Below are 55,637 nucleotides of genomic sequence, written 5' to 3' on the forward strand. Positions count from 1 at the left end.
GCCGTCGGCCATGCGCACCAGCACAGCGCGCGCCTCGTCATCGAGCGGCAGCTTGCGGCCCTCGACCTCTTCGGCATGCGCGAACAGTTTTTCGATCGCGGCGGCATCGAGCGAGCGAAACACCAGCACGCGCGCACGAGAGAGCAACGCCGCGTTGAGCTCGAAGGACGGGTTTTCGGTGGTCGCGCCGACCATCACGACGGTGCCGTCCTCCATCACCGGCAGAAACGAATCCTGCTGGGCGCGATTGAAGCGATGCACCTCGTCGACGAACAGCAGCGTGCCCTTGCCCATCTCGCGGCGGGCGCGTGCGGCGTCAAACGCCTTCTTCAGATCGGCGACGCCGGAGAACACCGCGGAGATCTGCTCGAAATGCAGATCGGTCGCATCGGCCAGCAGCCGCGCCACCGTGGTCTTGCCGGTGCCGGGCGGGCCCCAGAACACCAGCGATCCGAGCGTGCGCGTCTCCAGCATGCGCGTCAGCGCACCATCGGGACCGAGGATATGGTCCTGGCCTACGACCTCCGACAGCGCGCGCGGGCGCAGCCGGTCCGGCAGCGGATGCGGAGCCTCGTGGTCGAGCCCCGCCGCGGCAAAGAGAGTTGGCGTCTCCTGTGGTCGCTTCGGGCTCATCCGCCCAGCGTGACGTTGATCTGCTGGCCACCGCGCACCAGCGTGATGCGCCAGATCCGCGGCCGTTCGCCCGCCGCCTTTTCGAGGTCGCCGGTCTTGCTGATCTTCTGGTTGTTGACGGCGAGGATGATGTCGCCCTTCTGGAAGCCGACACTCGCAGCCGCGCTGTCGCCGCCGAGATCGGTGATCACGACGCCTTCGGTGTCGGCGTCCAGATGCAGCTCGTCGGCAACCGCCGGCGTGATGGACGAGACCTTCGCGCCCTGGAACGGCGAGCGCGCGGTGACGACGAGTTCGTTGCGGCCGGAGTCGGGTGCGGTCTCGAGCGAGATCGTGACCTTGAGTGGCTTACCGCCGCGCTGCACGTCGATCTGCGCGGTGCCGCCGAGCGGACGCGTGGCGAAACGGTAGTCGAACGCGTTGGGATCATCCACCGTCTGGCCGTCGATCCCGGTGATGAGATCGGAGGATTTCAGGCCGGCCTTGGCCGCGGGGCCGGTCGAGACCACGCTTGCGACCAGCGCGCCGGTCGGCGAACGCAGGCCGAGGCTCTCGGCGATCTCGGGCGTCACCGCCTGCAATTTTGCCCCTAACCACGGCCGCTTCACCGCCTTGCCGCCGCTCTTGGCGGAGGCGACGACGACGCGCACCATGTTGGCGGGGATCGCAAAGCCGATGCCTTGCGAGCCGCCGGAGCGCGAATAGATCGCGGTATTGATGCCGGCGAGCTTTCCGCTCATGTCGACCAGCGCGCCGCCGGAATTGCCGGGATTGATGGCCGCATCGGTCTGGATGAAGAACTGGTAGTCGGTGATGCCGACCTGGGTGCGCGCGAGCGCCGAGATGATGCCGTGGGTCACGGTCTGGCCGACGCCGAAGGGATTGCCGATCGCGAGCACTACATCGCCAACCAGCAGTTCGTCGGAGTTGGTGAAGTCCAGGGTCGGAAACTTCTCCTTGGTGTCCTTCAGGCGCAGCACGGCGAGATCGGTGCGCGGATCCTTCAGCAGGATTTCGGCCTCGAATTCCCGCTTGTCCGACAGCGATACTTTCACCTGGTCCGCGCCCTCGATGACGTGGACGTTGGTGACGACGAGGCCGGAGGCATCGACGATGACACCGGAGCCGAGCGAGCGCTGCATCTGCTCGGGCTGCTGGCCCGGCACGCCGAAGAAGCGGCGGAAGATCGGGTCGTCCAGCAGCGGATTGCGGTTCTGCACCACCTTGGCGGCGTAGACGTTGACGACGGCCGGCTGCACCCGCTGCACGATCGGCGCATAGGACAGCCGCAGCTCGGCGGGCGAGGACGGGACACGACGGTCCTGCGCGGCGGCCGGATTGAGGTGGGCTGAAAACGCTATGCACAATGCCGTGATGACGGCGGTCCGGGTCGATCGAAACATTCCTACCTCTCGGAAAAGACGCCGGAATATAGGCGCGTTCGCCCGCCAATAGAAGGGCGCCAGGGGGCATCATTCTGCCGCCTTTCCGGTGTGTCCGCCTTGCAAGTCCCGCATGCGAAATGACAATTTACCTGGGCGGTGGATTGGCATGATGCGCGTCATCCAGCATTGTGGTGGCGAGCGGATTCGGTTGCGGCGAATTGGCATCAGTGGGAACCGCGCAACCGGGCGCAGCGTCGCGGGGCAGTCATCGTTCATACCTAGGCTCTCCCGTTACGACTTGGGGAAGTTCGTCAAACGATGGAGTCATGATGTGAGCAGGACAAGACTTGCAGCCACCGCGATTGGTCTCGCCGGTGCGCTGGCGGCCTCGCAGGCCCAGGCCCAAACGGCAAGCAGCAGCGATCAGGAGATCGCACTGCTGAAGCTGCAATTGAAGATGCTGGAGCAGAAGCTCGACAAGCTCCAGAGCCAGACCGCCGCCAACACGGCGGCCACGGCGAAGGCCAAAGTCGAAGCAAAGGCAGAGGCCAAGGCCGAAGCGCGCTCGGAGGCGAAGGCGGTCGTGGCCAATGCTAACGCGGCGATCCCGCTCAAGGGACCGGCGCCCGCGTCCGGCGCCGTCGTGACGATGCCGAACAACCGGCCGACCATCTGCACCGCCGATGGGGCAAACTGCGTCGCGATCACCGGTCGCGTGCACTACGATATGGGCGGCTATGACTATCGTCCCAACACGGCGGCAACTGTGCCGCAAAAACTGGACAGCGGCGAAAACGTGCGTCGCGCGCGCATCGGTGTCGTCGGCAAATTCCTCGAAGACTGGAATTTCGCGCTGATCTACGATTTCGGCGGCTCGTCCGACGGATTTGGCGGCACGGGCGCCGCCGGCGCGACCCCTGTCGGCTTCCTGCCGGGCGGAGGCACCTCCGGCATCGAGAATGCTTGGGTGAGCTACACGGGGCTGAAGCCGTTCGGCGGCAAGATGGCAATCGAAGCCGGCATCATGGACCTTGCCTGGACCCTGGATGAATCCACGAGTTCCAACGACATTGCCTTCATGGAACGCGCCTCGGTCGGCATCATCGCGCAAAATATCGCCGCCGGCGACTTCCGTTCCGCCGCCGGTGCCCGCTGGTACAATGACGTGTTCTGGGCCGGCGCTTACGTGACCGGCCCGACCTCGGGTGCCATTCACTCGGCCTCGAGCGTGTCACCTCCCGGGACCAGCGAGCAATACGGCGCGACCGCCCGCGTTGCGGGCCAGGTCGTGAGCGGCAACGACTACTCGGTGCATCTCGGCGCCGACGCGGAATGGCTGATCCAGCCGCCGCGCAATCTGATCGCGAACACGCAAACGCTCACGCTCAGCGATCGTCCCGAGTTGCGCATCGATCCCACGACGCTGATCTCGACCGGAGCGATTGCAAATGTGTCGGGCGCGCAGGTCTATGGCGTGGAAGCCGCGGCCACCTATGGACCGCTCTGGGTCCAGGGCGAATACTACTGGTTCAACATCGATCGCGGTGCGAACACCGCGGTGGCGCCCATCGGTACGTCGAGCCTGAAATTCCAGGGCGGCTACGCACAGGCGGCCTATGTCCTGACCGGTGAATCGCGCAAGTACAATCCGAGCAACGCGGCCTATGGCGGCGTCAAGCCGAACAATCCGTTCTCGATCAACGGCGGCGGCTGGGGTGCCTGGGAGATCGCCGGTCGCTACTCGACCATAGATCTGAACGATCAGTTGGCGACCGCCGCCGGCATCGCCGGCGGGCGGCAAACCGTCTACACGCTGGCGCTCAACTGGTACGTCAACGGCAATGTGCGCTTCATGCTCGACTATCTGCATGGCACGGTGTCGAAGCAGGCCTCGGCGGTGTCGGCGGCGGACACCGGCTCGAAGTTCGATGCGGTCGCGTTGCGCACGCAGTTTGCGTTCTGATGCAATCTCTTCCGGGAGCGGCACGGTCCGCTCCCGGAGAGTTACGCTGCGCGCTTCGGCTTCTTGACCGGCTCCGCTTCGGGCGGCGGCGCGCAGGACAGCCGTTGCTGATGGCTTTCGCCCCAGGCCTTCAGGATGTCGATCACCGGCCGCAGGCTCTCGCCGAGCTCGGAGAGGCAATACTCCACGCGCGGCGGCACCTCGGCATAGACCTTGCAGATGACGAGCTTGTCCTCCTCCAGCGCGCGAAGCTGCTTTGTCAGCATGCGCTGGGTGATGCCGGGCATCCGGCGGCGCAGTTCGCCGAAGCGCTGGGTGCCGTCCTGGAGGTGGTAGAGGATCACGCCCTTCCACTTGCCGTCGATCAGGTCCAGCGTCGCCTCGACCGAGCAGCCGGGACGCCGGGTAAAATCTCGCCGCTTCATGCGTGTTTTCCCAATAGTATCCAAACAGGGACTATATCCCCGAATTTACAGTACTTGCCAAATCGGGGCTAGCGGGACAGTTAGCGGGCCAGGCGCAGATCACAAGCTACGCGCCATTTGATGGAGACAAGCCATGAAGGCCGTCGGCTACAAAAAATCGCTTCCGATCGAGGATCAGGACGCGCTGATCGATTTCGAGACCGCAAAGCCCGAGCCCAAGGGGCGCGATATCCGCGTCGCCGTGAAGGCCATCTCGGCCAACCCGGTTGATTACAAGGTACGCAAGCGTGCCGCCCCGCCCGCGGGCGAGACGAAGATTCTTGGCTATGACGCGGCCGGCGTCGTCGATGCCGTGGGTCCGGACGTCACACTGTTCAAGCCGGGCGACGAGGTGTTTTACGCCGGCTCGATCCTGCGCCAGGGCACCAATTCCGAATTCCACCTGGTCGACGAGCGCATCGTCGGCGTCAAGCCGAAGTCGCTCTCGTTCGCGCAGGCCGCAGCCCTCCCCCTCACCTCCATCACCGCCTGGGAATTGCTGTTCGACCGGCTCGGCGCGGTGCCCGGCAAGAGCGTCGATCCACGCACGCTGCTGATCACGGGCGGCGCCGGCGGCGTCGGCTCGATCCTGATCCAGCTTGCGCGCCGCCTCACGGGCCTCACGGTGCTCGCGACGGCGACGCGGCCGGAATCGCAAAAATGGTGCCTCGATCTCGGCGCGCATGCGGTGATCGACCACGGCAAGCCGATGAAGGAGCAGATCGAGAGCTTGAGGCTGCCGCCGGTCGCGCTGGTGGCGAGCCTTACCTTCACCGACCAGCACTACAAGGCGATCGCCGAGTTCATGGCGCCGCAGGGCCGGTTCGGCCTGATCGACGATCCCCCGGAGTTCGCCGTGAGCACCTTCAAGGGCAAGGCGATCTCAGTACACTGGGAATCGATGTTCACGCGCTCCTCTTTCCAGACGCCCGACATGATCGCGCAGCATCATCTGCTCAACGACGTCTCCGACCTCATCGACAAGGGCGTGCTGCGCACCACGCTCGACCAGACCTTTGGCACGATCAACGCGGCCAACCTCAAGCGCGCGCATGCGCTGCTCGAAAGCGGCAAGTCGCGCGGGAAGATCGTGCTCGAGGGGTGGTAGGTGCTTACGGCTTCGTAGGGTGGGCAAAGGCGCACTTGCGCCGTGCCCACCATCTCGCAACGGGTGCGACAAAAGTGGTGGGCACGCTTCCGCCTTCGCTCTTCGAGCTACGGCGGACAAGTCGCTTTGCCCACCCTACGGTGCCACGCTTCCGGTGCCACGCCTTCGCGTAGTCTCAGGCGATCGTGTTAACGATGCCGCCTTCCGCGCGCAGCGCCGCACCGTTGGTCGCGGACGCTTCCTTCGACGCGACATAGACCACCATGTTGGCGATTTCGTCGACGCTGGCGAAGCGCTGGATCAGCGAGCTCGGGCGGTGCTGCTTGACGAAATTGGCCGCGGCCTCATCGACCGACTGGCCATTCTGCTTGGCGAGATCCTTCACGAAGGTCTCGACGCCCTCCGACATGGTCGGACCCGGCAGCACGGAATTGACGGTGACGCCGGTGCCGCGGGTGAGCTGCGCGAGGCCGCGGGCGACCGAGAGCTGGGCCGTCTTGCTCATGCCGTAATGGATCATCTCGACGGGAATGTTGAGCCCGGACTCCGATGAGATGAAGACGATGCGGCCCCAGTTGCGCTTGAGCATGCCCTTCATATAGGCGCGCGACAGCCGCACGCCGCTCATCACGTTGACCTCGAAGCCCCGTGGGTCGGTCAAAATCCCCCGGGTATGGTCACTTGAAACTCCCCCACCTGATGATCGCCGTCAGCGCCGCTGAACAGCAGTAGCCGGTCAGGCAGGACGTTTATGTTCGACCCCTTTAGCCAGCAAGGGGCCGGGGAGTTGAACGTCTTGAAGCGACATCTGCAAAGCACCGTACTTACATTACTTGATCGCAACACCAGCCAGCGCGAGATTCACCGGCTGACGGGTGTCGATCGCAAGACGATCCGGCGTTATCAGGCGCTGCGGGCCGGTGCGGAGGCAAATTCCCCCGGGGAAGTGACCACCGGCTCGGTGAGCGCGGACGGCCAAATTCCTCCACCCCGACCACCGGCTTTTGGGACATCGGAAGCGACGGTCACCAGCAGCCTGGCCCGTTCGGCTTGCGAAGCGCATCGGACGTGGATCGAAGAACAGGTCCGGCTGAAGCGGAACGCGCAGGCGATTTACCAGGACCTGGTTGATCAATTTGGCTTTCCGTCCAGCTACCAGAGTGTCAAGCGGTTTGTGCGCCGGTTGCGGCACGCTGATCCTGAGCAGTTTGATCGTCTTGAGTTCCTCCCCGGCGAGGAAGCTCAGGTCGACTATGGCGAGGGCGCGCCGACGGTTGATCCGAAGAGCGGGCGGTACCGTCGTCCCCGCCTGTTCGTGATGACGCTACGCTACTCGCGGCGCAGCTTCCGGCGGGTAGTCTGGAAGTCCAGCCAACAAGTCTGGGCGCAGCTCCACGAAGAGGCGTTCCGGTATTTTGGCGGGGTCCCCAGCTATGTCGTGCTCGACAACCTGAAGGAAGGCGTCCTCAAGCCGGATTTGTACGAGCCCCAGCTCAACCCGATTTACAGCGCGATGCTGGCTCATTACGCCGTGGTCGCCGATCCCGCGCGCGTGGCCGATCCAAATCGGAAAGGATGCGTCGAGAATGCGATTCAACATACCCAGGGCACTGCGCTGGCCGGACGGCGCTTCGAGACGCTGGAGGCGCAAAACGAGTTCTTGAGGCACTGGGAGGAGAACTGGGCTTCCAAACGCATCCACGGCAGCACGCGCCGTCAGGTCGAGGCGATGTTCCAGGAAGAGAAGCCGCACCTGCGGCCGCTGCCTGTCGCTCCCTTCCGCATCTTCACCGAAGTCGTCCGGACTGTCTGCGACGACACCACCGTACGCGTCGACAACAGCTATTACGCCGCGCGGCCCGCGCCGATCGGCAGCCAGGTCGTCGTGCGCATCTACACCACCACGATCGAGATCCGTGATCGCCACACCCGTGCGCTGCTGCGTGTTCATTCCCGGATGGCGCACCCCGGTTCTGTCGTCCTGCCGACCAGCGAACGGCCGTTCAACCCGTCGCGGCAAACCGCCGTGCTGCTGGCGAGCGCCGAGCGCATCGGACCGCAGACCAGGGCCTTGTGCCAGCAGGTGTTCGACACCGAAGGGCGCCCCGGACAGCGCGCGATGTGGGGCATTGTCGGGCTGGGCCGGAAGTATCCGGCGCGGCTGGTCGAGCAGGCCTGCGCGCACGCCATCGACAACCGCATCTACCGCTACAAGCACGTGCGTGCGACCGTCGAGCGGTTGTTCGAACAGGCGATCGAGCAGGTTGGAGTGACGCCACAGCCGGCATCGCCGCTCACCCAGGATCATCCGCTGATCCGTACCCCCGCGGAATACGGCGACCTCTTCAGCCGCGCTGTGCGGCGCGACGCCGACGACAATGGTCGGCAGGCCGAGGCTCACGACGATCACGCCACGGCAATCCGCGCTCGTGTCGCCTGCGCAACCCCGGCCAACTCCGGCGCCACGAGCGCTCCCGCTGCACCTTCTCACCTTAAACTGGAGACCTAGCCACATGATGACCATGCCGGAAATTGAGCGTTGCCTACGACAGCTGCGCCTGTCGGGTGTCCGCGACACGCTGCAGACGCGCGTGCTCCAGGCGCAGGGCGCCAACCAGCCCTTCCTCGAGACCTTCTCCCTTATCCTGCAGGATGAACTGGACCGTCGTCAGTCCCGTCTTATCGAGCGGCGATACCAGCAATCCGGGCTCGACGAAAAGCTGACGCTCGCCGAGTTCGACTGGTCCTTCAATCCCAAACTGCCACGTCAGACCTGCTTCCAGCTCCACACCCTGGCGTTCATTGCCGCTGGCGAGAACGCTCTGCTTGTTGGCAAACCTGGCACCGGGAAGTCGCACATCGCCAAGGCGATTGCCTATCAGGCGATCCTGCAAAGCCACAAGGTCCAGTATCTTGAGACCGACGACTTCTTCCACCGCTACGCCCTGAACTCTCCGGCACAACGCGAGGTCCGGCTGCGAACCATCATCGACTGCGATCTCCTCGTGCTGGACGATCTATTCCTCGCACGCGCCATCCCCGACGACGCCGGCACTTTGCTGCAGACCCTGATCCATCAGCGTTACAAACTGCGCCGCAGCGTCATCGTCACCTCCAATCGCGTCGTGCAGGATTGGGGGGCATACCTTGGGGACAACACTATGAGCACGACGATCCTCGATCGCCTTATGCATCATTGCCATCTGCTTGAGTTCGACGGACGCAGCTATCGGCTCAAAGAAGCCGCTGAAGCTCTTGCCCGGGAAACAAACTCAAACTAACAGTCCCTTGTCCTGCCTCGCGGGTGGAGGAATTTGACTGACCACACCCGGAGGAATTTGAAGTGACCCGCGGGGCTCGAAGAAGCGGCTCCAGTCCTCGTCAGGGATCTCGAAGAAGTCTTTTGGCTCGAAGATGCCGGCGTTGTTGATGAGGATGTCGACCTCCGGCAGCGCCGCCACAAGCGCCTTGCAGCCCGAAGCGGTCGAGACGTCGGCGGCGATGCCGCGGACCTTAAGGCCCGCCCCTTCCAGCTTGCGCACGGCGGCATCGACCTTGTCCTGGCCGCGACCGTTGATGACCACGCTCGCGCCGGACGCGGCGAGACCTTTTGCGATGGCGTGGCCGATGCCGGCGGTGGAGCCGGTCACGAGGGCGGTCTTTCCGGAAAGGTCGATCTTCATGAATCATCTCCATTGTTGCTGAAGCGGATATCGTGTCCAGCGCACGCCGCTTCAATCGCCACAAACGCGAAATCGTAGGGTGGGACAAAGCGATTTGTCCGCCGCAGCTCGAAGAACGAAGGCGGAAGCGTGCCCACCTTTTCGCCACGAGTTGAAAGCGAAATGGTGGGCACGGCGCGCGAAGAGCGCACCCTTGCCCACCCAACGGCACTATTGCCGCGGCGGTAGCGTCCTGAGAAACGCGACGATGGCATCGAGATCCTGGGCCGTCATGCTGGCGTAGGCAGCATAGGCCATCGGCGGCTTGAGCTTGTGGCCGTCGCGCGCGATGCCTTGCGTAATCGCACGTTTGATTTCGTCGTCGCTCCACTGCCCAATACCGACCGCGGGATCCGCGGTGATGTTGGGGGAGACGGATTCGCCCCACGGCCCCTTGAATGTCCGGCCACCCTTGCCGCTCGCACCCGCGAAATCATGCACGGCGGACGGGCCCTCCGGCGTGTGGCATTCCAGGCAATGGGCGATGGTCAGGAGATAGCGGCCGCGCGCGAGCTTGTCGGAGAGCTCGGCCTCGGTCGCCTGCTTGCCAGCATAGGTCGGCGTTTCCGGCTTCAGCGCGATCCTGTATTCTGGCGCCGGCGTTTCGTGGCGCACTGCGGGTACTGAGCGCAGGTAAGCCGCGAGCGCATCGAGATCCCGGGCCGTGAGCACCGTGTAGAACGCGGTCGGCATGATCGGCGCGACCTTGGTCCCGTTCGGCCTGTTGCCGCTGACCAGAAACCGCTTCAGCTCGGCATCGCTCCAGTTGCCGATGCCGGTGTCCTTGTCCGGCGTGATGTTGGAGCCGGTGACCTTGAAGGCAGGCTCATCGAAGACCTGGCTGCCGCCCGCGAGCGCGCGCGACAGATCGAGGCCCTGCGGCCCGCGCGGCGTGTGGCAGTTGTGGCAGACCATCACGCTGTTGACGAGATAGGCACCGCGTTCGACCAGCGTCTCGCTAGAGGCCGGCGACATCAACAGCGCCAGCGCGATCCCAAGCACAATCCTCATCGACAGCCCCCCGGCCGGAATCGCGTTCACCAGACGATGCGCGGCATGAGATATCGCCGCGCCATACAAAAAAGCGGCGCCCCAGAGGGCGCCGCTTTCTGAAAACTGAGGTACCGGCCGGCTTACGCCGCCTCGGCTTCCTTCTCCTGCACCGGACCGGAGTCCTGGCCCTTGGCATCGACGTCGCGATCGACGAACTCGATCACGGCCATCGCGGCGTTGTCGCCGTAGCGGAAGCCGGCCTTGATGATGCGGGTGTATCCGCCCTGACGATCCTTGTAACGGGGCGCGAGGGTGTCGAACAGCTTCTTGACCTGGTCCTTGTCGCGCATCTCGGAGATCGCCTGGCGGCGCATGGCAAGGCCACCCTTCTTGCCGAGGGTGACGAGCTTCTCGACGATCGGACGGAGTTCCTTGGCCTTGGGCAGCGTGGTGACGATCTGCTCGTGCTTGATCAGCGCGGCGCACATATTGGCGAACATCGCGCGGCGATGCTCGGCAGTGCGGTTGAGCTTCCGGTGAACCTTGCCGTGACGCATTGATCTATTCCTTGATTTGTCTTCGTCGCGACGGTTCGTCGGACTTGTTGCTCAGGTGGGCTGCCTGCGTTCGCCCGCGAAAGCGCGATGAAGTCGCGCTTTCGCCTGTTGTGAGTTCAGATCAGTAGTGATCCTCGAAGCGCTTGGCGAGCTCGTCGATGTTCTCCGGCGGCCAGCCCGGCACTTCCATGCCGAGATGCAGCCCCATCTGGGCCAGCACTTCCTTGATCTCGTTCAGCGACTTGCGGCCGAAGTTCGGGGTGCGGAGCATTTCCGCTTCGCTCTTCTGCACGAGGTCGCCGATGTAGACGATGTTGTCGTTCTTCAAGCAGTTGGCCGAACGCACCGACAGCTCGAGCTCGTCCACCTTCTTGAGGAAGGCCGGGTTGAAGGCGAGGTCCGGGATGATCTCCTGGGCGACTTCCTTGCGCGGCTCTTCGAAGTTGACGAACACGTTGAGCTGATCCTGCAGGATGCGGGCGGCATAAGCCACCGAGTCATCCGGCGTCAGCGCGCCGTTGGTCTCGATCGTCATGGTCAGCTTGTCGTAGTCGAGGATCTGGCCCTCACGGGTGTTCTCGACCTTGTAGGAGACCTTGCGGACCGGCGAGTACAGGCTGTCGACCGGGATCAGTCCGATCGGCGCGTCCTCGGGACGGTTGCGCTCGGCGGGCACGTAGCCCTTGCCGGTGGCGACCGTGAACTCCATGCGGATCTCGGCGCCCTCGTCGAGCGTGCAGATCTGGAGGTCCGGGTTGAGCACGACCACATCGCCCACGGTCTGGATGTCGCCGGCGGTGACGACGCCCGGGCCCTGCTTCTTCACGACCATGCGCTTGGGGCCTTCGCCCTGCATCTTGATCGAGATGTCCTTGATGTTGAGCACGATGTCGGTGACGTCTTCACGGACACCCGCGATCGAGGAGAACTCGTGCAGCACGCCGTCGATGTGCACCGACTGCACCGCCGCGCCCTGGAGCGAGGAGAGCAGGATACGGCGCAGCGCGTTGCCGAGTGTCTGGCCGAAGCCGCGCTCGAGCGGCTCGGCGACGATGGTCGCGAAACGGTTCGAATCGCTACCGGGCTGGATCTGGAGCTTGTTCGGCCGAATCAGTTCTTGCCAATTTTTCTGGATCGTCACTGTTTCACCCATACAGGCCAGTCAAACTGCTAGTGCAGACACTGGCGTTGGAGAAAGGCCGCGGATCATTCGCGCGGCTTTGCAAAAAGTCATTGCGGGCGACCAATGCGCCCGCAACTTGGTATCAAACGCGCCGACGCTTGCGGGGACGGCAACCGTTGTGCGGGATCGTGGTCACGTCGCGGATCGAGGTGACGGTGAAGCCCGCGGCCTGAAGCGCACGGAGCGCCGACTCGCGACCCGAACCGGGACCCGCGACTTCGACTTCGAGCGTGCGCATGCCGTGCTCCTGCGCCTTCTTCGACACGTCCTCGGCGGCAACCTGCGCAGCGTACGGGGTCGACTTGCGCGAACCCTTGAAGCCCATCGTGCCGGCGGAGGACCAGGCAATCGTGTTGCCCTGCGCGTCGGTGATGGTGATGGTCGTGTTGTTGAACGACGAGTTCACGTGCGCGACGCCGGAGGCGATGTTCTTGCGCTCACGACGGCGAACGCGGGTGGCTTCCTTGCCCATAGAGTACCTTTCCTGAAGATCTCAAACGCCGCCGTAATGCCAGCGGCTACACCTGTGGAACGAAAGGCGCGTGGCGAACGGGATGTCCCCTGTTCGCCACACGCCGCGATTGGATTCGAAAACTTACTTCTTCTTGCCGGCGATGGCCTTGGCCGGCCCCTTGCGCGTACGCGCATTGGTGTGGGTACGCTGACCGCGCACCGGCAGGCCACGACGATGACGCAGGCCGCGATAGCAGCCGAGGTCCATCAGACGCTTGATGTTGATGCCGACCTCACGACGCAGGTCGCCCTCGACGAGATAGTCGCGGTCGATCACTTCGCGGATCTGGAGCACTTCGGCATCGCTGAGCTGGTTGACGCGACGATCCTCGGGGATCTTCACCTTCTCCAGGATCTCACCAGCGATCTTCTGGCCGATGCCATGGATGTACTGGAGCGCGATCAGCACGCGCTTGTTGGTCGGAATGTTCACGCCGGCAATACGGGCCACGGCCTTCTCTCCTGTTGCCGATCCCTCGTCAGGAATCAGGCTTTAAGTGCTTGGTTTCTCGGGCAGGTGTTCACAAACGCGAACACGACGCCCACCCCTGGTCTTCCTGGGGCCCGGCATCGTTTGAAACTATCCGACTTGGATGCGGGGCTTATTAGGGGATTCAGGGGGCTTTCGTCAACCGCTGCTAGCGCTTAGCTCGCTTTTTCGTGACCTTTTTTGCGGCCTTTTTGGCACCTTTTTTGACAGCCTTCTTGGCGGTCGTTTTGGCTGCCTTTTTGACCGCTTTCTTGGCCGCCTTCTTGGCGCCCTTTACGGCCTTCTTGGCGGCCTTTTTAGCGGATTTGGCAGCCTTTTTGGCGGTTTTCGCCGGTTTTTTGGCTACCTTGGCCTTCTTGGCACCTTTCTTGGCGGGCGTCGACTTGGCCGCGCTGCGCGCTTGGGCCTTGCCGTGCGTCTTGGGTTCGACCGCCCCCAGCGCCAGAAGCTGGCGATGAATCGCGCGGGTGACCTCGTCGATGGCCATCATGCCGTCGATGGTCGAGAGCTTCCGCCGCTCGGAATAGTAGTGAATCAGCGGTTCCGTCTGGCTGCGGTAGCTGGCGAGTCGCTTGGTCAGGACCTCTGGGGTGTCGTCGACCCGGACCTCCTCCCCGCGCTCCCGCATCTGGGCGACGCGGGTCTCGACGCGACTCAGCAGCGCGCTCTCGTTGACGCGGAGCTCGACCACAGCGTCGAGCTTGAGATGCTTTTGCTTGAGCAGCTCATCCAGCGCCTCGGCCTGCGGCACGGTGCGCGGGAAGCCGTCGAGGATGAAACCGTTCTTGGCGTCCGGCTGGTCGATGCGGTCGGAGATGATTCCCACCACGATCTCGTCGGGCACGAGGCCGCCGCTGGCCATGATCTCCTTGGCCTTCAGCCCGACCGGCGTTCCCGCCGCAACGGCCGCGCGCAGCATCTCTCCGGTCGAGAGCTGGACGATGCCATAGCGCTGCACCAGCAGTTGCGCCTGGGTCCCCTTGCCCGACCCCGGCGGTCCCAGAAGTATAATTCTCATCGGCGTACGCCCCCCGGATTGGTGAGCGATACGTCGCGCACCTGTGTTTGAAGTCCAATGACAGTGCAAATCATAATCGGCGTCGCACCGCTACCCATATCATAGGGGAGCAAATGCCAGGACGCCAAGAAGGCCTTTGAAATCAGTGATTGCGTCGCAGGGAGAGCAGCTCTGCCGATGTCTTGGAATGGCTGACTGGTCGCCTCGGCGGGCGCCGCGCGTTGCTCGCGCGGCGAATCGGCGGCGCTGTCGCGCCGCCCTCGGAGAACACCCGCGCTTAGCGGCGGCGGCCGCGCAGCTTCGACTTCCGGATCAGGCCCTCATACTGATGCGCCAGCAGATAGCCCTGCACCTGCGCCACCGTGTCCATGGTGACGCTGACGACGATCAGCAGCGAGGTGCCGCCGAAGTAGAACGGCACCGAGGCATAGGAGATCAGGATTTCCGGGATCAAGCAGACGATCGCCAGATAAATCGCGCCGAGCACGGTGATGCGCGACAGCACGTAGTCGATATATTCCGCGGTGCGCTCGCCCGGACGGATGCCAGGAATGAAGCCGCCATGCTTCTTCAGATTGTCAGCGGTCTCCGTCGGGTTGAACACGATCGCGGTGTAGAAGAACGCGAAGAACACGATCAGCGCGAGATACATGATCAGGAACAGCGGACGGCCGTGGCCGAGCTGGGTCGTGATCCACTGGAACCATTCCGGCCCGCTGCCGGCGTTGAAGTTGGCAACCGTGGTCGGCAGCAGCAGCAGCGAGGACGCGAAGATCGGCGGGATCACGCCCGAGGTGTTGAGCTTGAGCGGCAGATGCGAGGACTGGCCCTCGAACATCTTGTTGCCGACCTGGCGCTTCGGATACTGGATCAGCAGCCGGCGCTGGGCGCGCTCCATGAACACGATGAAGGCGATCACGGCGACCGCCATGATGATGACGACCAGGATCAGGCCGGTCGACATCGCACCCTGACGGCCGAGCTCGAGCATGTTGGCGAGCGCCGCGGGCAGCTCGGCGACGATGCCGGCGAGAATGATCAACGAGATGCCGTTGCCGATGCCGCGCGAGGTGATCTGCTCACCCAGCCACATCAGGAACATGGTGCCACCGGTCAGCGTGATCGCCGTGGACAGGCGGAAGAACATGCCGGGGTCGCTGACGACGTTGCCGGCGCCTTCGAGGCCCACCGCGATGCCATAGGACTGGAACGCGGCCAAGATCACGGTGAGATAGCGGGTGTACTGGTTCAGCAGCTTGCGGCCGGACTCACCTTCCTTCTTCAGCGCCTCGAGCTGCGGCGAGACGGTGGTGAGGAGCTGGATGATGATCGAGGCCGAGATATACGGCATGATGTTCAGCGCGAAGATCGCCATGCGGTGGATACCGCCGCCGGCGAACATGTTGAACATGCCGAGGATGCCGCCCGCCTGGGAGCGGAACACCTGTTCCCAAATGTTGGGATCGATGCCGGGAAGCGGGATGTAGGTCCCGAGCCGATAAACGAGCAGCGCACCCAGGGTAAACCAGATGCGCTTCTTCAGTTCGTCAGCCTTGGCAAACGCACCGAAATTGAGATTGGCTGCCAGTTGTTCCGCTGCAGAGGCCATCTTGGACTTTCTCCCGCCGCCTATTGCGCCGTCATGCCCGCGGCCGGGCTACTCTAGCGGACGCCGGACATTATCTGGGGCTCGGCTTCGATAAGTCCACGTCCCACACGCGTAAAGGCCCGCGAGCCGCGGGCCAATGACGCAGTTGTTACGCCGCCTCGCCTTCTTCCTTGGCAGGGGCGAGGATCTTCACCGAGCCGCCGGCCTTCTCGACCGCGGCGATCGCGGTCTTCGTGGCGCCGTGCACTTCGATGTTGAGCTTCGACTTGAGCTCGCCGCGGCCGAGCAGTCGCACGCCGGCCTTGGCGCGGCGCAGCACGCCGCCCTTCACCAGGGCCTCGACGTTCACGACGCTGCCGGCGTCGATCTTCTTGGCATCGACCGCTTCCTGGAGCCGGTCGAGATTGATCTCGGCGAACTCGACGCGGAAGATGTTGTTGAAGCCGCGCTTGGGCAGACGGCGATGCATCGGCATCTGGCCGCCTTCGAAACCCTTGATGCGCACGCCCGAACGCGCGGTCTGGCCCTTGCCACCGCGGCCGGACTGCTTGCCTTTGCCCGAACCAATGCCACGGCCGACGCGCATACGCTTCTTGCGCGAGCCGGCGTTGTCGGCGATATCGCTGAGCTTCATCGCCCTGCTCCTTGTTTCTTGCGCATGATCTTCACCGAAAACGGGTGCCCGCTTTTCGGGATCCTGCGCCTTTGCTTACTTCTCGTCGACGATGCGAACGAGATGGTGAACCTTCTCGATCATGCCACGAACCGCCGGGGTGTCCGGCAGTTCGCTGGTGCGGCCGATCTTGTTGAGCTTGAGTCCGATCAGCGTCGAACGCTGCGAGTGATGGCGGCGGATCGCGCTGCCGGTCTGCTCGAGCTTGATCGTCTTTGCTGCCTTGGCCATGGGAGTCTACTCCGAAAAGCTTCCGTTAGTCGGCAGCCGCCTCGGCGTCACCGCCGATACGGCGGGACTGGAGGGTGGACACCTTGATATTGCGGCGGGCTGCGACCGAACGCGGCGAATCCTGATGCTTCAGCGCGTCGAAGGTTGCGCGAACCATGTTGTAGGGGTTCGACGAGCCGATCGACTTCGCGACCACGTCCTGGACGCCGAGCGTCTCGAACACGGCGCGCATCGGGCCGCCGGCGATGATGCCGGTACCGGCCGGAGCAGCACGCAGGTAGACACGGCCCGCGCCATGACGGCCGGCGATGTCGTGATGCAGCGTACGGCCCTCGCGCAGCGACACGCGAGTCAGGTTGCGCTTGGCGGATTCAGTCGCCTTGCGGATCGCCTCAGGCACTTCGCGCGCCTTGCCGTGACCGAAGCCGGCGCGGCCCTTCTGGTCGCCAATCACAACCAGCGCTGCGAAACCGAAGCGCTTGCCGCCCTTGACGACCTTTGCCACGCGATTGATGTGGACGAGCTTGTCGACGAACTCGCTGTCGCGCTCCTCCCGGCGTTCACGTCCGCCGCCGCCGCGTTGATCGCGTCCACCACGTTGTTCGCGTTCTGCCATTTTTCCAATCCTTCAGAGGCTTGCGCCTCAATCCTCAAATTCTGTTAGAAGCTCAGCCCGCTCTCACGCGCAGCGTCGGCCAGTGCCTTGACGCGCCCGTGGTAGAGGTAGCTGCCGCGATCGAACACGACTTCCTTGACGCCCTTCTCGGCGGCGCGCTCGGCCAGCAGCTTGCCGACCGCCTTCGCCGCATCGATGTCGGCGCCGGTCTTGCCGCCGTCGCGCATCGACTTCTCGAGCGACGAGGCAGAGGCCAGCGTCTCGCCCTTCAGGTCGTCGATGACCTGGGCGTAGATGTGCTTGGACGAGCGAAACACCGACAGACGCGGACGACCGCCACCGGAGCGGCGCAGCTTCAGCCGCACACTCCGCTTGCGCCGGGCATTGGTAACCTTGGCTTTGGACATGACCGGCTCCGTTACTTCTTCTTGCCTTCCTTGCGGAAGATGAATTCGCCAACATACTTCACGCCCTTGCCCTTGTAGGGCTCCGGCGGACGATAGGAGCGAATCTCGGCGGCGACCTGGCCGACACGCTGGATGTCGCTGCCGGTCACCGTGATCTCAGTCGGCTTCGGCACGGTGATCGTGATCCCTTCCGGGATCGCGTAGACCACGTCGTGGCTGTAACCGAGCGCGAGCTGCAGGTTCTTGCCCTGCATCGCGGCGCGGTAACCGACGCCGGTGATTTCGAGCTTCTTCTCAAAGCCCTTGGTGACGCCTTCGACCAGATTCGCGACCTGGGCGCTAGCGGTACCGTACAGCGCCCGCGCGCGGTTGGTCTCGACCCGCGGGTTCACCTTGACCTGGCCGTTCTCGAGCTTCACCTCGACGTCGTTATGGACGACGAACTGAAGCTGGCCCTTGGGCCCCTTCATCTTGACGGTCTGCCCGTCGACGGTCGCGGTCACACCCGACGGAACCGCCACAGGCCTTTTGCCAACACGTGACATGGATCAACAATCCTTCTCAGAACACCGTGAAGAGAACTTCGCCGCCCACATTCGCTTCGCGCGCGCTGTGGTCGGCCATGATCCCCTTCGGCGTCGACAACACCGAAATGCCGAGCCCGTTGTTGACCCGCGGCAGAGCCTTCACCGAGGCGTAAACACGACGCCCGGGCTTGGAGACTCGTTCGATCTCGCGGATGACGGGCTCGCCGTCGAAATACTTCAGCTCGATCTCGATCTCACTGCGGCCCGAGGAGTGCTCGAGCGTGGCGTAACCGCGGATGTAGCCCTCGGTCTTGAGCACTTCGAGCACATTCTCGCGCATCTTCGAACCAGGCGTCGAGACCTTGCTCTTGGAGCGCATCTGCGCGTTGCGGATACGGGTGATCAGATCGCTGATTGGATCGTGCGTAGACATCTAAACGACCCTCCTTACCAGCTGGACTTCACGAGGCCCGGGACCATGCCCTTGGAGCCAAGGTCGCGCATCGCGATGCGAGACAGTTTGGTCTTGCGGTAGTTCGAGCGCGAACGGCCCGACAGCTCGCAACGCAGACGGATGCGGGTCGCCGACGAGTTGCGCGGCATTTCCGCAAGCTTCAGGGTGGCGGCGAACCGCTCCTCCATCGGCAGCGTCTTGTCGGCGATGATCGCCTTCAACCGCTCGCGCTTCGGGGCGGCGTTCTTCGCCATCCGCTTGCGCCGGTTGTTCTTCTCGACTGAACTCTTCTTTGCCATGCTTGGCTCCTGGGTATCCGCGTTTGAGAGGCTTTAGGTCAGCGTCTCACTGCCGGAACGGGAAATTGAAAGCGGTCAACAAGGCCCTCGCCTCGTCGTCGGTCTTGGCCGTGGTGCAGACGGTGATGTCCATACCGCGGGCTTCCGTGACCTTGTCGAAGTCGATCTCGGGGAAAATGATGTGTTCCTTGAGGCCGAGCGAGTAGTTGCCGCGGCCGTCGAAGCTCTTCGGGTTCAGGCCGCGGAAGTCGCGGACGCGCGGCAGCGCGACCGTCACCAGGCGATCGATGAACTCGTACATGCGGGCCTTGCGCAGCGTGACCTTGCAGCCGATCGGCTGGTTCTCACGCAGCTTGAAGGTCGCGATCGCGATACGCGAATAGGTCACGATCGCCTTCTGGCCGGCGATCAGCGTCAACTCAGCGGCGGCGTTCTCGGCCTTCTTACGGTCGTTGACGGAGTCGCCAACGCCCATGTTCAGCACGACCTTGTCCAGACGCGGAACCTGCATGACGTTCTCATAACCGAACTTCTCGGTCATTTCCGTCCGGATCTTCGCGTCATATTCCGCGCGCAGGCGCGGCGTGTAAGCGACCTCAGCCATCGATCTCAGCTCCCGAGCTCTTGGCGATGCGGACCTTCTTGCCGTCCGCCAGAATCTTGAATCCGACGCGGGTCGGCTTTCCATCCTTGCCGACGAACGCGATGTTGGACAGTTGGATCGGCGACTCCTTCGAGATGATGCCGCCCTCCTGGGCCTGCGTCTGCTTCTGATGACGCTTGACCATGTTGATACCGCGCACCAGCGCCGTGCCGGCGTCCGGGCGAACCTCGAATACTTCGCCGGTGCGACCCTTGTCGCGACCGGTCAGCACGACGACCTTGTCGCCCTTGCGGATCTTCGCAGCCATCACAGCACCTCCGGCGCGAGCGAGATGATCTTCATGTGGTTCTTCGCGCGCAGCTCGCGCGGCACGGGCCCGAAGATACGGGTGCCGACCGGCTCGGACTGGTTGTTGATCAGAACGGCGGCGTTGCGGTCGAAGCGGATGACCGAACCGTCGGCGCGGCGGATGTCCTTGCGGACGCGCACCACGACGGCCTTCATCACGTCGCCCTTCTTCACCTTGCCACGCGGAATCGCTTCCTTGATCGAGACGACGATGATGTCGCCGATCGTGGCGTAGCGGCGCTTGGAGCCTCCGAGCACCTTGATACACATGACACGGCGTGCGCCAGAATTGTCGGCCACGTCGAGGTTGGTCTGCATCTGAATCATTGATGCACCTCGTCCTCTTCTCTCTTGCGCCAGCCCAGCCGGCGCTCAACATTTTCCTGAAGTCAGTCGGCTAAAGCCAACAGATCAGGCGCTTTTCTTGTGTTCGCCCCGGATCACGATCCAGCGCTTCAACTTCGAAATCGGCTTGGTTTCCTCGATCCACACCATGTCGCCCGGCTTGAACTGGTTGTCCTCGTCGTGCGCGTGGTAGTTCTTCGAACGGCGGATCGTCTTCTTGTAGATCGGGTGCGTGAAGCGGCGATCGACGCGCACCACAACGGTCTTGGCAGTCTTGTCGCTGACGACCACGCCTTGCAAAGTACGTTTCGGCATATTCGTAAGCCCCTTACTTCTCTTTCGCGCGCTTCTGCGCGGCGACGGTCTTGATGCGGGCGATGTCACGGCGAGCCTCGCGCAGGCGCGAGGTGTTCTCGAGCTGCCCGGTGGCGCGCTGGAAGCGCAGGTTGAAGCGCTCCTTCTTCAGATTCAGGATGGCGTCATCCTGCTGATCAGGGCTCAATGCACGGATGTCTTCGATCTTCATCTGGGCCATGGCCATTACTCCGCAATGCGCTCGACGAAGCGCGTCTTGATCGGCAGCTTGGCGGCCGCCAGGGTCAGCGCTTCACGCGCCGTCTGGGTGTTGACGCCGTCGATCTCGAACAGCACCCGGCCGGGCTTGACGCGCGCGACCCACAGTTCCGGAGCACCCTTGCCGGAGCCCATGCGGACTTCGGCCGGCTTCTTCGACACCGGAACGTCGGGGAACACGCGGATCCAGACGCGGCCGGCGCGCTTCATGTGGCGGGTCAGCGCGCGGCGAGCGGCTTCGATCTGGCGCGCGGTAACGCGCTCCGGCTCGGTCGCCTTCAGGCCGAACTGGCCGAAGGCCAACGTCGCACCCGAAGACGCAACGCCGTGGATACGGCCCTTATGCGCCTTCCGGAACTTCGTTTTCTTAGGTTGCATCATGGCTTCAAGCCCTCAAATTCTCTGTGCTGGCGTCAGGCCGCAGCGTTGTCACGGCGCCCACGGCCACCGCGATCACCACCGCCGCCGGTCTCGCCTTCGGCCATTCTCTTGTCCTGGGCCATCGGATCGTGCTCGAGGATCTCGCCTTTGAAGATCCAGACCTTGACACCGCAGGTGCCGAAGGTCGTGAACGCGGTCGCAACGCCGTAGTCGATGTCGGCGCGCAGCGTGTGCAGCGGCACGCGACCTTCGCGGTACCACTCCATGCGCGCGATTTCCGCGCCGCCCAGACGACCCGAGCAGTTGATGCGGATGCCTTCCGCGCCGAGACGCATCGCCGACTGCACGGCGCGCTTCATGGCACGGCGGAACGCCACGCGGCGCTCGAGCTGCTGCGCGATCGACTCGGCCACCAGCGTCGCATCGAGCTCCGGCTTGCGGATCTCGACGATGTTGATGACGACGTCGGACGAGGTGATGTCCGCGACCTTCTTGCGCAGCTTATCGATGTCGGCGCCCTTCTTGCCGATCACCACGCCCGGACGAGCCGAGTGGATGGTGACGCGGCACTTCTTGTGCGGACGCTCGATCACGATGCGGGCGACGGCCGCCTGCTTGAGCTCCTTGTGCAGGATCTCGCGGATCTTGACGTCCTCGTGCAGCAGCTTGCCGTATTCCTGCTTGCCGGCGAACCAGCGGGAATCCCAGGTCCGGTTGATGCCGAGACGCAGACCGATTGGATTGATCTTTTGACCCATCGTTTTCTCCTGCGACCCTTAAGCCGCTGCTGCTTCGGCTTCGACCTGACGAACAATGATCGTCAGCTGCGAAAATGGTTTGTAGACACGGCCCGAGCGGCCACGGCCGCGGGCGGCAAAGCGCTTCATCACGAGGCCGTTGCCGACGAACGCCTGCGCCACGACGAGATCGTCGACATCGAGGTCGTGGTTGTTCTCGGCATTGGCGATAGCCGATTCCAGGCACTTCTTCACGTCAACCGCGATCCGCTTGCGCGAAAACTGCAGGTCGGCGAGCGCAGCAGCCGCCTTCCGGCCGCGAATGAGCTGGGCGACCAGGTTGAGCTTCTGCGGGCTCACCCGCAGCATCCGGGCGACCGCCTTGGCCTCGTTCTCGGCGAGGCTCCGTTCGCGCTTAGGTTTGCTCATCGTTTAATCCTCAAGCCTTCTTGGCTTTCTTGTCCCCGGAGTGGCCATGGAAGGTCCGGGTCGGCGAGAACTCGCCGAACTTGTGACCGACCATTTCCTCGTTGACGGCCACCGGGACGTGCTTCTGACCGTTGTAGACACCGAAGGTCAGGCCGACGAACTGCGGCAGGATCGTCGAGCGACGGCTCCAGATCTTGATGACGTCGTGACGGCCGGACGCGCGGGCGGCATCTGCCTTCTTGAGCAGAGAACCCTCGACGAACGGGCCTTTCCAGACTGAACGAACCATGTCCGGCGTTCCTTACTTCTTCCGCTTGTGGCGGCTTAGGAGAATGAATTTGTTGGTCGACTTGTTGCTGCGGGTCTTCTTGCCCTTGGTCGGCTTGCCCCACGGGGTGACCGGGTGGCGACCGCCCGAGGTACGACCTTCACCACCGCCGTGCGGATGGTCGATCGGGTTCATCGAGACACCGCGGTTATGCGGCTTGCGGCCCAGCCAACGGTTGCGGCCGGCCTTGCCGATCGAGGTGTTCATGTGATCCGGGTTCGACACCGCGCCGATCGTGCCGCGGCAACGGCCATGCACCAGGCGCTGCTCGCCCGAGTTCAGGCGGATGATCACGTAGTCGTGGTCGCGGCCGACGAGCTGGGCATAGGTGCCGGCGGAACGAGCGAGCTGGCCGCCCTTCCCGATCTTGACCTCGATGTTGTGGATGATCGTGCCAACCGGCATGTTGCCGAGCGGCATGACGTTGCCCGGCTTCACGTCGACATAGTTGCCGGCAACCACGGAATCACCGACGGCAAGGCGCTGCGGCGCCAGGATATAGGCCTGGGTGCCGTCTTCGTACTTGACCAGCGCGATGAACGCGGTGCGGTTCGGATCGTATTCCAGCCGCTCGACCGTCGCGGGCGCATCGACCTTGTCGCGCTTGAAGTCGACGATGCGCAGCGTCTGCTTGTGACCGCCGCCGCGGAAGCGCACGGTGATGCGACCGGTGTTGTTGCGACCGCCCGAGGAGTGCTTGCCCTCGGTGAGCGCCTTGACCGGCTTGCCCTTGTAGAGGGCCGAACGATCGACCATGACCAGCTGGCGCTGGCCCGGCGTCGTGGGATTGAATTTTTTCAGTGCCATCGTCGTACGACCTTACAGACCGGTGGTCACGTCGATCCGGTGGCCCTCTTCGAGGGTCACGATCGCGCGCTTGCTGTTCGACTGCGAGCCGAGATTGCCGCGGAAGATCTTGGTCTTGCCCTTGCGGACCAGCGTGTTGACGCTCTTGACCTTGACGTCGAACAGCTTCTCGATCGCTTCCTTGATCTGCGGCTTGGTCGCCTTCGCTGCCACCTTGAACAGGACCTTGTTGTGCTCCGAGGCGATCGTCGCCTTTTCGGTCACGACCGGCGACAAGATCACGTCGTAGTGGCGAGGCTCGATGTTCTTCGTCATTTGAAGCGCGCCTCCAGCGCATCGATGGCGGCCTTGGTCAGAACGAGCTTCTGACGGCGCAGGATGTCATAGACGTTGATGCCCTGGATCGGCAGCACGTCCATGTTCGGGATGTTGCGGGCCGCAGCGGCAAAGCCGTTGTTGAGCTCGGCGCCGTCGATGATCAGCGCGTTGGTCAAGCCGAGGCCCGAGAAGTGGCCGAGCAGCGCCTTGGTCTTCGCGGCTTCCAGCGCGGCCTTGTCGATCACCAGCAGATCGCCGTCCTTGGCCTTGGCCGACAGCGCATGCTTGAGGGCAAGCGCGCGGACCTTCTTCGGCAGGTCGGTGGCGTGCGAACGCACCACCGGACCGAAGGCACGGCCACCGCCGCGGAACTGCGGCACGCGGGCCGAGCCGTGACGAGCACCGCCGGTGCCCTTCTGCTTGTACATCTTCTTGCCGGTGCGCCAGATCTCGGCGCGGCCCTTGGCCTTGTGAGTGCCGGCCTGACGCTTGTTGAGCTGCCACTGCACGCAACGCGCAATGATGTCCTGGCGCGGCTCGAGGCCGAAAATGGCGTCGGAAAGCTGGACCGAGCCGGCTTCCTTACCTTCGAGGGTCGTGACCTTCAATTCCATCTCACGCCTCCTGCGCAGCCGGAGCAGCGTCCGCTTCGCCAGCAACCTTGAACTTGCCGGGCTTCGGAGCATCCTTCGGCAGCGGCTTCTTGACAGCGTCGCGCACGCGGATCCAGCCGCCCTTGGAGCCGGGAACGGCGCCTTCGACGAGGATCAGGCCGCGCTCGACATCGAGCTGAACGACTCGAAGGTTGAGCGTGGTGATGCGGTCGACACCCATGTGGCCGGGCATCTTCTTGTTCTTCCAGGTCTTGCCGGGGTCCTGACGGCCACCGGTCGAACCGATCGAGCGGTGCGAGACCGACACACCGTGGGTGGCGCGCAGACCGCCGAAGTTCCAGCGCTTCATACCGCCGGCGAAGCCCTTACCGACCGAGGTGCCGGTGACGTCGACGAACTGGCCGACGACGAAGTGGTCGGCAAGGATCTCGGCGCCAACGGGGATCATGGCATCCGCGGAGACGCGGAATTCCTCAACCTGCCGCTTCGGCTCGACCTTGGCGACCGCGAACTGGCCGCGCTCTGCCTTGGGCATGTACACGGTCTTGCGGCTGCCAGAACCAAGCTGGAGCGCGACGTAACCGTTCTTCTCTTCAGTGCGGTGGCCTACGACCTGGCAATTGCCGAGCTTCAGCACGGTCACGGGGATATGTTCGCCGGCCTCTGTAAAGACCCGCGTCATCCCGACCTTTTGTGCGATCACTCCGGAGCGCATCGGCGTGCTTCCTGTTCTTTCTGTCCGCTAGTCGCGAACGTGATCCAAAAATCTTAGAGCTTGATCTCGACGTCGACACCGGCGGCCAGGTCGAGCTTCATCAAAGCATCGACGGTCTGCGGGGTCGGATCGACGATGTCGAGCAGGCGCTTGTGAGTGCGCATCTCGAACTGCTCGCGGCTCTTCTTGTCGACGTGAGGCGAACGGTTGACGGTGAACTTCTCGATGCGGGTGGGCAGCGGAATGGGTCCGCGGACCTGCGCGCCGGTGCGCTTCGCCGTGTTCACGATCTCGCGGGTCGACGTATCGAGGATACGATGGTCGAACGCCTTGAGACGGATACGAATGTTTTGGCCGTTCATTGCCGTGGTCTCTCTTTAGTGGCGGGTGGCGAATAGCGAATAGCGAATGTCACACTCGCTACGCGCCAATCCCTATTCTCGTAATTACTCGATGATCGAGGCGACGACGCCGGCGCCGACGGTGCGGCCACCTTCGCGGATCGCGAAGCGGAGCTTCTCTTCCATCGCGATCGGCACGATCAGGTGCACTTCCATCGCAATGTTGTCGCCCGGCATCACCATCTCGGTGCCTTCCGGCAGATGCACGACACCGGTCACGTCGGTGGTGCGGAAGTAGAACTGCGGACGGTAGTTGGTGAAGAACGGGGTGTGGCGACCGCCCTCTTCCTTGGTGAGGATGTAGGCCTCAGCCTTGAACTTGGTGTGCGGCTTGACCGAACCCGGCTTGCACAGCACCTGGCCGCGCTCGACGTCCTCGCGCTTGGTGCCGCGGAGCAGCGCACCGATGTTGTCGCCGGCCTGGCCCTGATCGAGCAGCTTGCGGAACATTTCGACGCCCGTGACCGTGGTCTTCTGCGTGGCGCGCAGACCGACGATCTCGATTTCCTCGCCGACCTTGACGATGCCGCGCTCGACACGGCCGGTCACGACGGTGCCGCGGCCCGAGATCGAGAACACGTCTTCAACCGGCATCAGGAAGGGCTGGTCGACCGGACGCTCCGGCTGCGGAATGTACTCGTCGACATTCTTCATCAGCTCGAGGATGGCGTCATGGCCGAGCTTCTTGTCGGAATCTTCGAGAGCGGCGAGCGCCGAACCCTTGATGATCGGGATCTTGTCGCCCGGGAAGTCGTACTTCGAGAGCAGCTCGCGGACTTCGAGCTCGACGAGCTCGAGGAGTTCCGGATCGTCGACCATGTCGCACTTGTTGAGGAACACGACGAGCGCGGGCACGCCGACCTGGCGGGCGAGCAGGATGTGCTCGCGGGTCTGCGGCATCGGGCCGTCAGCGGCCGACACGACCAGGATCGCACCGTCCATCTGGGCGGCGCCGGTGATCATGTTCTTCACGTAGTCGGCGTGGCCGGGGCAGTCGACGTGGGCATAGTGGCGGTTCTTGGTCTCGTACTCGACGTGCGCCGTCGAGATCGTGATGCCGCGCGCCTTCTCTTCCGGCGCCTTGTCGATCTGGTCGTACGCCGTGAACGTCGCACCGCCGGTCTCGGCGAGGATCTTGGTGATCGCAGCCGTCAACGACGTCTTGCCATGGTCGACGTGACCGATGGTGCCGATGTTACAGTGCGGTTTGTTACGTTCAAACTTTGCTTTGGCCATTTGACTCTCCGTTCAATCGTCAGTTCGAGACCGACGACAATCAGGCAAACTTCTTCTGGACTTCTGCCGACACATTGGCCGGCGCTTCTGCGTAGTGGTCGAACTGCATGGTGAAGGTCGCGCGACCCTGGCTCATCGAGCGCAGGTTGTTCACGTACCCGAACATGTTCATGAGCGGCACCATCGCGTTGATGACGTTGGCGTTGCCGCGCATGTCCTGACCCTGGATCTGACCGCGCCGGGAATTCAGGTCGCCGATGACCGAGCCGGTGTAGTCTTCCGGGGTCACCACTTCGACCTTCATGATCGGCTCGAGCAGGACGGACTTGCCCTTCTGCAGCGCTTCGCGGAATGCCGCGCGCGATGCGATTTCGAAGGCGAGCGCCGACGAGTCGACGTCGTGGTACTTGCCGTCGACGAGCTGAACCTTGACGTCAACCACGGGGAAGCCCGCGACGACACCAGAGCCCATCACGCTGTTGAGGCCCTTTTCGACGCCCGGGATGTATTCCTTCGGAACCGCACCGCCGACGATCTTGGACTCGAACTCGTAGCCCTTGCCGGGCTCGTTCGGCTCGACCACGATCGACACTTCCGCGAACTGACCGGTACCGCCGGTCTGCTTCTTGTGGGTGTACTTGACCTCGGCCTTCTTGGTGACGCGCTCACGGAACGCAACCTGCGGCGCGCCGATGTTGGCGTCGACCTTGTAGGTACGCCTGAGGATGTCGACCTTGATGTCGAGATGGAGTTCGCCCATGCCCTTGAGGATGGTCTGGCCGGACTCCTGGTCGGTCGACACGCGGAAGGACGGATCCTCCGCGGCGAGCTTCGCCAGTGCCACGCCCAGCTTTTCCTGGTCGGCCTTGGACTTCGGCTCGATCGCGATCTCGATGACCGGCTCGGGGAATTCCATCTTCTCCAGGATCACCTGCTTGTCGGGATCGCACAGCGTGTCACCGGTGCGCGCTTCCTTCAGGCCGGCCAGCGCGACGATGTCGCCGGCATAGGCTTCCTTGATGTCCTCGCGGTTGTTCGCATGCATCAGCAGCATGCGCCCGATGCGCTCTTTCTTCTCGCGCGTCGAGTTCACGACGCCGGTGCCGCTCTGCAGGATGCCCGAGTAGATGCGGCAGAAGGTGATGGTGCCGACGAACGGGTCGTCCATGATCTTGAACGCGAGCAGCGCGAGCGGCTCCTTGTCGTCGGCCTTGCGCACGACCTCGTTGCCGCGGTCGTCGGTGCCCTTGATCGCGGGCACGTCGACCGGCGACGGCAGATAGTCGACGACGGCGTCGAGCAGCGGCTGCACGCCCTTGTTCTTGAAGGCCGAGCCGCACAGCACGGGATAGAACGCGCCGGTCAGCACCGCCTTGCGGATCAGCCGCTTTAGCGTCGCTTCATCCGGTTCGTTGCCGTCGAGGAAGGCGGCCAATGCGTCATCGTCGAGCTCGACGGCGGCTTCCACCATCTTCTCGCGGTATTCCTTGGCCTGCTCGACCATATCTTCCGGGATGTCGACATAGTCGAACTTCGCGCCGAGCGATTCATCGTTCCAGATGATGCCCTGCATCTTCACGAGGTCGACGAGACCCTTGAAGTTGTTCTCGGCACCGATCGGAAGCTGGATCGCGATCGGCTTGGCGCCGAGGCGGTCAACGATGTCGGCCAGGCACTTGAAGAAGTCGGCACCCGTCTTGTCCATCTTGTTGGCGAAGACGATGCGCGGAACCTTGTACTTGTCACCCTGGCGCCAGACGGTCTCGGTCTGGGGCTCGACGCCCTGGTTCGAGTCGAGCACGCAGACGGCGCCGTCGAGCACGCGCAGCGAACGCTCGACTTCAATGGTGAAGTCGACGTGGCCGGGGGTGTCGATGATGTTCAGGCGCTTGCCGGCCCAGAATGCGGTGGTGGCAGCCGAGGTGATCGTGATGCCACGCTCCTGCTCCTGCTCCATCCAATCCATCGTCGCGGCACCTTCGTGCACTTCGCCGATCTTGTGGCTCTTGCCGGTGTAATAGAGGATGCGCTCGGTGGTCGTGGTCTTGCCGGCATCGATATGCGCCATGATACCGAAATTGCGGTAGTTCTCTATGGCATGAACGCGAGGCATGGGTTGATCCTTAGATTCCGTGTTTCGCCGTTACCAGCGATAGTGCGAGAAGGCGCGGTTGGCTTCCGCCATCCGGTGCACGTCTTCGCGCTTCTTGACGGCGTTGCCGCGGTTGTTCGAGGCGTCGAGCAGCTCAGCCGAGAGCCGCTCGGTCATCGTCTTCTCGTTGCGATCGCGCGCGGCCGAGATCAGCCAGCGAATGCCCAGCGCCTGACGGCGCACCGAACGAACTTCGACCGGCACCTGGTAGGTCGCGCCGCCGACGCGGCGGGAGCGCACTTCGATCGTCGGCATGACGTTCTCGAGTGCCTGCTCGAACACGCCGAGGGGGCTCTGCTTGGTCTTGGCTTCGATGATGCCGAACGCACCGTAGACGATGCCTTCGGCGACCGACTTCTTGCCGGCGTACATCACCGAGTTCATGAACTTCGTGACGATGACGTTCCCGAACTTCGGATCGGGAAGAACTTCGCGCTTTTCCGCTGAGTGGCGACGAGACATTGAGCTGGTTCCCGCTTACTTCGGACGCTTCGCGCCGTACTTCGAACGACGCTGCTTACGGTTCTTGACGCCCTGGGTATCCAGAACGCCGCGGAGGATGTGGTAGCGCACGCCGGGCAAGTCCTTGACGCGGCCGCCGCGGATCATGACCACCGAGTGCTCCTGGAGGTTATGACCTTCGCCGGGGATGTAGCCGATCACCTCGAAGCCGTTCGTCAGGCGCACCTTGGCAACCTTACGAAGCGCCGAGTTCGGCTTCTTCGGGGTCGTGGTGTAGACGCGGGTGCAAACACCACGCTTCTGCGGCGACTGCTGCAGCGCCGGCACCTTCTTGCGCGACTTCTGCACTTCACGCGGTTGAGCGATCAGCTGGTTGATCGTCGGCATCCTGGCCCTACCCTTTGTTCTGCCGCGGTCCCTTCCGGGTCCGCTGTCTTGGCGCGGCCCGTTGCCGGATCCGCAATTCTTTCGGGCCACCCGCCCGACGAGGTCGCCTCGCACGGAACAATCCGCACAAAGCGAAATTGCGCCAACCGCTCCATCACCGAGCGGAAAGCGTTACGACGCCACAGAGGACCGCAGTTTCAGGCCAATCAGCATAAAGCTGCGGCCCGCGCACCGAGGTCATGCACCCGAATTCGATCTCAAGAGAACGAGCTCAAAAGACCTAAAATCGCACTGGCATTGCCTAGCTATGATCGACAGCGTTTGAGCGGCATTCGTCGAGGTTGGTGCCCGTCTTAGCGATCCCTGAGGATCCGATCCTTGGGGATCTAATCCCTGCGGATCAACGGGTGGCCCGTTCCGACGCTGGCGATGCTCACCGCCTGTCGTTAAGTGAGGCGCTTTCTATAAGTGAGAGTCGGCCAAGTCAAGGTGAAACGACAGTCAGAAAACGCTTCTGCCACCTGACGAAATCGCTGTTTGCCCGCACTCACCGCGCCTGCCGGATATGGGGACCGGACGCCTGTTCCGCCAGCCCAAAAACGATTTATACCCGGGCAAAATGTACTTTTATAACTCTTGCTAAGGCTTTTTTTCCTGTTGATGCGTCAATCTGCCGCCTGCGGCAGAGATTTGCACCATGCGCTACACCGACATTGCCATTATCGGCGGGGGATTGTCCGGCTCAACCGCCGCCGCAATGCTCGGCAGCGCCGGCATTTCGACGCTGCTGATCGACCCGCATGAGAGCTATCCGGCGGACTTTTGAGTCGAAAAACTCAGTGGTCCCGTCCAGGTCGAGCGATTCCTGAAGACCGGAATCGGAGAATCGGTGCTGCGCCGAGCGACCTTTGCCGGCGAAAACTGGATCGCTCGATTCGGCCGTTTGCTCGACAAGGCACCGAGTCGGCAGTTCAACATCCTCTACGATTCGCTCGTCAACGCCGTCCGCGACGAGATCCCTGCCGGCGTCGAGCGCATCTGCGCCAAGGCGGTCTCGCTCGAGACGAGCCCGGAGCGGCAAAAGATCACGCTCTCCAATGAGGAGACGATCTCGGCCCGGCTGGTCGTGCTCGCCAACGGCCTGAACGTCGGCCTGCGCCACCAGCTCGGCATCGCGAGAAAAGTCATCAGCGCCTGCCATTCGATCTCGATCGGGTTCGACGTGGTGCCGGCGGGACGGAATTCGTTCGACTTCCCGGCACTGACCTATTTCTCGGAACGGCCGAGCGACCGAATCCCCTACATCACACTGTTTCCGACCGGTCCGCGGATGCGCGCCAATCTGTTCGTCTATCGCGGCGTCGACGACCCATGGCTGCGCGAATTGCGCCGCGCGCCAGCCGAGACGCTGAACGCCGCCCTGCCCCGGCTCAAGCGCATCACCGGCGCCTTCGACATCGCCGGCGAGATCAAGATCCGTCCGGTCGACCTCTATGTGAACGACGCAAGCGGCCAGCCCGGCCTCGTGCTGGTGGGCGATGCGTTCTCGACCTCCTGCCCCGCCGCCGGCACCGGCTGTGACAAGGTCTTCACCGACGTCGAGCGGCTCTGCAACGTCCATATCCCGGAGTGGCTCGCCTCCGACGGGATGGACGGGGCCAAGATCGCCACCTTCTACGCCGATCCGGTCAAGCGGGCCTGCGACGAATGGTCGGCGGCGAAGGCGTTCGAGTTCCGCTCCGTCTCGACCGCGACGAGTCCCTACTGGACCGCGCAGCGCTGGGCGCGCTTCATCGCTTGGTCAGTTCAAGGCTTGCTGCGGCCGCTCGGAGGAGCAATTCATCTGGAGCCGAACTTCCTCGGTCACGCCTCCTCGTCGTCCTCGTCCTCATCATCCTCGTCGTCATCGTCGCTGTCGTCATCGGCCTGAGCCACAGCGCCATGCGGCTGGTGGATCTGGTCGTTCCACAGCTTGCGATAGGTGCCGTTCCTGGCGAGCAGCTCGGCATGCGAGCCGCGCTCGATCGCCCTGCCCCCTGAGATCACGATGATCTCGTCCATCTCGACCACGGAGGTCAGGCGATGGGTCGACCAGATCATGGTGCGCCCCTTCGCGACCTTCAGCAGCGTGCGGTTGATCGCGGCCTCGGTGGTCTGGTCGAGCGCCGAGGTGGCTTCGTCCAGCAGCAGCACGGAAGGGTTACGGATGACCGCGCGCGCAATCGCGATGCGCTGGCGCTGGCCGCCCGACAGCGTATCGCCGCGCTCGCCGACCGGCGTGTCGTAGCGCTGCGGCAGGCTCATGATGTAGCGGTGGATCTCGGCCTTCTTGGCGGCGTCCTCCACCTCCTCGTCGGTCGCGCCTTCCTTGCCGAGCCGGATGTTCTCGCGAATCGACATGTTGAACAGCATGTTCTCCTGGAACACCACCGCCATGCTCCGGCGCAGCGAATCCAGCGTCACCTTGCGCACGTCGACGCCGTCGATGGCGACGCGCCCCTCGTTGGGCACGTACAGCCGCAGGATCAAATTGAGCAGCGTGCTCTTGCCGGAGCCCGAGGGGCCGACGATGGCGATGCGCTTGCCGGCGTTGAGCTTGAGGCTGAGATTGTCCAGCACCGGCGTCTGGCTGCCTTCGTACTGGAACGTCACGTGGTCGAAGGTGATGTCGTTGGTGATGCGCGGCAGATCGGGCGCGCCGGGACGATCGGCGCCGCGCGTCGGCTCATCCAGCAGCTCCTGCATGTGGCGGATCGCGGCCGCCGAGGAGATCGACACCGGGATGAAGTGCATCACGTGGGCGATGTTGTAGGAGACCTCCCAGAACGCGCTCTCGAAGGTGACGAAGGTGCCGATGGTGATCTGGCCCTTGGTCGCCAGATAGGCGCCGATCGCGAGCACGACGAGGTGCAGCAGCAGCACCGAAATGGTGACCGTCCGCTCCACCATGGTCGACAGGAACGCAGCCGAAGCGATCTTGCGGCGGGTCTCGTCGTTGCGGAAGCTGAAGAAGCCGAACATCTTGCGTTGCAGGCTGAACGCCTTGATCACGGCCTGCGCGGCCACGTTCTCCTGCACCATGCCGAGCAGCGCGCTCTCGTTCTGCTTCTGCTCGTAATTGGCCTGCACCGCCTTCGGGGTGAGGATGCGCGGCCCGATCAGCGTGATCGGGAACACCAGCAGCGCGACCGCGGCGAGCTGCCAGTTCAGGAACAACATCAGGATGATGCCGGCGATCAATTCCAGGAACGGCAGCGCCGCACTGTTGGCGAAGGTCTTGACCGAGCCCTCGAAGGCCGAAAGGTCGACGGAAAAGCGCGACAGGATCTCGCCGCGCTTGGTGCGGCCGAAATAGGCCGCCGGCAGGTCCTGGACGTGCTCGAACAGGCGCTTGCGGACATCGGAGATGATGCAGGCAGCCAGCCTGGCGTCCCAGCGCTCGTACCAGACCGCCACGATCGAGGTGAAGATGCCGGCGACCGCGAGCACGCCGAGGATCTTGTAGAGCGCCTGGAAATCCTCCTCGCCGAGCGCGTCGTCGATCAGGTACTTCAGGCTGAGCGGCATGATGACGTTGAACAGCGTCTCGACGCAGACGCCGAACGCCACGAATGACAGCATCCGCTTGTAGTTGGACAGGAACGGCTTGACGAAACCCAGGATGGTCGCGAGCGCGCCTGCGGCCTCGCGCGCGGTAAAGACGACGAGCTCCTCGTCCTCATCGTCGTCGTCGAGCTCCAGCTCGTCATCCTCCTCGTCTTCGTCGTCCTCGTCGTCTTCGAGGTCCGGCTTGACTGGGACAAGCTTGTCGTCGAGCTCGGCCGCCTCTTCCGTGGCGAGTTTCTGTTTGTCGGGCGGGAGGGGCTTGGACGCCATGAAACCAACCGATGCTGACGGCCGGCATGACCGCGGAGAAAGCAGGAAATAGCGGCAACCGCTATCGCACCGATTCTATGCGATCATGACGAATTCGGCAAAGCAATTGGCTACGCCGGTCCGATCCTGTCTCTAGTCGTCGTCCTCACCCTCGACCTTGTCGAAGAAGGAATAACGCAGGCTGTCGGCGTCGGCGTACCACTGGCCCGGGCCCTTGTTGGCGGCAAGCGTCGCCTCCCAGAGCGCATCGGTGCAGTCCTTGCGATGCATCGACAGGTCAAAGCCGTTGCCGAAGAATAGCTCGGACCATTCCCACCAGGTGCCGAGCTTCTTGACGCCGCGCAGCAGGTCGTAGCGGTCGATCACCACCGAAGCCATGTCCGAGGTGATCGAGCCGAACACGAGGCCGGTCTTGACCACGCGGTTCAGTTCGCGGATCGCGCGGACCACCTGCTTCGGGGAAACATGGCAGAGGCTGGTCTCGAACACGAAGTCGAAGGCGCCATCCTTGAACGGCATGTCGGTGATCGAGCCGAGCTTGTTGTACTTCTTCAGCGCCTTCGGCGTCCTGGCGTGGATGGCGCGGTTGTTCTCGATGCCGAAGGCATCGATGCCGCGATCGCGCAGCGCGCCCACCAGTTCGCCGCTGGCCGAGCCCGCGACCAGCAGCTTGGCGCCCCTGGCCTTGCCCCAGACGATGCCGATCAGCTTGGTGAGATAATCGGGATCGGTGAAGTGGCGCCAAGCTTCGCTGTAGGGACCGAGGCCGCGATAGTTCTCGAAATAGTCGCGGTCGATCTTGTCCGAGACCGGCTCGCCCTCCTCCTGTCCGCGCTCGCGGCGCAGGCGCATCATCTCGGTCAGGATGATGTCGGTCGCCGCGTCCGAGGAGTCGAGCAGACCGTTCAGCGTGGAGTCGAACAGATAATCGCCGACCACCACGATGCCGGGATGCTCCTTCGGCTCCGGCCGGTGATTGGTCATGACGTCGCGCACGGGCAGACCGCCGGGGATGGCGTTCACCGACGACAGCCAGCGGTGGATCTTGCCTTCCACGAAATGCGAACGCGCATCGCCGAGCGAGGCGGGCAGCGATTTCAGTGCGGCGTCGATCAGCTCCTGATCCGACAAATTGGCGAAGGCCAGCGCGTCGGAGCCGGGAATCAGCCAGTTCAGCACGCCGTGCTTGCCAACGTCATGGCGCGCGCCCTCGTTGTAGACGCAGCAGCCGCCGAAGGCTTCCGACATGAACCAGGCGCCGGAAATCTTCTCGCCCCAGAACGGCGTGTCGAACAGGATCGAGACGCGCAGATAGTGCGCGGGACGATCGAAATACGAGACGTGCTTGACCATCGACTTACGGAGCTGCTCGCCTTCCCAGCCCATCGTCGCGAGCCACGAATGCGGCAGGCAGACCAGCACGAGGTCGAAGTCGCGCGTCTCCGGCCCCTTGCCGTTCATCATCTTCAGCTGGTAGCGGCCGGTCGGCGCCTTGCCGACGGTGAGCACGCGGTGATTGAGCTGGACGTCGGCGTTGACCTCTGACTGCAGGCACTCGATCAGCTGCTCGTTGCCGTTCTGTATGGAATAGAGGCCGATATAGCCGTCGACATCCATCAGGTAGTTCTTGAGCGCGTTGAGCCCGTTGGTGTTGTGGCTTTCGGTCGCGATGTCGGAGCGCGCCATCACCTTGAAGAAACGCTTCGCGGTTTCGTCCTCGACCTCCTCGTCGAGCACCTGCTCGGCGGTCTTGTAGGCCCAGGGATTCTCGTTGTCGTGCGCGCCGACGCCCTCGTAATATTCGATCGGCGTCATCGCCTCGGCGCAGCGGTTCCGGAACGCCTCGATCGCCGCCGCAGTCTTGGCGCCGTATTTGCGGCGCATGCCCGCGACGTCGTTGAGGAGCTCGCCGCCGAACTGCACCTGCTCGGCGTCCATCGGAATGGTCTGAAGTCCGAAATGCTGGATCAGCTCGCGCAGCGGATCGGGACCGGTCATCGAGTAGTCGTAGATCTCGGCAACGCCGGCCTCGTACATCGCCGGCGCGGAATCGAATTTGCGCGTGACGATCTTGCCGCCGAGCCGGTCGGAGGCCTCGTAGATGGTGATGCGGCAGAGGTCGCCGAGCTTACGCTTCAAGTACCAGGCGCTCATCAGCCCGCCGGGGCCGCCGCCTACGATTGCGAGATCAAGCATATGAGTTCCGTGGTCTCCGGCCCTGCCCCCGTCACGGGACCACCGGTCTAACTTCCCTTAGCAGAAGCGCTTTTGCGCCTGAAGGAAAGATGAACAAAGGTTGATCCTGCACCGCAACAGGCAAACAAAGCAGCAAAAAGGCCGGCTTGCGCCGGCCTTTTCATTGTCCTCGGTATTCCTACGGATGAAGGATTATTCCGCAGGAGGCAGCGCAGGAAGCTCCGCTTCCGGCGCGGGCGACACGACGGCCGCCTGCTTCTCGCGCTCGTCCAGGATCAGCTTGTCGCGCTTCATCGCGACTTCGCGGATCTTGGCCATGGAGGCGCCGGTGCCCGCCGGGATCAGCCGGCCGACGATGACGTTCTCCTTGAGGCCTTCGAGCGGATCGACCTTGCCGTTGACCGCCGCTTCCGTGAGGACGCGGGTGGTCTCCTGGAACGAGGCCGCCGAGAAGAAGGAGCGGGTCTGAAGGCTCGCCTTGGTGATGCCGAGCAGAACCGGCGTTCCCGTAGCGATCTTCTTGCCCTCTTCCTTCGCCTTCTCGTTGAGCGCGTCGAACTCGATCTTGTCGACCTGCTCGCCGGAGATCATGTCCGTGTCGCCCTGGTCGGTGACTTCCACCTTCTGGAGCATCTGACGGACAATCACCTCGATGTGCTTGTCGTTGATGAGCACGCCCTGGAGCCGGTAGACCTCCTGGATCTCGTTGACCAGATAGGCCGCAAGCTCCTCGATGCCCTTGACCGCCAGGATGTCGTGCGGCGCCGGGTTGCCTTCGACGATGAAGTCGCCCTTTTCGACGACGTCGCCGTCCTGAAGGTGGATGTGCTTGCCCTTCGGGATCAGGTACTCGCGTGCCTCGTCGGTCTTGTCCATCGGCTCGATCGAGATGCGACGCTTGTTCTTGTAGTCGCGTCCGAACCGGATGGTGCCCGAGATTTCGGCGATGATCGCCGCATCCTTCGGACGCCGTGCCTCGAACAGTTCCGCCACCCGCGGCAGACCGCCGGTGATGTCACGCGTCTTGGCGCTTTCGGTCGAGACACGGGCGAGGATGTCGCCCGTATTGACCTTGGCTCCGACGTCGACCGAGAGAATGGCATCGACCGACAGCATGTAGCGGGCATCGCCGCCACGGGCGAGCTTGAGCACCTTGCCGTCCTTGCCCTTGACCACGATGGCCGGACGCAGGTCCGCGCCGCCGCGGGTCGAGCGCCAGTCGATGACCACGCGCTTGGCGATACCGGTGGCCTCGTCGAGCGTTTCCGAGATCGACTGCCCCTCGACCAGATCCTCGAAGCCGATGGTACCTTCGACTTCGGTGAGCAGCGGACGGGTGTAGGGATCCCACTCGACGATGCGCTGGCCGCGCTTGACGGTGTCGCCCTCGTCGACGTGCAGGCGCGAACCGTACTGGATACGGTGCGTCGCACGCTCGGTGCCGTCGGCATCGACGATCGCGATCACCATGTTGCGGACCATCGCGACCAGGTGACCTTCGCTGTTGCGGGCGATGGCCTTGTTCCGGATCACGATCTTGCCGTCGAAGTTGGATTCGACGAACGACTGCTCGTTGAGCTGCGCCGCACCACCGATGTGGAAGGTGCGCATGGTCAGCTGGGTGCCGGGCTCGCCGATCGACTGCGCCGCGATGACGCCGACGGCTTCACCGTGGTTGACCGGCGTGCCGCGGGCGAGGTCGCGGCCGTAGCACATGCCGCAGATGCCGTTGACGAGCTCGCAGGTCAGTGCCGAGCGGATCTTCACCTCCTGCACGCCACCCTGGTGGATGGCGTCCAGATGGCTCTCTTCCATCAGCGTACCGCGCTTGATGATCACCTTGCCCGAGCTGTCACGCACGTCTTCGCAGGCCGTACGGCCGAGGATGCGCGAGCCGAGCGAGGCGACCACGGTGCCGGCATCGACGATGGCGCGCATCTTGATGCCGAGCTTGGTGCCGCAGTCGTTCTGCGTGATGATGCAGTCCTGCGCCACGTCGACGAGACGACGGGTCAGGTAGCCCGAGTTCGCGGTCTTCAACGCGGTGTCCGCGAGGCCCTTACGGGCGCCGTGGGTCGAGTTGAAGTACTCGAGCACCGAGAGGCCTTCCTTGAAGTTCGAGATGATCGGCGTCTCGATGATCTCACCCGACGGCTTGGCCATCAGGCCGCGCATGCCGGCGAGCTGGCGCATCTGGGCCGGCGAACCGCGGGCACCGGAGTGAGCCATCATGTAGATCGAGTTGATGTCGGCATCCGCCCCGCTCGCCGTCTTCTTGGTCGAGGAGATCTCCTTCATCATCGCCTTGGCGATTTCTTCCGTGGCCTTCGACCAGGCGTCGACGACCTTGTTGTACTTCTCGCCATGGGTGATCAGACCGTCGTTGTACTGCTGCTCGAAATCCTTCGCCAGCGTACGGGTGGTGTCGACGATCTTCCACTTGGAGTGCGGCACGACCATGTCGTCCTTGCCGAACGAGATGCCGGCCTTGAACGCGTTGTAGAAGCCGAGCGCCATGATGCGGTCGCAGAAGATCACAGTCTCCTTCTGGCCGCAGTGACGGTAGACCTGGTCGATGACGCCCGAGATTTCGCGCTTGGTCATCAGCTTGTTGATGATCTCGTACGAAATCCGCGGGTTCTTCGGCAGCAGATTGCCGAGCATGACGCGACCCGCGGTGGTCTCGATCCAGCGCGTCGAGACCTTGCCGGTCTCGTCCATGCCCTGCCACCGATACTTGATCTTGGTGTGGAGGTGGATGACCTTCGCGTGCAGCGCGTGCTCGAGCTCGGCCATGTCGCCGAAGATCTTGCCCTCGCCGGGCAGGCCTTCGCGCATGATCGAGACGTAGTAGAGACCGAGCACGATGTCCTGCGACGGCACGATGATCGGCTGGCCGTTCGCCGGATGCAGGATGTTGTTGGTCGACATCATCAGGACGCGCGCTTCCAGCTGCGCTTCGAGCGACAGCGGAACGTGCACGGCCATCTGGTCGCCGTCGAAGTCGGCGTTGAACGCGGCGCAGACCAGCGGATGCAGCTGGATCGCCTTGCCCTCGATCAGCACGGGCTCGAACGCCTGGATGCCGAGACGATGCAGCGTCGGTGCGCGGTTGAGCAGCACCGGATGCTCGCGGATGACCTCGTCCAGGATGTCCCAGACCTCGGGCCGCTCCTTCTCGACCAGCTTCTTCGCCTGCTTCACGGTGGTGGACAGGCCCTTGGCGTCAAGCCGCGAGTAGATGAACGGCTTGAACAGCTCGAGCGCCATCTTCTTCGGCAGGCCGCACTGATGCAGGCGCAGCTCGGGACCGACCACGATCACCGAACGGCCCGAATAGTCGACGCGCTTGCCGAGCAGGTTCTGACGGAAGCGACCCTGCTTGCCCTTGAGCATGTCGGCGAGCGACTTCAGCGGACGCTTGTTGGCGCCCGTGATGACGCGGCCGCGGCGGCCGTTGTCGAACAGCGCATCGACCGCTTCCTGAAGCATGCGCTTCTCGTTGCGGATGATGATGTCCGGCGCGCGCAGCTCCATCAGCCGCTTCAAGCGGTTGTTGCGGTTGATGACGCGGCGGTAGAGGTCGTTGAGGTCCGAGGTCGCGAAGCGGCCGCCGTCCAGCGGCACCAGCGGACGCAGGTCCGGCGGAATCACCGGAACCACGGTCATGATCATCCATTCCGGCTTGTTGCCGGAGTGGCGGAACGCTTCCACGATCTTCAGGCGCTTGGCGAGCTTCTTGTGCTTGATGTCGGAGTCGGTCTCCTGCATCTCGAGGCGCAAGGTGGCTTCGAGCTTCTCGAGGTCCATGCCCTTGAGCAGCTCGCGGATCGCTTCCGCGCCGATCATGGCGGTGAAGGAATCCTGACCGTACTCGTCCTGCGCCTTCAGATACTCGTCTTCCGACAAGAGCTGACGGTCCTTGAGCGCGGTGAGGCCCGGCTCGAGCACGACGTAATATTCGAAGTAGAGGATCCGCTCGAGATCCTTCAGCGTCATGTCCAGCAGAAGGCCGATGCGCGAGGGCAGCGACTTCAGGAACCAGATGTGGGCGACGGGGGCTGCGAGCTCGATATGGCCCATGCGCTCGCGCCGGACGCGCGACAGCGTGACCTCGACCGAGCACTTCTCGCAGATGATGCCCTTGTACTTCATGCGCTTGTACTTGCCGCACAAGCACTCGTAGTCCTTGATCGGCCCGAAGATGCGGGCGCAGAACAGGCCGTCGCGCTCGGGCTTGAAGGTACGGTAGTTGATGGTCTCCGGCTTCTTGATCTCGCCGTAGGACCAGGACAGAATCTTCTCAGGAGACGCGATCGAAATCCGGATCTGGTCGAAGACCTGAGCCGGAGTCGTCGGGTTGAAGAGATTCATAATTTCTTGGTTCATCGTCTTCTCCTCGCGTGCCGGTCGCCTACGGCCGCAAATTCGAAAATCACTCAATCGGGGCGCCCTGCCCTCAAGGCCTCGGGAGGGGCGCCGATGCCCGGCCGTGAAGGCCGGGCATGAAAGGTCGTATTACTCGGCTGCTTCCGACGTCGGCGCCGGTCCCACCTTGGAGTTGTGCAGGTCGACGTTGAGGCCGAGCGAGCGCATTTCCTTGACCAGCACGTTGAACGATTCCGGAATACCGGCCTCGAACGTGTCGTCGCCGCGGACGATCGCCTCGTACACCTTGGTACGGCCGGCGACGTCGTCCGACTTCACCGTCAGCATCTCCTGGAGCGTGTACGCCGCGCCGTAAGCCTCGAGCGCCCACACCTCCATTTCGCCGAAGCGCTGGCCACCGAACTGCGCCTTGCCGCCCAGCGGCTGCTGGGTAACGAGCGAGTACGGACCGATCGAACGCGCGTGGATCTTGTCGTCCACGAGATGGTGCAGCTTGAGCATGTAGATGTAGCCCACCGTCACCTTGCGATCGAAGGCATCGCCGGTACGGCCGTCATAGACGGTCGACTGACCCGAAGCGTCGAGACCGGCAAGCTTCAGCATCTCCTCGATGTCGGCTTCCTTGGCGCCATCGAACACCGGCGTCGCGATCGGCACGCCGCGGCTCAGATTGTGGCCAAGCTCGATCAACTCGTTGTCGTTGAGCGACTTGATCGTCTCGTCCTCGCCGTAGACCTTCTTCAAGGTTTCCTTCAGCGGCTTGATGTCCTGCTTCGACAGATAGGCATCGACCGTCTGGCCGATACGCTTGCCGAGGCCGGCGCAAGCCCAGCCGAGATGGGTCTCGAGGATCTGTCCGACGTTCATGCGCGAGGGCACGCCAAGCGGATTGAGCACGATGTCGGCATGCGTACCGTCTTCGAGGAACGGCATGTCCTCGATCGGCACGATCTTCGACACCACGCCCTTGTTGCCGTGGCGGCCGGCCATCTTGTCGCCGGGCTGGATCTTGCGCTTCACCGCGACGAAGACCTTGACCATCTTCATCACGCCGGGCGGCAATTCGTCACCGCGCTGAAGCTTCTCGACCTTGTCGAGGAAGCGCTGTTCCAGCCCCTTCTTCGACTCGTCGTACTGCTTCCGCATGGCCTCGATCTCGGCCATCAGCTTGTCGTTCGGCGAAGCGAACAGCCACCACTGCGACTTCGGGTACTCCTCGAGCACCGCACGGGTGATCTTGGTGTCCTTCTTGAAGCCCTTCGGGCCCGCAATGCCCTGCCGTCCCTCGAGGAGCTCGGCAAGACGGTTGTAGACGTTGCGGTCCAGGATCGCCTGCTCGTCGTCGCGGTCCTTGGCCAGACGCTCGATCTCTTCCCGCTCGATCGCCAGCGCACGCTCGTCCTTGTCGACGCCGTGACGGTTGAACACGCGCACTTCCACGATCGTGCCCTGCACTCCCGGAGGAACGCGCAGCGAGGTGTCACGAACGTCGGAGGCCTTTTCGCCGAAGATGGCGCGCAGAAGCTTTTCTTCCGGCGTCATCGGGCTTTCGCCCTTCGGCGTGATCTTGCCGACCAGGATGTCGCCGGCGCGCACTTCCGCGCCGATGTAGACGATACCGGCTTCGTCGAGGTTCTTCAGCGCTTCTTCCGAGACGTTCGGAATGTCGCGGGTGATTTCCTCAGGCCCGAGCTTGGTGTCGCGGGCCATCACCTCGAACTCCTCGATGTGGATCGAGGTGAAGACGTCTTCCTTCACGATCCGCTCGGAGAGCAGGATCGAATCTTCGAAGTTGTAGCCGTTCCACGGCATGAACGCGACCAGCACGTTCCGCCCCAGCGCGAGCTCACCGAGATCGGTCGACGGACCGTCGGCGATGATGTCGCCCTTCTTGACGATGTCGCCGACCTTCACCAGCGGACGCTGGTTAATGCAGGTCGACTGGTTGGAGCGCTGGTACTTCATCAGACGGTAGATATCGACGCCCGACTTGGTCGGATCGAGATCTTCCGTGGCGCGGATGACGACGCGGGTCGCGTCGATCTGGTCGATCACGCCCGAACGGCGTGCCGCGATCGCGGCGCCCGAGTCACGCGCAACCACGCCTTCCATGCCGGTGCCGACGAACGGCGCCTCGGCGCGAACCAGCGGCACCGCCTGGCGCTGCATGTTCGAGCCCATCAGCGCGCGGTTGGCGTCGTCGTTCTCGAGGAACGGGATCAGCGCCGCGGCAACCGAAACGAGCTGCTTCGGCGACACGTCCATGTAGTCGACCTTGTCCGGCGTCACCGGCAAGACTTCGCCGGCGTGACGGCAGACCACGAGATCTTCGGTGAAGCGGCCCTTCGGGTCGAGCGGCACGTTGGCCTGCGCGACCGTGTAGCGGCCCTCTTCCATCGCCGAGAGGTACACGACCTCGTCGGTGACGCGACCGTCCTTGACCTTGCGGTACGGCGTCTCGACGAAGCCGTATTTGTTCACGCGCGCGAAGGTCGCGAGCGAGTTGATCAGGCCGATGTTCGGACCTTCCGGCGTCTCGATCGGGCAGATGCGGCCGTAATGCGTCGGATGCACGTCGCGCACCTCGAAGCCGGCGCGCTCGCGGGTCAGACCGCCCGGTCCAAGCGCCGACAGGCGGCGCTTGTGGGTGATCTCCGACAGCGGGTTGGTCTGGTCCATGAACTGCGAGAGCTGCGAGGAGCCGAAGAACTCGCGCACGGCGGCAGCCGCCGGCTTCGCGTTGATCAGGTCCTGCGGCATGACCGTGTCGATATCGACCGAGGACATGCGCTCCTTGATCGCACGCTCCATGCGCAGCAGGCCGATGCGGTACTGGTTCTCCATGAGCTCGCCGACCGAGCGCACACGGCGGTTGCCGAGATGGTCGATGTCGTCGATCTCGCCCTTGCCGTCGCGCAAATCCACCAGCGTCTTGATGACGGAGAGGATGTCTTCCTTGCGCAGCGTACGCTGGGTGTCGGGCGCATCGAGGTCGAGGCGCATGTTCATCTTGACGCGGCCGACCGCGGACAGGTCGTAGCGCTCGGCGTCGAAGAACAGCGACTGGAACATCGCCTGCGCCGAATCCAGCGTCGGCGGCTCGCCCGGACGCATCACGCGGTAGATGTCGAACAGCGCGTCCTCACGCGTCATGTTCTTGTCGGCCGAGAGCGTGTTGCGGATGTAGGCGCCGACATTGACGTGGTCGATGTCGAGCAGCGGCAGTTCCTTGTAGCCCTGCTCGTTGAGGGCCTTCATCGACTTGTCGGTGATCTCTTCACCGGCTTCCGCGTGGATCTCGCCGGTCTTCGGGTTGACGAGGTCCTCGGCGAGATAGTTGCCGACGAGCTCTTCATCGGACAGCCGCAGCGCCTTCAGCCCCTTCTCCTGCATCTGACGCGCACCGCGCACGGTGAGCTTCTTGCCGGCCTCGAGCACGACCTTGCCGGTGTCGGCGTCGATCAGGTCGTTGATGGTCGAGTAGCCGCGGAAACGGTTGGCGTCGAACGGAACGCGCCAGCCTTCCTTGGTCCGCTTGTAGAGAATCTTCTTGTAGAACGTGGACAGGATCGCCTCGCCGTCGAGGCCGAGCGCGAACATCAGCGACGTCACCGGAATCTTGCGGCGACGGTCGATACGCGCATAGACGATGTCCTTGGCGTCGAACTCGATGTCGAGCCAGGAGCCGCGATACGGGATGACGCGGGCGGCGAACAGCAGCTTGCCCGAGGAATGGGTCTTGCCCTTGTCGTGGTCGAAGAACACGCCGGGCGAACGGTGCATCTGCGAGACGATAACGCGCTCGGTGCCGTTGACGATGAAGGTGCCGTTCATCGTCATGAGCGGAATGTCGCCCATGTAGACGTCCTGCTCCTTGATGTCCTTCACCGACTTCGCGCCGGTTTCCTCGTCGATATCGAACACGATGAGGCGCAGCGTCACCTTGAGGGGTGCCGCGAAGGTCATGCCGCGCTGGCGGCACTCGTCGACGTCGTATTTCGGCTGCTCGAACTCGTAGCGGACGAATTCCAGCATCGAGGTGCCCGAGAAGTCGGAGATCGGGAACACCGAGCGGAACACAGCCTGCAGGCCCTCGTCGAGACGCCCGCCCGCGGGTTCGTCGACCATCAGGAACTGGTCATAGGACGCCTTCTGAACCTCGATGAGGTTCGGCATCTCGGCGACTTCCTTGATGTGTCCGAAGAACTTGCGAACGCGTTTGCGACCGGTGAATGTCTGCTGCGCCATCGTGGCCTCTCATTTCGTCGCCCGCTCGGGGCGCGCCGTCCAGGACGCGGTTGCCACCGCTCCCCGGGTTGAATTTTTCGAACCCGTTTCGGGGACTAAAAATCCAGTTTCAGGCCATCATGTCCTGAATCTGTTCTTCAGACCTTCAAAACGCAAAACGACGCGCGGGGCGCATAGGCACGCCCGCCCGTCACAACGATTGTCTTCACGGACTGCAAAAGCCCGAAATAGCCTGCTCTCCCAACGGCTTACAGGGAATCCGGCATCCCTGCCCACCGCGCTTCTGTCGAACCGATATGGGGCGACAATAGTCGAGATTCGAGGGGTTAACCTTCAAATCCCAACACTTTTTCGTGTTCGGCCTACGTCGGAGCGTTCCGTCGCACGCCTTTTGCATCTGGCCCGCCCCTTTTGGGGATGGACCAGGATCCCGGGCCTCGCATGATGCGCGCCCCGGGATCCGGCCAGTAAGCGTTGCTTACTTGAGCTCGACCTTTGCGCCAGCCTTCTCGAGCTGGACCTTGATCTTCTCGGCTTCGTCCTTGTTCACGCCTTCCTTGACAGGCTTCGGCGCGCCCTCGACGAGGTCCTTTGCTTCCTTCAGGCCCAGGCCGGTGATGGCGCGGACTTCCTTGATGACCTCGATCTTCTTGTCGCCGGCGGCGGCAAGAACGACCGTGAACTCGGTCTTCTCTTCGGCCGGAGCGGCGGCAGCGCCACCACCAGCCGGGCCGGCCACGGCGACAGCCGCGGCAGCCGAAACGCCCCACTTCTCTTCGAGGAGCTTCGCGAGTTCGGCAGCTTCGAGCACGGTGAGGCTCGAGAGGTCGTCAACGATCTTCTGCAAGTCAGCCATTGTTCAGTTTCCTTGAGTGTAAGTCTGGTTCGGGTTTGAGTTTTGCGAAGGGCGTCAGGCCGCTTCGCCCTTTGAGGCATGAGCCTGGATGACGCGCGCGAGCTTGCCCGCGGGCGCATTGGCGAGCTGAGCGATCTTGGTCGCCGGGGCCACAAGAAGGCCGACGATCTTGGCGCGCAGTTCATCAAGCGACGGCAGCGAGGCAAGTGCCTTCACGCTGTCGACATTCAGGACGGTCTTTCCCATCGAGCCGCCAATGATGACGAACTTTTCGTTCGTCTTGGCGAATTCGACGGCGACCTTCGGCGCCGCTACCGGATCGTTCGAAGTGGCGATCACGGTCGGTCCCTTCAGCATGGGGCCGATGGCAACGACGTCAGTGCCTTCAAGAGCAATTTTGGCGAGACGGTTCTTCGAGACCTTTACCGAGGCGCCAGCCTGCTTCATCTGCATACGCAGCTTCTGCATCTGGGCAACGGTCAGGCCGGAATATTGAGCAACGACCGCGACGCTCGTGGTCTTGAAGACCCCATTGAGCTGTTCGACCGCTTCCTTTTTTGCCGCTCGTTCCACAGCAAGCTCTTTCCGGTTGGCGGTCATCGCGAGAAGCGGGACCGCCGGGTTGCACCCATCGCCCCACCCAAAACCTGAACCTCGGGGCCAAAACCCCTGGGACACGCGCCGGGCGAGACGACAATTCAAAGCCTGCCCTCCGGGAGCCCTTAAGGCCCACGGCGTGTCGAGGTCCGAACCAGACCCGTTTCGCAAGCCAGCCGTTAAAGCTGGGCGCGAAGTGAAATCCGGTCTTCACCCGTCTATGCAGGCCATGCGATTAAGCCGTTGAGAAATCGAAATTTCCCGCGGGCGCCTGCAGTCTTGGACAGGACAAGGTCAGCCGGCGAACCGCCCGACCCCTGCCCGCACTCCACCAACCGACGGGTTTTCCTTCCTTTTCGGGCAAATCCTCACGGACGTCCTGAAAAGGAATGATCTCCTGTCTTGTCGGGTTTTCGGAATGCGTGCACGAACGCGCCAGCCGAGGCCGGCACGTCCGGAAGCGGTTCTTTAACCGCTCGGAGCCCGCTTGCCAAGAGCAAAATTCACACCAGTTCCAATCGACTGGCGGCAGGGCTTGAGACGGCCCGACAAGGGCCGATTCAGGCCGATTTGACCCCGTATGGCAGCGGCTTGCCCGCGAAGAATGCCGTCAGGTTCGCCAGCACGCAGTTCTGCATGGCGACGTGTGATTCGAGGGTGTGGCCGCCGATATGCGGGGCGAATACGACATTGGGGAGCGCCGTCAGCGCGTCGGGGGCGTGCGGTTCCTTCTCGAAGACGTCGAGGCCGGCGCCGGCGATGGTCCTGTCGGTCAGGGCCGCGACCAGGGCCTTCTCGTCGATCACTGAGCCGCGAGAGATGTTGACGACATAGCCGTGCTCCCCGAGTCGCCCCAGGATATCGGCGTTGACGACGTGCTGGGTCTCGGCCCCTGCCCGGACCGCGATCATCAGCACGCTGCACCAGTCGGCGAGCGCCTCCAGCGTCGGGAAATATTGATAGGGCAGATCGTATTTGGTGCGGCTGAAATAGCCGACCTCGCTCTCGAAGGCGGCGCAGCGGGCCGCAATCTTGCGGCCGATCTCGCCCATGCCGTAGACGCCGATGCGGCGGCCGGGCATGCCCGCCTGCGGGCGCATCATCGGCGACTGCTTTGAGCCGGCCCAATCGCCGCTGCGGACATATTGGTCGGCGACCAGGATCCGCCGCGTCGTCGCCAGCATCAGGGTCATCGCGATGTCAGCGACGGAAGCCGCATTGGCACCGGGGCTGTGGCCGACCGCAATGTTGCGCGCGGCGGCCGCCTGCAGGTCGACGCCGTCATAGCCGGTGCCGTAGCAGACGATGGCGCCGAGTTTTGGGAACAGGTCCATTGCGTCTGCGCCGAGCGGCGAGCCGCCGGCGGTGAGCATCGCGCGGATGCCGCCGAGCTCATCGGCCGAAAACACCTCGCGCGCCGGCTTGCCGCCGGTGTCGAGCAGTTCGAACCGCTCGGCGAAGCGCGCCATCATCGTCTTCGGGAAGCGCGAGTAGATCAGGACCTTGTCAGCCATTTTTTCTTGTTTCCCGGTTCTTGCTTCCGATGAACGCCGCCACAAACGACGAGGGGCGGAATCGGTTGCCCAATTCCGCCCCTCGCCTCATGCAATTTCCAAACCTCAGCCGAGGCAAGCCTTAACCGAGAATGGTGCCCGGCTCGACCTTCACGCCGGGGCCCATCGTCGAGGACACCGCAACGCGCTGGATGTAGGTGCCCTTGGAGCCAGCCGGCTTCGCCTTCGAGACAGCATCGGCCAGGGCCTTGATGTTCTCGACCAGCTTCTCCTCGGAGAACGAGGCCTTGCCGACGCCGGCCTGCAAAATGCCGGCCTTCTCGACGCGGAACTCGACCGAGCCGCCCTTGGCACCCTTCACCGCACCGGTGACGTCCATGGTCACGGTGCCGATCTTCGGGTTCGGCATCAGGCCGCGCGGGCCGAGCACCTTACCGAGACGGCCGACCAGCGGCATCATGTCGGGGGTGGCGATGCAGCGGTCGAAATCGATCGAGCCGTTCTGCACCTTCTCGACCAGGTCCTCGGCACCGACGACGTCGGCGCCAGCAGCCTTGGCTTCGTCAGCCTTGGCGCCGCGGGCGAACACGCCGACGCGGAGCGTACGGCCGGTGCCGTTCGGCAGGGTCACGACGCCGCGGACCATCTGGTCGGCGTGACGCGGATCGACGCCGAGATTGATCGCGACCTCGATGGTCTCGTCGAACTTCGCCTTGGCGCGTTCCTTGACCATCTTGATGGCGTCCGCGAGCGGGTAAAGCTTTTCGCGGTCAACACCTTCGCGGGCTTTGTTCAAACGCTTTCCGATTGCCATGACCGCTTACCCCGCCACTTCCAGACCCATCGAACGGGCAGAGCCCTCGACCATCTTCATGGCCGACTCGATGGAATCGCAATTGAGATCCTTCATCTTCTTCTCGGCGATCTCGCGCACCTGCGCCTTGGTCACCTTGCCGGCCTTGTCGCGGCCCGGCGCCTTCGAGCCGGACTGGATCTTGGCGGCCTGCTTGAGGAAGAAGGACATCGGGGGCGTCTTCATCTCGAACGTGAACGAACGATCGGCGTAGATCGTGATCACGACGGGAATCGGGGTGTTCTTCTCTTCCTTCTGGGTCTGGGCGTTGAACGCCTTGCAGAACTCCATGATGTTGAGACCGCGCTGACCAAGCGCGGGACCGATCGGGGGCGAAGGATTCGCCGCACCGGCCGGGACCTGAAGCTTCAGGTATCCGGTCACTTTCTTTGCCATGTATCACTCCTGTTGTGCCGGCAGGGCCAGCGGTTTCAGGTTCGTGGTCTGGGTCGGATGCGGCTGGCAACCGCCCTCTCCCTCCCACGGCCTCTTGCTAGCGTGAGGCCGAAGCCTCACGCCTCGTCCGATCAGACCTTCTCGACCTGACCGAATTCCAGTTCGACCGGCGTGGCGCGGCCGAAGATCGACACCGCGACCTTCACGCGCGAGCGCGCCTCGTCGATTTCCTCGACCACCCCCGAGAACGAGGCGAACGGGCCATCGGCCACGCGCACGTTCTCGCCGATCTCGAACGACACCGACGCCTTCGGCCGTTCCACACCCTCCTGCACCTGGTGCAGGATGCGCATGGCCTCGGCTTCCGAGATCGGCATCGGCTTGTTCTCGGCGCCGAGGAAGCCCGTGACCTTCGGGGTGTTCTTGATCAGATGAAACGCCTCGTCGGTCAGCTTCATCTTCACCAGCACGTAGCCCGGGAAGAACTTGCGCTCGGCGTCGATCTTGCGGCCGCGGCGCACTTCCGTGACCTTCTCGGTCGGAACCAGCACCAGCTCGAACAGCTCCTCGAGCCCGCGCTGCTTGGCCTGCTCGCGGATCGATTCGGCGACCTTCTTTTCGAAGTTCGAGTAGGCGTGGACGATGTACCAGCGCTTGTCGGTCGATTGGGTTGCAGCGGCTGTTGCCATCAGTGAATGCCCAAAAGGAAGGTGATGAGGTAACGGATGATCTGGTCGGCGGCGAAGAAGAAGATCGAGGCCACGGCGACCATCACGAACACCATGATGGTGGTGATCGTGGTCTCACGACGGGTCGGCCAGGTGACCTTGGCGGTCTCCGAGCGCACTTCCTGCAAAAACTTGAACGGGCTGACTGCCATCGTTTGATGTCCAACGTCCGTCGACAGACGCGAATGAATTTCAGGGATCCGAACAGCCGCCGTTGGCCCAGCCCTCTGTCTCGAAGGATGAGCCGGGAAACCGGGCTCGATTGTTCGGGGATTTCAAAGCCGCGCCGGAAATCCGCGTTTAACGGGCCGGCTGCGAGTGCGGGGTAGATACTGCGGATGGGGCCAAAGGTCAAGGTGTGGGCTGGCCGGGACACGCGCGGCCGAGGCCAGCGGACCCGATCCGGATCAAGGGCTTACCCGGTCCGCATGATCCACGGTCCGAGCTTGTCGGCCCGCCGCCGTCCTGCCTGTCGATCCTGATTGTCTGGGATTAGCTGGCAGGAGTGGCAGGGCTCGAACCTGCGACCCCCGGTTTTGGAGACCGGTGCTCTACCAATTGAGCTACACTCCTACGGACCCTCGCGTCGCCACGCGGATCAGGGGCGCTTTCAAGCACAGGGGACGGCTGGTTTGCAAGGGTGAAGCGCGCTGGCTTCGCTTGTTTGTGCCGCGCCTTCTGGGCCAGAGTTCATTCCCGATAATAATGTGCCCCCGGGAGTGAACATGACTGCCACAGCCGCCGCCCAAGCTGCCACCGCGCCGAAAACCCCGCCTTTGCCCGAGGCCAGGCCAGAAACGCTGGGCCTGTCGCGCCCTCGCCTGCAGGCGATGTCGGACGCTTTCAAGCGCGAGATCGACAAGGGAACCATTCCCGGGGTGACCGTGCTGGTGGCCCGGCGCGGCCAGGTCGGCTGGTTCGAGGCGCTCGGCAAGCAGAGCCCGGCGGGACCTGCGCCGATGGCGCTTGATTCGATCTTCCGGATCTTCTCGATGACCAAGCCGATCGTGTCGGTCGGCATCATGGCGCTGGTCGAGGATGGACATTTGCTGCTCGCCGATCCCGTCGCCAAGTTCATTCCGGAGTTCGCCAACCAGAAGGTCGGCGTGGTCAGCGGCGGCAAGCTGGAACTGGTTCCGCCCCGGCGGCCGATGACGGTGCAGGACCTGCTCCGCCACACCTCTGGTCTCACTTATGAGCACCAGGGCGACGGCCCCGTGCACAAGCTCTACCAGGAGTCCCGCGTCCGCAGCCGCAAGATCACCAATGCCGAGCATGCCGCGCTGGTGGCAAGCTTCCCGCTGGCCTGCCATCCCGGCGACGAGTTCAACTACAGCCGCTCCACCGACATCCTCGGCCGCATCATCGAGGTCGTCAGCGGCAAGTCGCTCGGCGCGTTCCTCACCGAGCGCATCCTCGCGCCGCTGCAGATGACTGAAACCGCCTTCTCCACCAGCGAAGCCAATGCCGGCCGGCTCGCTCAGCCGTTCGAAGCCGATCCCTGGACCGGCGACAAGGTCGCGCTGTTCAACATGCTCGAGCAGCCGGTGATGGAGTCCGGCGGCGGCGGCCTGGTCTCGACTACGATGGACTATGCCCGCTTCGCGCTGATGCTGCGCAACGGCGGCACGCTCGACGGCAACAGGATCATCGGCCGCAAGACGCTGGAGCTGATGGCATCCGATCACCTCGGACCGCACGTTGTGACCAACGGCACACTGCTGTCACCGGGCCACGGCTTCGGCCTCGGCTTCGCCGTGCGCCGCGAGGCCGGCATCGCGCCGTTCCCCGGCAGCGTCGGCCAGTATTTCTGGAGCGGCATTGCGGGGACGTTCTTCTGGATCGACCCGAAGGAAGATCTGTTCGTCGTGTTTATGTCGCAGGGACCGGGGCAGCGCGACCACACGCGGACGCTGGTGCGGGATCTGGTTTACGCGGCGGTGGATTGAGGAGACGCCAGTTAGACGCGGCGTTGCATCTCCGCACTCACTGTCATGCCCCGCGACCCGGCTACGCCAAGGCTTCGCCGGGGCTCAGGTCCAGGGCCGCCGAAGCTTTAGCGTAGGCGGCAAGCGGGGCATCCAGTACGCCGCGGCGGATGTGGTGAAAGGGCGCTCTCTAGCGCCGGCCTCTGGGATACTGGATCGCCCGCCCCAGTGCGCAATTGCGCACAAGGCGGGCGATGACAGCTGTCTGTGGGCGGGCTGGGTGCCCCTTCCCTCCCACGCAACGCCTCAACTAATCGTCGCGCCGCCGTCGATCACCATGGTCTGGCCGGTCATGAAGTCGCCGGCCTTCGATCCCAGGAACACTGCGGCGCCAGCGATCTCGTCGGGGATGCCGATGCGGAGCAGCGGCGAGCGCGAGGTCGAGGCCTTCAGATTCTCCGGATTGTCCCACAGTGCCTTGGCAAAATCGGTCTTGATCAGGCCGGGCGCGATGCAGTTCACGCGGATGTTGTGCTTGCCGTATTCGCAGGCGAGGTTGCGCGCGAGCTGCATGTCGGCGGCCTTGGAGATCGCGTAGGCGCCGAGGATGGTCGAGCCCTTGAGGCCGCCAATCGAGGACACGATGATGACCGAGCCGTCCTTGCGCTCGATCATCTGCGGCACCACCATCGAGATCAGCCAGTTGTTGGCGACGATGTTGTTGTCGAGAATCTTCCTGAACTGATCGTCGGAGATGCCGGCGAGCGGACCGTAATACGGGTTCGACGCGGCGTTGCAGACCAGCACGTCGATCTTGCCGAAGGCGCGGTTGCTCTCGTCGATGAGGTTTTGCAGATTTTCCTTCGACGAGATGTTGGCGGCGATCGCAACCGCCGTGCCGTTGCCGAACTTGTCGTTGATGCCCTTCGCGACCTGGTCGCAGACATCAGCCTTGCGCGAGGAGATCACGACCTTGGCGCCGTGCTCGGCCATGCGCTCGGCGATCGCAAGCCCGATGCCGCGCGTCGAGCCGGTGATGACGGCAACTTTCCCCTTCATATCGAACAAGGTCATGTTTCTCTCCCAGAGTACGTTTTGATTGGCTTGAAGCCTACGCCGCGTCCGCACGAGCGGACAATGGCGTCAGGCGAGCTTCTTGACTTCCGGCCCCGCCAGCTGATGCATCTCGGCGTGCGCGTCATCAGCGATCCACGGCTGCTGGTTGACCATCGGCAGTCGCCAGACCGAGCGTTCGGGGCTTGAGAAATAATCGAGCCGCGTGATCGAGCAGTTGTCGATGTCGAACGACAGTGCCCGCTCTACCTGGCCGTCGAGTGCGAGGCCGATCGCCGCCTTGATGGTGCCGCCATGCGCAACCGCAATCACATCCTGCCCGGCCGCCTCGTTGTTGATCCGCTCGACGGTGCGGCGCGTGCGGTTGTAGAGATCCATGAAGCTTTCACCGCCGGGCGCCGGCTCGTTGATATCGGCGAACCAGCTCGAGCCGACGGGGCGGCTGGCGATGAACTGGGCGCGGTTCATGCCCTGCCAGCGGCCGAGATTCTGTTCGGCCAGGTCGGCTTCCCATTTCATCGATGCGGGCCTTGGGAAGCCGGCCGCCCAGATCGCTTCCGCGGTCTGGTGGGTGCGCATCAGATTGCTCGAATACCAGACCGCCTTGCGTGGCAGCACCTTGGCAACAGCGTTGAACACGTAGGTGTCGCTGGTGTCGCAGGCGAGATCGCTCTGGCCGTAAATGTTGCCGCCGTCATTGCGCACCGGCGCATGACGGACCCACCACCACCGCGTCGTGACCACTTTGGGCTTGTCTGCGCCTGTCATCGAAACTCTTCCATCCCGTTTGATGTCGCTGTACGTCAGGTGGGAACGTGTCTCAAGACACTTTACCGTTTGAAATCTTGTTTGAAATTCCGTCGCGCGGCAAGCGTCGCGCGGCATACCAAAGGGAGAAACGCATGGGCCGTCTGCAAGGCAAATCCGTCATCATCACCGGCGCCGGCAGCGGCATCGGCCGCGCCGCCGCACTCCTCTTCACCAGGGAAGGCGCCAAGCTGATCGCGGTCGACCGCACCGAGGCGGTGAAGGAGACCGTCGACGAGGTGAAGAAGGCCGGCGGTGTCGCGGAAGCCATGGTGGCCGACGCGGGCTCCGAAAAGGACGTCATGGCCGTCATCGACAAGGCGGTGAAGACGCACGGCCGGCTCGACGTGATCTGGGCCAATGCCGGCGTTTCCGGCGGGCTCGTGCCGCTCGGCGAGCAGACCGTGGAACAGTGGCAGGAGGTGCTGCGCATCAACCTGATCGGCCCGTTCCTCGCAGTGAAACATGCGATGCCGCACATGGTGAAGCAGCAGTCCGGCGCGATCGTGCTCACGGCGTCCGTCGCGGGCCTCAAGGCCGGCGCCAGCGGGCATCCCTATGCGGCGAGCAAGGCCGGCGTGATCAGCCTGGTGCAGACCACGGCGTATTCGCTCACCGGCACCGGCGTGCGCATCAACGCGGTGTGTCCGGGCCTGATCGAGACCGGCATGACCAAACCGATCTTCGACCGCGCCAAGGAGCGCGGCACCCAAGACAAGATCGGCCAGCTCAATCCTTTGAAGCGCCCCGGCCAGCCGCACGAGCTCGCGGCGATGGGGCTGTTCCTGGCCAGCGACGAAGCATCGTATGTCAACGGCCAGGCGTTCCCGGTTGACGGTGGTTTGACGGCGTCGATGCCGTATACGGGCAAGCCGGTTTAGCACGCGCTTTCTCGTGTCCCGGACGCGCTGCGTCCGGGATGCGAGACCGGAGTTTTGGCGCGCAACTGCCTCAACATCGTCATTGCGAGCGCAGCGAAGCAATCCAGAATCCCTCCGCGGAGGCAGTCTGGATTGCTTCGTCGCAAGAGCTCCTCGCAATGACGGAGTGTGGGGTGACACGGCCGCTTCATCATACGCATCTTCATTGCGGACACACCTTCGCATCCTCGCGGCTTGTTTCGCCCGAGCTTTGCCTCGATGCCTCACCCCCAATTGAAAGAGGGCGCAGGGAAGACGGGGAGCCGGTTGGCTCCCGTGGACCGCTATGCCATGAGTAGTTTGCGCTACAATGCACAGCGGGTAACAGGGCAACCGGAGCATCCCGGCCTTCCCTGCGCAGTGGTTGGAACGGCTTATGTCGTGCTCTCCCCGGGGAGCGTTGCACTATTGCCCCCGTCGCCGTTGCGGATGGCTGATGCGCATGCCCGGTCGGGCTGCCACATCACCGCAAGACTTGGCGCACAGACCCCGGGCGCCAGGACGACACGATTTGGCCGTACGCCGATCACATCTGTCGTTGGCGCGAGGTCTTCGCTCACGGTCGCCCGCCCTGCGAAGCTTTCGTGCCGATGTGACCTGCGTCCACCGCCGCCCGGCCCGCGTTCGTGACGATCGCGATACGCCCCTCTTCCTTGGGCCGGGTTGCGGCGACAGATACGCCGTTTCCGAATTTCGGTAAAGTGGAATATTTTCGCGAGTACACATTGACCGAGAGTTTGAGTGTTTTGCCCGACGGGCAACGCAAGGTCTTGTAGACTGGAGATCTTGTAGCCCGGATGGAGCGAAGCGTAATCCGGGGTTTGCGCCCCCGGACATAGTGGCCCCGGATTTCGCTTCGCTGCATCCGGGCTACGATGCCGATTTGGCCTACGAAGCCAGCGCTGCGACAAACAACCCGCTCGCGACCACCGACGCAACCATCCGCACGTGGTTCCAGAACGTCCAGTCCTTGAGATACGCCGCCCACACCGCGCCAGCCTCCGGCGCGGACGGCTGCAACGCGGCGAGCGCGTTGTTGAGCGGGACGTTGAACACCATCGTCACCACGAACATGCCGATGACGTAGAGGCCGCCGCCGGCGATCATGCTCACTGCCCCCGGCCCGCTGACGCGCAACGTCCCCATCACCACCAGCGCCGCACCCACCACCGTCGTGCCGAGAAACAGCGGCATGAACAGCGAGCGCACGATGTCGACATTGATCGCGTTCATCACGGCGATGCCGGCCGCCTGGTCGAGCCGGCCGAGCGCGGCCGTGATGAAGGTCGAGAAGGCGAAATAGATTCCGGCCATGAGGCCGCAGCCGATCGCCGAAAACCAGAGCAGTCCGGTCGTGAAACCCTGCCACATGCCGCAGCTCCCTATAATACGATAAACTCTCGCATTTGATAAATGCGATAAACTCTCTTATTTCTGACGTCAAGCGCGGATGGCGGGAATCGGGATGCCGGAACGGAAAAGCAGGACGGACAAGACGACGCACGCGGCCGCGCGACGCACGCCGCTGGTGCCCACGCAGGAGCGAAGCCGGGAACGCTTCGACCGCATCCTG

The 55,637-nt window shown here is 63.5% G+C and carries 56 protein-coding genes, 1 tRNA gene and 3 pseudogenes (2 of these 60 cut by a window edge); 8 read left to right on the forward strand and 52 right to left on the reverse strand.

From position 1 onward, the window contains the following. A protein-coding gene (locus J4G43_RS32140; protein WP_208087422.1) for a replication-associated recombination protein A crosses the window boundary here: on the reverse strand, positions 1–633 show its 5' end (the start). Its footprint begins 705 nt before the window's first position; the window shows 633 of its 1,338 coding nt (coding positions 1–633); the start codon lies at positions 631–633; its stop codon lies off the left edge, out of view. Continuing rightward, the gene (locus J4G43_RS32145) at positions 630–2,036 is read right to left on the reverse strand and encodes a DegQ family serine endoprotease (RefSeq protein WP_208087423.1); all 1,407 of its coding nucleotides are present in this window, start codon (positions 2,034–2,036) and stop codon (positions 630–632) included. The genes J4G43_RS32140 and J4G43_RS32145 overlap by 4 nt, the downstream gene beginning before the upstream one ends. A 313-nt stretch (positions 2,037–2,349) precedes the next feature. On the opposite strand from J4G43_RS32145, the gene J4G43_RS32150 reads away from it, so the two are divergent. Next, positions 2,350–3,981 (forward strand): OprO/OprP family phosphate-selective porin, encoded by a 1,632-nt coding sequence (locus tag J4G43_RS32150; protein ID WP_208087424.1) that lies wholly within the window; start codon positions 2,350–2,352, stop codon positions 3,979–3,981. Between the two features lie 41 nt (positions 3,982–4,022). Here the strand turns inward: J4G43_RS32150 and J4G43_RS32155 are convergent, their stop codons facing one another. Next, on the reverse strand, positions 4,023–4,406 hold the full coding sequence (locus J4G43_RS32155) for a winged helix-turn-helix transcriptional regulator (RefSeq protein WP_208087425.1): 384 nt from the start codon (positions 4,404–4,406) through the stop codon (positions 4,023–4,025). Between the two features lie 133 nt (positions 4,407–4,539). Between J4G43_RS32155 and J4G43_RS32160 the strand changes: the two genes are divergently transcribed. After that, on the forward strand, positions 4,540–5,553 hold the full coding sequence (locus J4G43_RS32160; RefSeq protein ID WP_208087426.1) for a zinc-binding alcohol dehydrogenase family protein: 1,014 nt from the start codon (positions 4,540–4,542) through the stop codon (positions 5,551–5,553). A 175-nt stretch (positions 5,554–5,728) separates the two neighbouring features. On the opposite strand, the pseudogene J4G43_RS32165 reads toward J4G43_RS32160, so the two are convergent. Beyond that, positions 5,729–6,202: pseudogene (locus J4G43_RS32165) on the reverse strand (SDR family NAD(P)-dependent oxidoreductase); the annotation flags it as partial. 102 nt (positions 6,203–6,304) lie between these two features. Between J4G43_RS32165 and istA the strand changes: the two are divergent. Both istA and istB read left to right on the forward strand, forming a co-directional pair. Continuing rightward, complete coding sequence (istA, locus tag J4G43_RS32170) at positions 6,305–8,062, forward strand: IS21-like element IS1631 family transposase (RefSeq protein ID WP_100214066.1); 1,758 nt, start codon at positions 6,305–6,307, stop codon at positions 8,060–8,062. A gap of 4 nt (positions 8,063–8,066) precedes the next feature. After that, positions 8,067–8,834: an IS21-like element IS1631 family helper ATPase IstB gene (gene istB, locus J4G43_RS32175; protein WP_038952109.1), complete on the forward strand. Its 768-nt coding sequence runs from the start codon at positions 8,067–8,069 to the stop codon at positions 8,832–8,834. Between the two features lie 75 nt (positions 8,835–8,909). Here the strand turns inward: istB and J4G43_RS32180 are convergent. The 33 genes and pseudogenes from J4G43_RS32180 to rpsL all read right to left on the reverse strand — a co-directional run. Continuing rightward, positions 8,910–9,236 (reverse strand): annotated as a pseudogene (locus J4G43_RS32180) (SDR family NAD(P)-dependent oxidoreductase); the annotation flags it as partial. 210 nt (positions 9,237–9,446) lie between these two features. After that, positions 9,447–10,286, reverse strand: coding sequence for a c-type cytochrome (locus J4G43_RS32185; protein WP_208087427.1), 840 nt, complete (start codon positions 10,284–10,286; stop codon positions 9,447–9,449). A gap of 122 nt (positions 10,287–10,408) precedes the next feature. After that, positions 10,409–10,825: a 50S ribosomal protein L17 gene (rplQ, locus tag J4G43_RS32190; RefSeq protein WP_015685415.1), complete on the reverse strand. Its 417-nt coding sequence runs from the start codon at positions 10,823–10,825 to the stop codon at positions 10,409–10,411. Positions 10,826–10,946: 121 nt separating this feature from the next. After that, the gene (locus tag J4G43_RS32195; protein WP_085405459.1) at positions 10,947–11,978 is read right to left on the reverse strand and encodes a DNA-directed RNA polymerase subunit alpha; all 1,032 of its coding nucleotides are present in this window, start codon (positions 11,976–11,978) and stop codon (positions 10,947–10,949) included. A gap of 112 nt (positions 11,979–12,090) precedes the next feature. Next, positions 12,091–12,480, reverse strand: a complete 390-nt coding sequence (rpsK, locus tag J4G43_RS32200) for a 30S ribosomal protein S11 (protein WP_007603045.1) — start codon at positions 12,478–12,480, stop codon at positions 12,091–12,093. Between the two features lie 123 nt (positions 12,481–12,603). Then, positions 12,604–12,972 carry a 30S ribosomal protein S13 gene (gene rpsM / locus J4G43_RS32205; protein ID WP_014494511.1) on the reverse strand — a complete coding sequence of 123 codons (369 nt, stop codon included), beginning with the start codon at positions 12,970–12,972 and terminating at the stop codon, positions 12,604–12,606. Positions 12,973–13,159: 187 nt separating this feature from the next. Further along, positions 13,160–14,029: an adenylate kinase gene (locus tag J4G43_RS32210; RefSeq protein ID WP_208089470.1), complete on the reverse strand. Its 870-nt coding sequence runs from the start codon at positions 14,027–14,029 to the stop codon at positions 13,160–13,162. 277 nt (positions 14,030–14,306) lie between these two features. Then, positions 14,307–15,638 carry a preprotein translocase subunit SecY gene (secY, locus tag J4G43_RS32215; protein WP_028152980.1) on the reverse strand — a complete coding sequence of 444 codons (1,332 nt, stop codon included), beginning with the start codon at positions 15,636–15,638 and terminating at the stop codon, positions 14,307–14,309. A 148-nt stretch (positions 15,639–15,786) separates the two neighbouring features. After that, the gene (gene rplO / locus J4G43_RS32220; protein ID WP_014494508.1) at positions 15,787–16,272 is read right to left on the reverse strand and encodes a 50S ribosomal protein L15; all 486 of its coding nucleotides are present in this window, start codon (positions 16,270–16,272) and stop codon (positions 15,787–15,789) included. Positions 16,273–16,347: 75 nt separating this feature from the next. Further along, entirely contained in the window at positions 16,348–16,542 is a 195-nt protein-coding gene (gene rpmD, locus J4G43_RS32225; RefSeq protein WP_011088137.1) for a 50S ribosomal protein L30, read from the reverse strand. A 25-nt stretch (positions 16,543–16,567) separates the two neighbouring features. Further along, entirely contained in the window at positions 16,568–17,158 is a 591-nt protein-coding gene (rpsE, locus tag J4G43_RS32230) for a 30S ribosomal protein S5 (protein ID WP_028152981.1), read from the reverse strand. Between the two features lie 44 nt (positions 17,159–17,202). Further along, positions 17,203–17,565, reverse strand: coding sequence for a 50S ribosomal protein L18 (gene rplR, locus J4G43_RS32235; protein WP_007603036.1), 363 nt, complete (start codon positions 17,563–17,565; stop codon positions 17,203–17,205). An 11-nt stretch (positions 17,566–17,576) separates the two neighbouring features. Further along, positions 17,577–18,110, reverse strand: coding sequence for a 50S ribosomal protein L6 (gene rplF, locus J4G43_RS32240; RefSeq protein WP_208087428.1), 534 nt, complete (start codon positions 18,108–18,110; stop codon positions 17,577–17,579). A gap of 16 nt (positions 18,111–18,126) precedes the next feature. Beyond that, positions 18,127–18,525 carry a 30S ribosomal protein S8 gene (gene rpsH, locus J4G43_RS32245; RefSeq protein WP_008136338.1) on the reverse strand — a complete coding sequence of 133 codons (399 nt, stop codon included), beginning with the start codon at positions 18,523–18,525 and terminating at the stop codon, positions 18,127–18,129. Positions 18,526–18,539: 14 nt separating this feature from the next. Beyond that, positions 18,540–18,845, reverse strand: coding sequence for a 30S ribosomal protein S14 (gene rpsN, locus J4G43_RS32250; RefSeq protein WP_063982585.1), 306 nt, complete (start codon positions 18,843–18,845; stop codon positions 18,540–18,542). A 46-nt stretch (positions 18,846–18,891) separates the two neighbouring features. Next, entirely contained in the window at positions 18,892–19,449 is a 558-nt protein-coding gene (rplE, locus tag J4G43_RS32255; protein ID WP_063982584.1) for a 50S ribosomal protein L5, read from the reverse strand. Next, positions 19,442–19,756 carry a 50S ribosomal protein L24 gene (rplX, locus tag J4G43_RS32260; RefSeq protein ID WP_063982583.1) on the reverse strand — a complete coding sequence of 105 codons (315 nt, stop codon included), beginning with the start codon at positions 19,754–19,756 and terminating at the stop codon, positions 19,442–19,444. Before rplX ends, rplE begins: the two co-directional genes overlap by 8 nt. Continuing rightward, positions 19,756–20,124: a 50S ribosomal protein L14 gene (gene rplN, locus J4G43_RS32265; protein WP_007603030.1), complete on the reverse strand. Its 369-nt coding sequence runs from the start codon at positions 20,122–20,124 to the stop codon at positions 19,756–19,758. The genes rplX and rplN overlap by 1 nt, the downstream gene beginning before the upstream one ends. A gap of 84 nt (positions 20,125–20,208) precedes the next feature. Then, positions 20,209–20,457, reverse strand: a complete 249-nt coding sequence (rpsQ, locus tag J4G43_RS32270; RefSeq protein WP_063982582.1) for a 30S ribosomal protein S17 — start codon at positions 20,455–20,457, stop codon at positions 20,209–20,211. A gap of 13 nt (positions 20,458–20,470) precedes the next feature. Then, on the reverse strand, positions 20,471–20,677 hold the full coding sequence (gene rpmC, locus J4G43_RS32275) for a 50S ribosomal protein L29 (protein WP_063986292.1): 207 nt from the start codon (positions 20,675–20,677) through the stop codon (positions 20,471–20,473). Positions 20,678–20,682: 5 nt separating this feature from the next. Next, positions 20,683–21,096 carry a 50S ribosomal protein L16 gene (gene rplP, locus J4G43_RS32280; protein ID WP_063982581.1) on the reverse strand — a complete coding sequence of 138 codons (414 nt, stop codon included), beginning with the start codon at positions 21,094–21,096 and terminating at the stop codon, positions 20,683–20,685. Positions 21,097–21,128: 32 nt separating this feature from the next. Continuing rightward, positions 21,129–21,854 carry a 30S ribosomal protein S3 gene (rpsC, locus tag J4G43_RS32285; protein WP_063982580.1) on the reverse strand — a complete coding sequence of 242 codons (726 nt, stop codon included), beginning with the start codon at positions 21,852–21,854 and terminating at the stop codon, positions 21,129–21,131. An 18-nt stretch (positions 21,855–21,872) separates the two neighbouring features. Continuing rightward, positions 21,873–22,262, reverse strand: coding sequence for a 50S ribosomal protein L22 (rplV, locus tag J4G43_RS32290; RefSeq protein WP_011088147.1), 390 nt, complete (start codon positions 22,260–22,262; stop codon positions 21,873–21,875). A 10-nt stretch (positions 22,263–22,272) separates the two neighbouring features. After that, on the reverse strand, positions 22,273–22,551 hold the full coding sequence (gene rpsS / locus J4G43_RS32295; RefSeq protein ID WP_008136357.1) for a 30S ribosomal protein S19: 279 nt from the start codon (positions 22,549–22,551) through the stop codon (positions 22,273–22,275). Positions 22,552–22,563: 12 nt separating this feature from the next. Beyond that, positions 22,564–23,397 (reverse strand): 50S ribosomal protein L2, encoded by an 834-nt coding sequence (gene rplB / locus J4G43_RS32300; protein ID WP_028152985.1) that lies wholly within the window; start codon positions 23,395–23,397, stop codon positions 22,564–22,566. 12 nt (positions 23,398–23,409) lie between these two features. Then, on the reverse strand, positions 23,410–23,712 hold the full coding sequence (locus J4G43_RS32305) for a 50S ribosomal protein L23 (protein WP_007603019.1): 303 nt from the start codon (positions 23,710–23,712) through the stop codon (positions 23,410–23,412). Beyond that, positions 23,709–24,329: a 50S ribosomal protein L4 gene (gene rplD / locus J4G43_RS32310; protein WP_011088150.1), complete on the reverse strand. Its 621-nt coding sequence runs from the start codon at positions 24,327–24,329 to the stop codon at positions 23,709–23,711. Before rplD ends, J4G43_RS32305 begins: the two co-directional genes overlap by 4 nt. 1 nt (position 24,330) lies before the next feature. Continuing rightward, positions 24,331–25,044, reverse strand: a complete 714-nt coding sequence (gene rplC / locus J4G43_RS32315; protein WP_063982578.1) for a 50S ribosomal protein L3 — start codon at positions 25,042–25,044, stop codon at positions 24,331–24,333. 53 nt (positions 25,045–25,097) lie between these two features. Further along, entirely contained in the window at positions 25,098–25,406 is a 309-nt protein-coding gene (gene rpsJ, locus J4G43_RS32320) for a 30S ribosomal protein S10 (RefSeq protein ID WP_002712302.1), read from the reverse strand. 84 nt (positions 25,407–25,490) lie between these two features. After that, the gene (tuf, locus tag J4G43_RS32325) at positions 25,491–26,681 is read right to left on the reverse strand and encodes an elongation factor Tu (protein WP_063982577.1); all 1,191 of its coding nucleotides are present in this window, start codon (positions 26,679–26,681) and stop codon (positions 25,491–25,493) included. Positions 26,682–26,721: 40 nt separating this feature from the next. After that, a complete protein-coding gene (gene fusA / locus J4G43_RS32330) occupies positions 26,722–28,794 on the reverse strand; it encodes an elongation factor G (protein WP_208087429.1) in 2,073 nt (690 codons plus the stop codon). Positions 28,795–28,824: 30 nt separating this feature from the next. After that, on the reverse strand, positions 28,825–29,295 hold the full coding sequence (rpsG, locus tag J4G43_RS32335) for a 30S ribosomal protein S7 (protein ID WP_208087430.1): 471 nt from the start codon (positions 29,293–29,295) through the stop codon (positions 28,825–28,827). Positions 29,296–29,310: 15 nt separating this feature from the next. Continuing rightward, positions 29,311–29,682 (reverse strand): 30S ribosomal protein S12, encoded by a 372-nt coding sequence (gene rpsL, locus J4G43_RS32340; RefSeq protein ID WP_007603006.1) that lies wholly within the window; start codon positions 29,680–29,682, stop codon positions 29,311–29,313. A 697-nt stretch (positions 29,683–30,379) separates the two neighbouring features. Between rpsL and J4G43_RS32345 the strand changes: the two are divergent. Beyond that, a pseudogene (locus tag J4G43_RS32345) lies at positions 30,380–31,612 on the forward strand (FAD-dependent oxidoreductase). Here J4G43_RS32345 and J4G43_RS32350 read toward each other — a convergent pair. From J4G43_RS32350 to J4G43_RS32405, 12 genes are all read right to left on the reverse strand, one after another. Then, the gene (locus J4G43_RS32350) at positions 31,546–33,558 is read right to left on the reverse strand and encodes an ABC transporter ATP-binding protein (protein WP_208087431.1); all 2,013 of its coding nucleotides are present in this window, start codon (positions 33,556–33,558) and stop codon (positions 31,546–31,548) included. The pseudogene J4G43_RS32345 and the gene J4G43_RS32350 overlap by 67 nt on opposite strands. Positions 33,559–33,690: 132 nt before the next feature. Continuing rightward, positions 33,691–35,754 carry an FAD-dependent oxidoreductase gene (locus J4G43_RS32355; protein WP_208087432.1) on the reverse strand — a complete coding sequence of 688 codons (2,064 nt, stop codon included), beginning with the start codon at positions 35,752–35,754 and terminating at the stop codon, positions 33,691–33,693. A 192-nt stretch (positions 35,755–35,946) separates the two neighbouring features. Then, positions 35,947–40,143, reverse strand: a complete 4,197-nt coding sequence (gene rpoC, locus J4G43_RS32360; RefSeq protein WP_071912831.1) for a DNA-directed RNA polymerase subunit beta' — start codon at positions 40,141–40,143, stop codon at positions 35,947–35,949. Positions 40,144–40,272: 129 nt separating this feature from the next. Then, entirely contained in the window at positions 40,273–44,391 is a 4,119-nt protein-coding gene (gene rpoB / locus J4G43_RS32365) for a DNA-directed RNA polymerase subunit beta (RefSeq protein WP_028152884.1), read from the reverse strand. A 478-nt stretch (positions 44,392–44,869) separates the two neighbouring features. Further along, positions 44,870–45,247 carry a 50S ribosomal protein L7/L12 gene (gene rplL / locus J4G43_RS32370; protein ID WP_028152883.1) on the reverse strand — a complete coding sequence of 126 codons (378 nt, stop codon included), beginning with the start codon at positions 45,245–45,247 and terminating at the stop codon, positions 44,870–44,872. Positions 45,248–45,301: 54 nt separating this feature from the next. Next, entirely contained in the window at positions 45,302–45,820 is a 519-nt protein-coding gene (gene rplJ / locus J4G43_RS32375; RefSeq protein WP_063986291.1) for a 50S ribosomal protein L10, read from the reverse strand. Positions 45,821–46,404: 584 nt separating this feature from the next. Continuing rightward, positions 46,405–47,358 (reverse strand): 2-hydroxyacid dehydrogenase, encoded by a 954-nt coding sequence (locus J4G43_RS32380; protein ID WP_208087433.1) that lies wholly within the window; start codon positions 47,356–47,358, stop codon positions 46,405–46,407. Positions 47,359–47,479: 121 nt separating this feature from the next. Next, the gene (gene rplA / locus J4G43_RS32385; protein ID WP_014494487.1) at positions 47,480–48,172 is read right to left on the reverse strand and encodes a 50S ribosomal protein L1; all 693 of its coding nucleotides are present in this window, start codon (positions 48,170–48,172) and stop codon (positions 47,480–47,482) included. A 6-nt stretch (positions 48,173–48,178) separates the two neighbouring features. After that, positions 48,179–48,607 carry a 50S ribosomal protein L11 gene (gene rplK / locus J4G43_RS32390; protein ID WP_006611824.1) on the reverse strand — a complete coding sequence of 143 codons (429 nt, stop codon included), beginning with the start codon at positions 48,605–48,607 and terminating at the stop codon, positions 48,179–48,181. Positions 48,608–48,738: 131 nt separating this feature from the next. Continuing rightward, positions 48,739–49,296, reverse strand: coding sequence for a transcription termination/antitermination protein NusG (nusG, locus tag J4G43_RS32395; protein ID WP_063982569.1), 558 nt, complete (start codon positions 49,294–49,296; stop codon positions 48,739–48,741). Further along, positions 49,296–49,487, reverse strand: coding sequence for a preprotein translocase subunit SecE (gene secE, locus J4G43_RS32400; RefSeq protein WP_007611620.1), 192 nt, complete (start codon positions 49,485–49,487; stop codon positions 49,296–49,298). The genes nusG and secE overlap by 1 nt, the downstream gene beginning before the upstream one ends. 345 nt (positions 49,488–49,832) lie before the next feature. Next, positions 49,833–49,908, reverse strand: a tRNA-Trp gene (locus tag J4G43_RS32405). A 152-nt stretch (positions 49,909–50,060) separates the two neighbouring features. Here J4G43_RS32405 and J4G43_RS32410 point away from each other — a divergent pair. Continuing rightward, the gene (locus J4G43_RS32410) at positions 50,061–51,284 is read left to right on the forward strand and encodes a serine hydrolase domain-containing protein (protein ID WP_208087434.1); all 1,224 of its coding nucleotides are present in this window, start codon (positions 50,061–50,063) and stop codon (positions 51,282–51,284) included. A gap of 285 nt (positions 51,285–51,569) precedes the next feature. Here the strand turns inward: J4G43_RS32410 and J4G43_RS32415 are convergent, their stop codons facing one another. Together J4G43_RS32415 and J4G43_RS32420 are read right to left on the reverse strand one after the other, a co-directional pair. Then, positions 51,570–52,337: an SDR family NAD(P)-dependent oxidoreductase gene (locus J4G43_RS32415; RefSeq protein WP_063982568.1), complete on the reverse strand. Its 768-nt coding sequence runs from the start codon at positions 52,335–52,337 to the stop codon at positions 51,570–51,572. Between the two features lie 69 nt (positions 52,338–52,406). Further along, entirely contained in the window at positions 52,407–53,105 is a 699-nt protein-coding gene (locus tag J4G43_RS32420; RefSeq protein WP_208087435.1) for a histidine phosphatase family protein, read from the reverse strand. Between the two features lie 134 nt (positions 53,106–53,239). On the opposite strand from J4G43_RS32420, the gene J4G43_RS32425 reads away from it, so the two are divergent. Further along, positions 53,240–54,025 (forward strand): SDR family NAD(P)-dependent oxidoreductase, encoded by a 786-nt coding sequence (locus J4G43_RS32425; RefSeq protein ID WP_071912821.1) that lies wholly within the window; start codon positions 53,240–53,242, stop codon positions 54,023–54,025. 927 nt (positions 54,026–54,952) lie between these two features. Here the strand turns inward: J4G43_RS32425 and J4G43_RS32430 are convergent. Next, positions 54,953–55,435, reverse strand: a complete 483-nt coding sequence (locus J4G43_RS32430; RefSeq protein ID WP_208087436.1) for an anthrone oxygenase family protein — start codon at positions 55,433–55,435, stop codon at positions 54,953–54,955. Between the two features lie 94 nt (positions 55,436–55,529). Between J4G43_RS32430 and J4G43_RS32435 the strand changes: the two genes are divergently transcribed. Beyond that, on the forward strand, positions 55,530–55,637 hold the start of the coding sequence (locus tag J4G43_RS32435) for a TetR/AcrR family transcriptional regulator (protein WP_208087437.1). It continues 543 nt past the right edge of the window; 108 of the gene's 651 nt are visible here — the first part of the coding sequence; its start codon is at positions 55,530–55,532; its stop codon lies beyond the right edge, outside the window.

It is taken from the genome of Bradyrhizobium barranii subsp. barranii (assembly GCF_017565645.3).
Taxonomy (GTDB): Bacteria; Pseudomonadota; Alphaproteobacteria; order Rhizobiales; family Xanthobacteraceae; genus Bradyrhizobium; species Bradyrhizobium barranii.

What these genes read in the sequence shown, in the direction of transcription:
- J4G43_RS32145 (WP_208087423.1), bottom strand. Translation starts at nt 2,036, where the DNA reads ATGTTTCGATCGACCCGGACCGCCGTCATCACGGCATTGTGCATAGCG.
- J4G43_RS32155 (WP_208087425.1), bottom strand. Translation starts at nt 4,406, where the DNA reads ATGAAGCGGCGAGATTTTACCCGGCGTCCCGGCTGCTCGGTCGAGGCG.
- J4G43_RS32160 (WP_208087426.1), top strand. Translation starts at nt 4,540, where the DNA reads ATGAAGGCCGTCGGCTACAAAAAATCGCTTCCGATCGAGGATCAGGAC.
- istA (WP_100214066.1), top strand. Translation starts at nt 6,305, where the DNA reads ATGTTCGACCCCTTTAGCCAGCAAGGGGCCGGGGAGTTGAACGTCTTG.
- istB (WP_038952109.1), top strand. Translation starts at nt 8,067, where the DNA reads ATGATGACCATGCCGGAAATTGAGCGTTGCCTACGACAGCTGCGCCTG.
- J4G43_RS32185 (WP_208087427.1), bottom strand. Translation starts at nt 10,286, where the DNA reads ATGAGGATTGTGCTTGGGATCGCGCTGGCGCTGTTGATGTCGCCGGCC.
- rplQ (WP_015685415.1), bottom strand. Translation starts at nt 10,825, where the DNA reads ATGCGTCACGGCAAGGTTCACCGGAAGCTCAACCGCACTGCCGAGCAT.
- J4G43_RS32195 (WP_085405459.1), bottom strand. Translation starts at nt 11,978, where the DNA reads ATGGGTGAAACAGTGACGATCCAGAAAAATTGGCAAGAACTGATTCGG.
- rpsK (WP_007603045.1), bottom strand. Translation starts at nt 12,480, where the DNA reads ATGGGCAAGGAAGCCACCCGCGTTCGCCGTCGTGAGCGCAAGAACATC.
- J4G43_RS32210 (WP_208089470.1), bottom strand. Translation starts at nt 14,029, where the DNA reads ATGAGAATTATACTTCTGGGACCGCCGGGGTCGGGCAAGGGGACCCAG.
- secY (WP_028152980.1), bottom strand. Translation starts at nt 15,638, where the DNA reads ATGGCCTCTGCAGCGGAACAACTGGCAGCCAATCTCAATTTCGGTGCG.
- rplO (WP_014494508.1), bottom strand. Translation starts at nt 16,272, where the DNA reads ATGAAGCTCAGCGATATCGCCGACAACGCCGGCTCGCGCAAGAAGCGT.
- rpmD (WP_011088137.1), bottom strand. Translation starts at nt 16,542, where the DNA reads ATGGCCAAGGCAGCAAAGACGATCAAGCTCGAGCAGACCGGCAGCGCG.
- rpsE (WP_028152981.1), bottom strand. Translation starts at nt 17,158, where the DNA reads ATGGCAGAACGCGAACAACGTGGTGGACGCGATCAACGCGGCGGCGGC.
- rplR (WP_007603036.1), bottom strand. Translation starts at nt 17,565, where the DNA reads ATGTCCAAAGCCAAGGTTACCAATGCCCGGCGCAAGCGGAGTGTGCGG.
- rplF (WP_208087428.1), bottom strand. Translation starts at nt 18,110, where the DNA reads ATGTCACGTGTTGGCAAAAGGCCTGTGGCGGTTCCGTCGGGTGTGACC.
- rpsH (WP_008136338.1), bottom strand. Translation starts at nt 18,525, where the DNA reads ATGTCTACGCACGATCCAATCAGCGATCTGATCACCCGTATCCGCAAC.
- rpsN (WP_063982585.1), bottom strand. Translation starts at nt 18,845, where the DNA reads ATGGCAAAGAAGAGTTCAGTCGAGAAGAACAACCGGCGCAAGCGGATG.
- rplE (WP_063982584.1), bottom strand. Translation starts at nt 19,449, where the DNA reads ATGGCTGAGGTCGCTTACACGCCGCGCCTGCGCGCGGAATATGACGCG.
- rplX (WP_063982583.1), bottom strand. Translation starts at nt 19,756, where the DNA reads ATGGCTGCGAAGATCCGCAAGGGCGACAAGGTCGTCGTGCTGACCGGT.
- rplN (WP_007603030.1), bottom strand. Translation starts at nt 20,124, where the DNA reads ATGATTCAGATGCAGACCAACCTCGACGTGGCCGACAATTCTGGCGCA.
- rpsQ (WP_063982582.1), bottom strand. Translation starts at nt 20,457, where the DNA reads ATGCCGAAACGTACTTTGCAAGGCGTGGTCGTCAGCGACAAGACTGCC.
- rpmC (WP_063986292.1), bottom strand. Translation starts at nt 20,677, where the DNA reads ATGGCCCAGATGAAGATCGAAGACATCCGTGCATTGAGCCCTGATCAG.
- rplP (WP_063982581.1), bottom strand. Translation starts at nt 21,096, where the DNA reads ATGATGCAACCTAAGAAAACGAAGTTCCGGAAGGCGCATAAGGGCCGT.
- rpsC (WP_063982580.1), bottom strand. Translation starts at nt 21,854, where the DNA reads ATGGGTCAAAAGATCAATCCAATCGGTCTGCGTCTCGGCATCAACCGG.
- rplV (WP_011088147.1), bottom strand. Translation starts at nt 22,262, where the DNA reads ATGAGCAAACCTAAGCGCGAACGGAGCCTCGCCGAGAACGAGGCCAAG.
- rpsS (WP_008136357.1), bottom strand. Translation starts at nt 22,551, where the DNA reads ATGGTTCGTTCAGTCTGGAAAGGCCCGTTCGTCGAGGGTTCTCTGCTC.
- rplB (WP_028152985.1), bottom strand. Translation starts at nt 23,397, where the DNA reads ATGGCACTGAAAAAATTCAATCCCACGACGCCGGGCCAGCGCCAGCTG.
- J4G43_RS32305 (WP_007603019.1), bottom strand. Translation starts at nt 23,712, where the DNA reads ATGACGAAGAACATCGAGCCTCGCCACTACGACGTGATCTTGTCGCCG.
- rplD (WP_011088150.1), bottom strand. Translation starts at nt 24,329, where the DNA reads ATGGAATTGAAGGTCACGACCCTCGAAGGTAAGGAAGCCGGCTCGGTC.
- rplC (WP_063982578.1), bottom strand. Translation starts at nt 25,044, where the DNA reads ATGCGCTCCGGAGTGATCGCACAAAAGGTCGGGATGACGCGGGTCTTT.
- rpsJ (WP_002712302.1), bottom strand. Translation starts at nt 25,406, where the DNA reads ATGAACGGCCAAAACATTCGTATCCGTCTCAAGGCGTTCGACCATCGT.
- tuf (WP_063982577.1), bottom strand. Translation starts at nt 26,681, where the DNA reads ATGGCCAAAGCAAAGTTTGAACGTAACAAACCGCACTGTAACATCGGC.
- fusA (WP_208087429.1), bottom strand. Translation starts at nt 28,794, where the DNA reads ATGCCTCGCGTTCATGCCATAGAGAACTACCGCAATTTCGGTATCATG.
- rpsG (WP_208087430.1), bottom strand. Translation starts at nt 29,295, where the DNA reads ATGTCTCGTCGCCACTCAGCGGAAAAGCGCGAAGTTCTTCCCGATCCG.
- rpsL (WP_007603006.1), bottom strand. Translation starts at nt 29,682, where the DNA reads ATGCCGACGATCAACCAGCTGATCGCTCAACCGCGTGAAGTGCAGAAG.
- J4G43_RS32350 (WP_208087431.1), bottom strand. Translation starts at nt 33,558, where the DNA reads ATGGCGTCCAAGCCCCTCCCGCCCGACAAACAGAAACTCGCCACGGAA.
- J4G43_RS32355 (WP_208087432.1), bottom strand. Translation starts at nt 35,754, where the DNA reads ATGCTTGATCTCGCAATCGTAGGCGGCGGCCCCGGCGGGCTGATGAGC.
- rpoC (WP_071912831.1), bottom strand. Translation starts at nt 40,143, where the DNA reads ATGAACCAAGAAATTATGAATCTCTTCAACCCGACGACTCCGGCTCAG.
- rpoB (WP_028152884.1), bottom strand. Translation starts at nt 44,391, where the DNA reads ATGGCGCAGCAGACATTCACCGGTCGCAAACGCGTTCGCAAGTTCTTC.
- rplL (WP_028152883.1), bottom strand. Translation starts at nt 45,247, where the DNA reads ATGGCTGACTTGCAGAAGATCGTTGACGACCTCTCGAGCCTCACCGTG.
- J4G43_RS32380 (WP_208087433.1), bottom strand. Translation starts at nt 47,358, where the DNA reads ATGGCTGACAAGGTCCTGATCTACTCGCGCTTCCCGAAGACGATGATG.
- rplA (WP_014494487.1), bottom strand. Translation starts at nt 48,172, where the DNA reads ATGGCAATCGGAAAGCGTTTGAACAAAGCCCGCGAAGGTGTTGACCGC.
- rplK (WP_006611824.1), bottom strand. Translation starts at nt 48,607, where the DNA reads ATGGCAAAGAAAGTGACCGGATACCTGAAGCTTCAGGTCCCGGCCGGT.
- nusG (WP_063982569.1), bottom strand. Translation starts at nt 49,296, where the DNA reads ATGGCAACAGCCGCTGCAACCCAATCGACCGACAAGCGCTGGTACATC.
- secE (WP_007611620.1), bottom strand. Translation starts at nt 49,487, where the DNA reads ATGGCAGTCAGCCCGTTCAAGTTTTTGCAGGAAGTGCGCTCGGAGACC.
- J4G43_RS32410 (WP_208087434.1), top strand. Translation starts at nt 50,061, where the DNA reads ATGACTGCCACAGCCGCCGCCCAAGCTGCCACCGCGCCGAAAACCCCG.
- J4G43_RS32415 (WP_063982568.1), bottom strand. Translation starts at nt 52,337, where the DNA reads ATGACCTTGTTCGATATGAAGGGGAAAGTTGCCGTCATCACCGGCTCG.
- J4G43_RS32420 (WP_208087435.1), bottom strand. Translation starts at nt 53,105, where the DNA reads ATGACAGGCGCAGACAAGCCCAAAGTGGTCACGACGCGGTGGTGGTGG.
- J4G43_RS32425 (WP_071912821.1), top strand. Translation starts at nt 53,240, where the DNA reads ATGGGCCGTCTGCAAGGCAAATCCGTCATCATCACCGGCGCCGGCAGC.
- J4G43_RS32430 (WP_208087436.1), bottom strand. Translation starts at nt 55,435, where the DNA reads ATGTGGCAGGGTTTCACGACCGGACTGCTCTGGTTTTCGGCGATCGGC.